Raw genomic sequence first — 56,680 nt, 5'->3', positions numbered from 1 at the left:
TAAAATTGCAGAGCCATTCAATAAATTACTGTTGCGCAATAAATATATACCACGGAATACTATTTGCTTTTCACCAGTACTTAAATTGTCAACTGGTATAGATGCGCCATTTTTAGTAAAAGTGATTGTCTTTTCATCATTAATATTGGTTACTTTTTCGTACGCCAGCTTGTCAAAGAAATTATCAAAAGCATTTTTGAATCTGAACAAGTTTGAGTCTGGATAAAACTCATCCCATGATTTAGGTGATGAGCCTAGTGTTTTATTAATTTCTGCATATTCATTATTGTCTTGATTAACTACATCAATAATAAGCTGCTTTAAAGAAGTAAAATCATCACTACCATCAATATCGTATTTTTCTGTATCTAAAGATTTTGTCGTGGTGGTGGTTATTTTTTGTGTTTTGTAATCAGCTCTTGCCTTGGAATAAACGCAGCCATAATATCTTAAATCATCTCTATTAGAGTCCATTTTTTCTCTGTTATTATACCTATCCTCTCGAATATATATTTTTTGTTGGTTTTCATCAATTAGATCGAAAAAATTTTTATGGGTATTTCCATCAGACGTTGGAACGGCTTTGAACGATTTGCCTTCATCAGTTACATAGCATACATAGTCAAAATATTCGAAAGAACTCGCATTTAAGAAGTTACTTATGATTTCTAGTATTGTTGATTTTCCTGTTCCATTTTCTCCAGCAAAAATAACTGTTTCATAGGGGGTGCTCGTTGAGCTATTGTTAAAGTCTAATAATAAATTGCCTAATACTGGATGATTATTCCATTTTACTTGTGTAATTTTCATAAATTGTGGTCGTTACCTTGTACATTAACAGTGATTAGATGGAAGGTGGTACCGACACGTTAGTGCCACCTTCCATATAACTCCGTTCCACCCTGATAATCGCCATGAACAAGCCGATTTTAAATCAGTCTTCCGCCAGCCATGCTTGGTGGGAGTCCATTTGTTTGACGTCGCCTTTTAGGAGCCCCGTTCACGCTTTATAAAAAGCAGTCATGGAACCAATCATGGACAACAATGACATGGCTACCGCCCTGAATTTCAGCCTCCAGCTTGCTGCTTTTACCTGAGATTTGGCACTGGCTTGGCTCATGGCTGACTCCTGCGAGAGGTTGCCAAGCGGCTATGTTACCGAACGGGGCTGGGGTGAAAAGCGCAAGCGGGCAGTTTTCTGAGCAAGATCAATAAATTAATAAATAACGGGCGGCGATATGGTCGCGCAACAACGGCGGCCATCAGCGCAGGGGAAAATCGGATGGTGAAACGGGTGTGTCGCCAGCTTGTTGGCGGGTATGAAAAAACCAAATGGGCCTGCGGGCCCATTTGGTTTTCTGCGGTGATTGTTGGTGTCGTGGTTATCTGGCTTGGCGTACCGGCACGGCGCGGGTGGCGGCCACTTCGTAGCGGCTTTGGCTTGCCGGAGCCCCCTTCTGGAACTGGCGTACCAGCCGGTCGAGATCGCTCAACTGGTTTACCAGCTGGGTGATGCCGTGCACGGCGTGTTGGCTGCCAACGCTGGAGTCATCGGCCAGGGTCTTGATGCTGAGCACGTTGCGGTTGATCTCGGCGGTAACGTGGGACTGCTCCTGCACCGCCTGGGCAATCTGGCTGCTGCCGGAAGCCACCTGCTGCAACATGTTGTTGATCTGCTGGAGTATGGTGCCGGTCGCGGTGGCCTTCTGCTGGCAACTGTCGGCAAGCTGGCAGCCCTTCTCCATCGCCTGCTCAGCCTCGCCAGAGCTGTTTTGCAGCTCGGTGATCATCTTCTGGATCTCGCTGGTCGAGGATTGGGTCTTGATGGCGAGGGTGCGGATCTCGTCGGCCACTACCGAGAAGCCGCGACCCGCTTCGCCAGCCCGGGCCGCTTCGATGGCGGCGTTGAGGGCCAGCAGGTTGGTCTGGTTGGCGATGTTGTTGATCACATCGAGGATGCCGTCGATATCGCGGCAGTGGCCGACCAGCGCACTGATCACGCTCTTGGAGGTGATCAGTTCGCTGTTCATGCCCGCCACGGCAGCCACGGTTTCGGCCACGCTACTGTTGCCGCTCTTGAACAGCACGGCTGTTTCATCCAGCAGGCTGGAGGAGTCAGTCGAACTTTGTGACACCTCGCGAATGGATTCCGACATCTCGGTCACGGCGGTCGCTACCTGATTGGTTTCGGCCTGCTGCTGTTGCAGGTTGTCGGTGATGGATTCGGCGTTGCGCAGATCCCCCTCGGCGGCCTGCAGGATCTTGCTGCAGGTCTGTTGGGTGCGGGCTAGCACGGCGTTGAACTCGGCCTGATTCATCACCATCGAGAGTTCGATGGCGGCGATATTGTCCACCTTGTTGGTGTAGAGCAGCTGCATCAGCGGGTTGTCAAAGCGGCTGCGAGCCATCTTGTTGAGCTTGCCGAGGCGACGGGAGAGGGCATTCAGGGTGATGGCCGCTATCGCCAGCGGCAGGGCGGCCAGCGCCAGTTGCCAGTTCATATCGTGGCTGTAGCCCAAGGCAAACATGGCGAGCAGGCTCAGCAGCAGACAGAGGTTGATGGTCAGGGTATGGGAGAAGGTGGGCAACTTGAGCGCCAGCGGCAGCTTGTTGTTGCGAAGGTCGGCATAGACCTTCTCGGCCCGCTGTTTGATCTCCTCGCTCGGGGCGGTGCGCACCGACTGATACTCCACCACCCGGCCGCTGGCATCCTTGATGGGGGTGACAAAGGCGCTGACCCAGTAGTGATCACCGTTCTTGCAGCGATTTTTCACCGGTCCCATCCAGCTCTTGCCATCCCTGATGTGACCCCACAGATCGGCAAAGGCCTGTTTCGGCATGTCAGGATGACGCACCAGATTGTGGTGCTCCCCCTTCAGCTCGTCGAGCGAGAAGCCTGCAATATCGCAGAACTCATCGTTGGCGTAGGTGATGCGGCTCTCCAGATCCGTGGTGGAGATCAGGCTCTGGTGGTCTGGATAGAGACGTTCTCTTTGGGTAACCGGTTGATTGATTCTCATGGCCTTGCTCCCGAGCTGTGGTGGTTAAATTTTGATCTGCATCAAGACATGTGCAAGGGGCGGGCCAGCTGGCAAAAACTAATGATTGATGTGTTATTAGCGAGGTTTGGAGAGGAAAAGCGCGTGGTTGTTTGCAATATGCAACGGATCTGACGGGGTGTGCCTCTGCGGCATCTGCAATTTGCAACCTATTCTGGACAAGCCCATAAGCTTGGAGCCAGCAGCTTGATGCGAAGGAGCCATGAACCGACGGGGCATCAGCTGCCCCGCCAGAGATCAGGGGAGAGGGTCGGGAGCGGGTGAGGAGGGGGCGCTGACGAGCTGCATCACTTCAATCTGGATACTCTGTACCAGCACGGTTTTCAGATCCTGCAGGTACTCCTCCAGTGGCGACTCTTGCAGCAGCTGGGCGAGCTCGTTGCCCACCGGGGTGAGCCGGTAGTAGAGCAGGGTGATGTTGTTCTGCTTGCACTGCAGCCGCCAGCACTGGTTGCCAAACTCCAGCTCGACCCCATCGGCGGGCAGCGGGCCGGACTCCAGCTCGGCGCGATGCAGCAGCCCGAGCTCGAACAGTTGCAGCAGGGCGTTGTAGGGCAGTCGGTATTTGCCAAGACCAAGGCGGGTTGCCTTGGCACGACTCAGCAGGGTGGCCCCCTTGTGCAGCCCCAGCAGCAGTCGCTGCTCGTCGCTGCCGGTGTAGTGGCAAGTCAGTGAGCAGATGCGCTGGAACAGCTGGGCCTCGCGCTGGGTCATCTCTTTGAGGGTGGCGAGCGCCCGAATGGAGAAGCGGCCCGGCGTGGCGACTTCCAGCGCGAAGATCCGCCCCCACAGCTGCTGCATCGGCACCATGCTGATATCTTCCGCCAGTTGCAGGAAGCGGGTCAGCCAGTCGCTGTCCATCTCGCCGCCGGCAGCGGTCTCTTCGCAGTGGCGGGAGGCCATCACCATGATGGCTTCCAGATTGCGCTGGCGAGCGGCCTGATCCGCCAGATGGCGAAAGGTGGCGCGCTGTTCGAAGGTGCTGTCGGTGTTGCGGGTGAGCATGCCGTCGATGCCGCGGCTGCGGGCCAGGCGCAGGGTCTGCTCCTGGCTGCTCAGGATCGAACTCTCTTTTTTCGGGGGGGGGAGGTCTGCCATGCTGACTCCATTCGCACAGGTTCTGGAGCTGAATGTTACTCCAACCGGGATGCCAAGATAACAAAGCGGCCTCCGTGGAGGCCGCTTTTTTTGCAACGGGAGGATTACTCCTCGTAGACGCTCACCTCGACCGCTTCCATCGAGTAGGAGGCGGTGGCCATCTCGTGGCTGGAGCTGACCGTGCGCATCTTGCCCTTCACCCAGATGGCATCCCACAGATCATCCACCGGCGCCCCCTTGGGGTAGCTCACATAGATCACCTGATTGGTGGGGGGCGGCGGCACGTGGATGCAGGCGCCGAAGTAGGGTACCAGCAGGAAGGCGGTAATCTTCTTGGCATCCCCTTCTAGCGGCACCACGAAGCCCGGAATGCGCACATCCTGGTTGTCCAGCTTCTTGTTCACCCCGCCCACCGGTTGCGGCACCGACATGGGATCTTCGTGATTGACCTGGGGCGGTGGCAGCAGTTTCTCCCCTTCCGGGATGAGCACATCCCAGTCGATGGTTTTGTAATCGGCGGCCAGGGCGGGCAGCACCAGCAGGCTGGCGAGCAGCGCCACAATTTTCCACTTCATCATCTGTCCTTCTGTTTCGATTTTTGGGCGTCTCGCTAGACGCGAATGCTCATGCCATCGCTCAGGCTGTAGCGGTAAGCGCGGGCGGCAGGGAGCAGGCCAATCACCATGCCTGCCAGCCAGACTACCCCCAGCAGTTGCCACTCGTAGGTGCTCGGCAGCCCCAGGCTCAGTTGCAGGCCATAGTGGCTGAGCAGCCAGGGCGAGGCAAGCCCCTGCCCCAGATAGAGCACGGCGACCCCGAGAGCGATGCCGACCGTGGTCAGCGCCATGGCCTCCAGCGCCAGCAGCAGGAACAGGTGGGCAGGGCCCGCGCCGAGGGATCGCAAGATGGCGAGCTCCCGGCGCCGCTCGTTAAGCCCCGCCAGCAGGGTAGTCAGCATGCCGATCAGGCCCGCGACTACCACAAAACCGGCGATGACCGACAGCGCGGTTTCCGCCACGCTCATCAGGCTCCACAGCTCCTGCAGGGCGGCCCCCGGCAGGATCGCCATCAGCGGCTCTTTGGGATAGGTGTTGACGCTGCGTTGTAGCTGGAACGCCAGGATCCGGTTGCTCAAGCCCACCATAAAGGCGGTGATGGTTTTCGGGGTGAGATCCTGCGCCAGCGCCTGCTCCGGTGTCACGTTCTTGCTGTGGCGGCCGGTATCCCAGCCCAGATGGATCGCCTCGATCCCCGCCAGCGGCACATGGATGGTGCGATCGATGGGCGTGCCGGTCGGCGCCAGAATACCCACCACCTTGAACGGCAGGTTGTCGTGCTGGCTGAACGAGGTGTTGCCGGCACCGTGGGCGATGACGATGGATTGGTCGAGGTGATAGCCGAGCTTCTCGGCCACCTGGGCGCCGAGTACTGCTTCAAACGGCGTCTCGAACGGCCGTCCTTCGCGCAGTTGCAGCGACTGTTGCTGACCATACTTCAGGTGAGTGAAGTAGTCGCCATTGGTGCCGAGCACCCGAAATCCCTTGTGGGAGTCACCAAGGGAAAGCGGGATGGTCCAGGCGACGCCGGGTTTCTGCTTGATGGCCTGATAGGAGTCCCACCCCACGTTGTTGGTGGGGTTGCCGATGCGAAACACCGAGTAGAGCAGCAGGTTCACCTGACCGGAGCGGGCGCCAACGATGAGATCGGTCCCCGAGACGGTGTTGGAGAAGCTTTCACGGGCCTGGGTGCGCACCCGCTCCACCCCGAGTAGCAGGGTGACGCTGATGGCGACGGCCAGCAGGGTGAGCCCGGCGGTAAGGCGGCGGGCCCAGAGACTTTGCAGGGCGAGCTTTAGCATGATGCCCTCCGGTTGAGCTGTTGCAGGTTTTCGACCCGCGGGAACAGGGGTTCGAGATAAGGGTCGTGGCTGACGAAGATCAGGGTCGAGCCCTGCTTGTCGCACTCCTCGAACAACAGCTTGATAAAGGCGGCCCGGTTGTCGGTGTCGAGTGCCGAGGTGGGCTCGTCCGCGATCACCAGTGGCGGCGAGCCGATCAGCGCCCGTGCGGCGGCAACCCGCTGCTGCTGGCCGATGCTGAGGGCATGGACGGGGCGATGCAGTGCGTCATCCGGCAGTTGCAGCTCCGCCAGCAGACGGCGCGCCTCCTGCTCCGGACTCCCTTGCAGGCGAGACCGTTTGGCGGGCGAAAAGGTGAGGGCAGCGGTCACGTTGTCCTGCACCGAGAGAAAAGGCAGCAGATTGAACTGCTGGAAGATATAACCCAGATTGGCCGCCCGGAAGTGGTCACGGGCACGGCCAGAGAGCCGGGCCAATGGTTGGCCCAGCACCTCCAGGGTGCCGTGGTTGGCGGTCTGGATCCCGGCCAGCAACCCGAGCAGGGTCGACTTGCCGGAGCCCGACGGGCCCTTGATAAAGACCCGCTCACCCTCGCGGATGGTGAGGGCGGGCAGATCGAGTACAGCGTCGCCACCTGGCCAGGCAAAGGCCAGATCGCGGATCTCAACCACGGCTTTTTTCATGGCGTTACCAGCTCAGCTTGTTGGCGGACGGGGTCAGCTCGCCAGCGGTCTGGCCGGTGGGCAGGATCCCCTGCACGCTCAGCTTCTCAAGGCTCGGATAGACGCTGAACAGGGTCGCCTCAAGGCCGGTCAGTTTGGCCGGCGTGGCGCAGGTGTAGGTGTACATGGCGCCCATATCGGCGTGGCCCGCTTCGTCATGATCATGGTGGTCTTCATGTTTGTTGCTGGTAGCCTTGTCATGGTCATGGTCATGGTCATGGTCATGGTCATGGTCATGCTCTTCTTTGGCGGCTTGCAGCTCCTGCTGGGTCAGTTTGCAGCCAGCGGCCGGGTCGAAGCGGAAAAGGGCGTCAGGCTGCTGGAGGCGGGCGACCGCCTTGGCATACTGCGCCCTCTCTTCATCGCTCTTGGCGGCGTGCTCGAAGCCTACCAGATCGGCTGCAGGCGCCTGCAGCTCGATCATCAGCTGGTCGCCATCGACCACCAGATTGAGGTGGCCATGGCCATGCTCGTGGGCGCCGTGGCTGTGGCTCTCGTGTTCGTCGTGATTTGCGTGTGCGCCAAAGGCCGCTGCGGCCAGCAACAGAGTAACTGCTTTCATCTTTAATCCTTTTTCAAAACAAATAGCGAAATTAAACAAAGGGATAGATAAAAACAGAGGCGGGCGGCGCACGGATGGCATAGCTGTGAAGCGTGGCTGTATCCGCCGAGCGTTGCATGGTTGCAACGACGGGCAGAACAGAGGTCGAACCGGGGAAACAATAGGGGGTGGCGGTGATGACCTGCTTGCCATCCAGATGGAGGGCGCAAACCAGGCAGTGATGGTCGTCGTGGCCGGGCAGGGCGGATTCAAACTGGTGCCGGGCAAGGGCAGGCTGCAGCCATAACCAGCCCAGCAGCAAGATCCAGATTTTCAGTTTTATACGACCCATAGACCCTTATGGAAAGGGCGCCATCAGCGCCCTTTCTCTCTGACTTAGAGATGGGACTTGATGAGCCCCATCACGGTAGCAATGTTGTTGGCATCGAGCTGGCCATCTTTGGCAAACAGCACCTTGCCCTCTTTATCCAGCAGAATGATCGCCGAGCTTTCCGGCGTCAGATCCCAGGCGTTGCGCGCCATCCCCTTGGCATCCAGCACCATGGCGGACCAGGGGAACTCTTTCTTGCTGTCCTCGGCACTGCTCTTCACGAAGCCGGAGGTGCCCCAGATGGCGTCATTGCTGTTGATGACGGTAACGGTCTGGTACTTGTCTTGCGGCAGCTTGGCGGCCTTGATCGCCTCGATCATCGGGGCATTCAGCTCCTTGGCACTGGAGCGGCCGGCAATATGCTGGATCAGAAACACCTTGCCGGTGAGCGAGGTGCTCTGCCACGGCTGGTAGCCGATATCCTTGCCGTTCAGTACCAGCTCGCCCTTGTCACTGATATTGACCAGCGGCACCGGGTTGCCATCCTTGAAGTTGTGAGCAAAGACCAGAGATGGCAGCAGCGCCAAAGTAAGTACGAGATGTTTCATCCTGATGACACTCCATTTGTTATGTTATAACGAGTTTCGGATTGAGGGAATGGGCGAGCTTCATCCTAAACTGATCGGATCTGTTTAAAAAGTGTTAAATAAGATCGCAATTCAGAAGCGTCGGCGCCCCGCCAGTCAGGTGGTTGGCTGGCAAGGGCGGCTAGGATGGCATGACATCGATAAAAATCAATGAATTGGCAGCTGGTCTGAGCTGTCTGCGTCAGTAGAGCGACTCGCTGATGAGGGGGATCTTGGCCATGGTCATCTGCTGGGCCAGCAGGGACGAGCCGGTCAGCAGCACATGGCGCTGATTGTTGATCACCACCACATCACCGGGTACGCCACTGTCTGCCGTAATGGCCAGCCAGGCAGGGGAGACGCTGCCGATGCTGATATCCGGATAAATGATGCTGAGCACATATTGCGGGGCCAGCTCCGCTAGCAGGCTGGCCATCAGCAGCGCCTTCTCGTCGCTATCGGCCTTGTTATCCTGCAAAGCCTGCAGCGGCGGCGCGAAGTGATCCAGCTGCTCCGGTTGGGTGGGGATGGCGTTCAGCCACTCCTGCAGCAGGCTGACGCTGGTGGCGAGATCCTTGGCCGCAAATTGCTGCGCCAGTGGCTTGAGATGCCCTTTGAAGTGGTAGAAGAGCTGGGAGTAATCGGGGCGTACGCAAGGCAGTTTGCGATTGGCAGGATGGACGCAGGGTATCACCCTCATCTGGTAGAAGGCATCCTCCTGATACTGTTGGTAGGCTTGCCAGAACAGCAGCGACTCCATGCTGTCGTCCCGCAGGGTGAAGGCCTGCTCCAGATTGCGAAACTTGGTAGCTGTCTCGGGGCTGCTCTGATTGATCAGGTTGATGCTGTTGTAGAGCCGTGGGCTGATATAGGCGTAAAGGGTCTCCAGCGGATTGGTGAGAGAGGCCTTCAGCAGGCTCATCTCGTGGCGACTGGCGGCCATCACCTGATCGTCGGTGGTCAGCTGGAAGTGCTTGCGCTGGCCATCGGTGGATTGCCACTGCCAGCTCATGTTGATTTCGCTGGCGTTGCTTGTAGCACCAAGAGTGGTGCAGAGAGTGAGGCTGAGCAACAGCGCGGGGGTCAGCTTCATGGTGGTGCTTCCTGCCGTGGACGATAATTAACAACTAGGTGAGCCGGCACCACTTTGGTGATGTTTCGTTTTGTGATCTGGATAACAGATTGATGTGACTTTTAATTTAATTGTGAAATTAAGTCACTCTGGAGGAGTTATGAAGCCTTGGATCATAGTGCTGTTTGGGCTGCTCAGCCTGCCAGCCATGGCGGGTCAGGTGATCGTCAACAAGGGGATGTCCGTTGCGGATACCTTTGCCCTGCGTGATCAGCTGGCACGCGAGCACGAATGGCAGGAGTGGCTGCGCTACCAGCAGGCCATCAAGTGGCTGGAGGTGTTGCCGGTCAACTGCGAGCTGATGAGCCAGCCGGGCGGCGGCTATCGCTGTGGCGGTGATTACTATCGTCCCTACCAGAAAGATGGCCGTGAAATATACATTCAGGGCAATCCTGCCGAAGATGCGGCGGGTCAGTTACCGCAAACACCGACAAAAAAGGCGCCATAAGGCGCCTTTTTTACAAGCGAAGTGACGCTTACTTGGCAGCGTAACGCTCGGCAGAGGTTTTGATCTCGGCTTCGGCAGCAGCCTTGTCGCCCCAGCCTTCCACCTTGACCCATTTGCCCGCTTCCAGCTCTTTGTAGCGCTCGAAGAAGTGCTGGATCTGGGCTTTCAGCAGTTCCGGCAGATCGTTCACATCCTGGATGTGGTCGTACTGTTTGGTCAGCTTGGAGTGCGGTACGGCAACGATCTTGGCATCTTCGCCAGATTCGTCGGTCATCTTCAGCACGCCAACCGGACGGCAGCGAATGACGGAACCGGCCAGCAGCGGGTAGGGGGTCGGAACCAGTACGTCGACGGGGTCACCATCCAGAGAGAGAGTCGCGTTCACGTAGCCGTAGTTGCACGGATAGAACATCGGGGTAGACATGAAGCGATCGACGAAAATAGCACCGCTGTCCTTGTCGACTTCGTATTTGATCGGGTCGGCATTCTGCGGGATTTCGATGATGACATAGATATCGTCGGGCAGGCTCTTGCCAGCCGGTACCAGGTTCAGGCTCATGATAATTCCTTCGTTGTTAGTATCAGGTTTGCAGGCCGATATTATAGCGATGTGATGTTAAATGACCATATTTCAGCGGCTATCGTTAACAAAGAAGGGGGATGTTTCCGGTTTGCGGCGCGTTGATGTGTGCAGGATGCAACAAAACAGCTGTTTTGATGCCTTGCCGGTGACCTTGGTCACCGGCAAGGGATGCTGAGTGGCAAGTGCAGAGAGTCAGAGCGAGTAGGGGAGTCTCGACTCGTTGACCAGTCGCGACAGGGCTGTCACTACATGAGGGTCAAACTGGGTACCGGAGCGGGACTGGATATACTCCATGGTCTGCGTCAGCGTCCAGGGCTCCTTGTAGGGGCGCTTGCTGAGCAGGGCATCGAACACATCGACTACCGCCACAATCCGCGCCGACAGCGGGATCTGCTGGCCAGCCAGCTGCTGCGGGTAGCCCTTGCCATCGAAGTGCTCATGGTGGCCCCGGGCGATCTCTGCCCCCAGCGAGAGGTAGCTGGTTCCCTCCACCATTTCGCCCGCCTTGTGCAGGATATTGGCGCCGATACCTGCGTGCTGCTCCATGATGGCCCGCTCATCCGGGTCGAAACGCCCCGGCTTGTGCAGGATATGATCCGGGGTGCCCACCTTGCCCACATCGTGCAGGATGGAGGCCATGCCGATCATCTCGACAAACTCCGGGGTTAGCTGCTCGGGATAGGCTGCCATCTGCTTCAATTCGGCCACGATGGCATCCGAGAGCTTCTGCACCCGCAAGACATGCTCGCCGGTATCGGAGTCGCGAAACTCCGCCAGCGCCGCCAGCGCCACCACGGTGGCCTCCTGGGCGCGCAGCAACTGGTTGTAGAGATAGAGGTTGTCGTAGGCCGCCGAGATGCGCTGGCAGAAGACATCCAGCAGGTCGCACTCGAGGGGATCGAGGGGTTGGGTCGGGGTAAAACTCAGCACGAACTCGCGACCATTCTGGGCGGCGATATAGAGGGAGTCCTGCGGGTGTTCAAAGCGGTTGCTGCGCGCCGCCAGTGCCTTCAGAACCGAGTCATTGAGGGTGGGGAAGTCGGTGATCTTGCCATCATCCAGCAGAGTCTCGTAGTCGCCGGTGGCGGCGAGGATCTCCAGCCCCTGTTCGCCGGGACGGCGCTCGGCACAGATAGCCCCTTCGGTGCCCACATCAAGAATGGCGCTGATCTGTTTCAGCACGCCGGAGGCAAACTCCTTGAGTGAATGAAGATGGTAGAGATCGCCCGCCCCTTCGAGAATTTTGCCGAGCCCCTGACGGCTTTTGTCGATGGCACTGAGGGTTTCGTATGAACGCAGGGATGCGATGACGGTGGTGTAGAGCTTTTGTACCGTCAGCTCGGTCTTGGTCTTGTAGTCATTGATGTCGTAATCGAGGATCACCCGCTGCTCGGGGGCTTGGCCGGGCTGACCGGTACGCAGCACGATCCGCACCAGCGAGTTGTGCATTTCGTTGCGGATCCGGTGCACCAGCCGCAGACCTGCGTCTTCGGTCTCCATCACCACATCGAGCAGGATCAGCGCAATCCTGGGATTGGCCTCCAGCATGCGGCCAGCTTCGGCGCCGCTGTAGGCATTGAGCAGCTCCAGCGGACGGGATTTGTAGTGAATGTTGGAGAGGGCCAGGCGGGTGGCATGATGGATATCCGGCTCATCATCCACGATCAGCACTTGCCATGGGTTGAGTGCCTTGGGGACCACGACCTCCTCATCATCGAGTTCGATAATGTCGTCGTCCAGCAAGATATCGTCCTTGTCTTGGGCACTGCTCATATCGGTTACGCCTCCGGCGCTCAATGAGTATGTGAACAGTATGCACGATCACATCCTCTCGGATCATCAGGATAAGTAGATATCGTGAGCTGGCTCCGCCTCTTTATCTCTACTCGAAAGGTTCCAGATACCCCTGGATCGACTTCTTCAACCAGGCCAACACCTTGCCGTGAAAGGCGTTTTCCGCCAGATAGACACCATAATCACGCCACTGCAGGCTGAACTTGTGTTTCAGGGTCAGCAGGGTGCCTTGTCGCAGCTGACTCTGGATCAGCGGCGAGGGGAGCACCGCCCAGCCCAGTCCGTCCAGCACCGCATTGCGCATTAACTCGAAGCTGGAGAGACCGATATGCTGGCCTCCCACAGGTAGCAGGCTTTTTACAGAAAATTCATCTACATACGAGAGGGTAACCTGGGTGTGATCGGTCAGATCCTGCTGTTTGACCCGCTTCAGTCCGGCCAGCGGATGGCTGGGTGCCACCACCATCAGGGTGCGGATCGGGTTGAGCACGTCGATATTGAGGCCGCTGCGCTCCTGATCTTCGGTAATAAGGCCAAAAGCGGCATCGACGAATCCCTCTTCCACCAGCGCCGGCAGTTCGGGTGGGGAGGCGAGCACCAGCGAGATACTGGTACCGGGAAACTGATTGTGCAGGCTGGCCAGCATCTCGCGCCACACCGGCTCGGGAATGGCGTCATCGCGGGCAACCCGCAGCGCCACTTCGGCCCCCGAGGCGTAATGTTTGCACTTCTGCTGCAAGCTGTTGGCTGCCTGCAGCAGGCGAGTGCAATCATCAAGCACCAGCTCGCCGATCTCGGTCAGGTGACTCTGATTGGCGCCTCGTTCAAAAAGTTCGACGCCAAGCTCAACTTCCAGCGCCGCGATGGCGGTACTGACTGCGCTTCGGCTCTTGCCAAGGCGGCGGGCAGTGCTGGCGATGGAGCCACTATTGGCGGACTCGACAAAGAGTTCTATCTGATAAAGCTTCATGTTTTACAGGCTGTGGCGGAGTTTTTCGCCATCACCTTAGCGTGCCGAACCAAGGCAAGGCAAACCTGTGGCGTCGGAATAATCGACGCTGAGCGATTGTCGCGAGTTGCTTCTCCCCGTTTACCATCTCTCCCGTCGAAGCAACAAAGGCATCTTATATGTTATTAAGTCGTATGTTTCTGGCCCGGCTGTTTTTGACCGGCGCCATCGTGACCGAGGTCGCCGGTACCTCCAGCATGGCCATGATCCCCGAGCAGGAAGCTGGCTGGATGAATTACATCCCGATGTGGCTGTTGATCGGTTTCTCGTACTGGTTGCTGGCGAAAGCCGCCAAAACAATCTCCATTGGTATTGCGTTTGCGCTCTGGGAGGGGCTCGGGATCACCTTGATCACCATAGTGTCGGTCATGTTCCTTGGTTACGATGTGACCGTTCAGGAGCTGATTGGCCTGGCTCTCGCGATAGTGGGGATTGTTATGGTGACCATGGGGGAGACCCATGATGAGCCTGCAGACAAGTCAGTAGACGCGGAGGCCACAGCATGAGTCCGTTTGTGATTGTATTGGGTGCCGCACTGATCGATATCGGCGCCAACATGGCTATCAACCGCTCCAAGGGTTTTCGTTACAAGGGGTGGGGATTCCTGGGGATCATGCTGGTACTCGGCGCCTTTACCCTGCTCTCGGAAGCGGTAAGTGGCGGCCAGATTGACCTGGCTGTTGCCTACGCCACCTGGGGGGCTATCGGCATCGTCGGTACGGCGCTGGGCGGTTTGCTCTTCTTCGGTGAGCGGCTCAAGCCCATCGGTTGGGCTGGCATGATGGTGATGGCGCTGGCTGTCGTTATGCTGACTACCGCCTGATAATCTGAAGTGTCTAGTCCTGAAATAGGTTTACACATTTTCAACTAGCATTTCTCTACTCAGAACCCCCTATGCACCGCATCGGGGGTTCTGTATTTCAACGCATGATGCGGCCGCTCCGCGTTGTAAATATCCACTGCTTCACGCACCATTTCCCGCGCTTGCGTCAAATCCTGCGGGCTTTGCAGCAATAACTCTCCTTTCAAAATCCCGTTCACCCGCTCCGCCAACGCATTCTGGTAACAGTCATACCCATCCGTCATCGAGCATTTCACCCCGTACCGTTCATGTAATGATTGATACAGTCCCGAGTAATACTGCACGCCGCGGTCCGAGTGATGGATGAGTTCACCGCCGCCACGTCGTTGCTTCAGCGCTTTCTTGAACGCCATTGCCACCGATTCGGCATGCATTCCTTCGTGCACGTGATGGCCCACTATCTTGCGTGAGTACGCATCCGTCACCAGGCTCAGGTACAGCGGCCCGCTCCTGGCTGGCAGATAGGTGATATCTGCGACCCAGACCTGCTCCGGGGCCACCGGCGTGACCTGCTCTGGCCCCGCCTTGAGCAAGTTGGGATGACGGTAGAAACGGTGAAAACTGTGGGTGGTCTTGTGATACGCCCGTCTGGGCAGCACCAGCAAGCGGTGCTCGGCCAATATCCGAAACAGCCTGTCACGCCCGACTTTGAGCCCGCCATCATCCTGACCCAGCAGCAGATAATGCAGCTTGCGGGTACCGACCCGAGGTTGTCGCAGTCTAACCTGACGCACAAAGCGCACCACCTGCAATCCTTGGGCATGGCGCTCGTCGGCGACCCGATTGCGCTTGTAGTAAGCCTGCCGGCTTATCCCCAGAAACAGGCAAGCCCTGACAATGGTCAGCCTCTCGACTTGCCGCTGCGAGAGGACTTGCCGGGTCGCTTTTTTACGATGGAGACGCCGTAGTCATTCTTCAGTACATCGACGACGGCCTCAAAGAACTGGGCCTTCTGGCTCATCAGCGCCAGCTGTTGCTCGAGTTCCTTGATGCGCTGTTCGGGTGTCTGGTTGTCGGGGTCAGGCATGTTGATGCTCCTGCCGGCACGCACAGAAGCCCCCTGGCTCCAATCTTGCCGACCATGTTTACGCAACCATACCAGAACGGTGGAGCGGCCCTGAATACCATAACGCACCTGAGCCTGTTTGTAGGTGAGCTCGCCTTTTTCAATCTGCTCGACCAGTGCCAGTTTAAAAGTCAGCGAGTAATCGCGCTGTGTCCGTTTCACACCTTGTCCCATCGGGTTCTCCATTTATTGGGGGGAAAGGTGTAAACCATATTCAGGACGGGACAAAGCAATAACAAAAGCCGCCCGGTTGCAACCGAGCGGCTTTCGTTTGGCTGATTGCTTGGTCGATGCAGGCTCAGCGCGGCGCTTCGTAGAGTTCCAGCGGCAGGCCGTCGGGGTCGGCGAAGAAGGTAAAGCGCTTGCCGGTCAGCTCGTCCACCCGTACCGGCTCTACCTCGACCCGATGGGCCAGCAGGTGGGTGATGACCCGGTCAAGATCGCTGACCAGAAAGGCGAGATGGCGCAGGCCGCACGCCTCGGGGCGGGAGGGGCGCTCGGGAGGCGAGGGGAAGCTGAACAGCTCCAGCTGGCTGCCGTCCGGCAGGGCCAGATCCAGTTTCCATGACTGGCGCGCTTCGCGCAGGGTCTCGGCGATGATGGGCAGCCCCAGCACCTCGTGGTAGAAGTGGCGCGAGCGTGGGTAATCGCTGGCGATGATGGCCACATGGTGGATGGCGTCAAACAGCGGAAAGGTCATGGTGTTTCCTTGTCAGCAGCATAGTGAACGGGCAGCCTGCGCTGCCCGTGTCGTTGATCTAGTTGAAGAAACCTCCGAACCAGTCATCCAGCGCACTGCGCGGCGTCGCGCTGCTGGCGCAGCCAGCCGGGGAGCCCATGGTGGAGGCTTTGGCCGGCACCTGCAGGCTGCCCGGGCAGTCGCTGGCGACGCGGGTGCCGCTGGCGCGGGAGAAGTTGGCCCAGGTGACCCCTTCCGGCATCTTCAGTCCCAGACTGTTGACGCCGCGCTGGCTCATGTAGCCGCTAAAGAGCTGCAGAGCACCACTGGCACCGGTCAAGCCCGCCGGGGTGTTGTCGTCGCGACCGACCCAGATACTGACCAGTTCGTTGTTGTCCATCCCGGCAAACCAGGAGTCGCGCAGCTCGTTGGTGGTGCCTGTCTTGGCCGCCATGGTGGCGCCCGGGAACTTGGCACTGAGCGCGCGGGCTGTGCCCTGACTCACCGTCTTGGTCATGGCGAACAGGGTCAGCCAGCTGGCTTGCTGGTCGGTGACCCGCTTGGCGGTCTGATCATGCTGATAGAGCAGGCTGCCATCACCGTTGACTACGGCGCGAATGGCCGACAGCGGCTGGGTGAGCCCCTGATTGGCGATGGGCAGATACATCTGGTTTACCTCCAGCGGGGAGAGGGCCACCGCCCCCAGCACCAGCGACGGGTAGGGCTGGATCTCCTGCTGGACTCCCAGCTTGTGCAGGGTATCGACCACTTTTTCCAACCCCACCTGCAGACCCAGATTGACGGTCGGCACGTTGAGTGAGCTGGCCAGCGCATCCATCAGCGGCACGCTCTGGCGGAACTTGCGATCGTAGTTTTGCGGCGTCCAGACCTGACCATCCTGACCGCGAATGCGGATCGGCTGATCTTTGAGCGGGGTCGCCAGGGTCAGGCCGTTGGAGAGACCGGTGAGGTAGACCGCCGGTTTCACCAGCGAGCCGATCTGGCGGCGGGCATCCAGCGCCCGGTTGAACCCGGCGTAGCGGGGATCGCGGCCACCCACCAGCGCCACCACTTCGCCCTTGTGCCAGTCGGAGACCACCATGGCCGCCTCCAGCTTTTTCTTGCCGCGCAGTTTCTCGATATCGGCGAGGCCCGATTCGACCGCCCGCTCGGCCGCGTGCTGGGCGATGGGGTCGAGGCTGGTGAAGATCTTGAGGCCGGACTGCTTGAGCAGATCGGCGCCGAAGCGGCTCTGGATCTCACGCTTGAGCAGTCCCATAAAGGCCGGGGTGCGGCCATAACTCATCTGGCCACGGGCGATGATGCCGAGGGGTTGGCGGCTGGCCAGTTCATACTCGGCCTGGGTCAGGCTGCCGTGATCCATCAGCAGCTTCAGCACCAGATCACGGCGGGTCTTGGCCCGCTCCGGGAAGCGCCATGGGTCGTAATAGGAGGGGCCTTTCACCAGACCGACCAGCAGGGCGACCTGATCGATATCCAGCTCGTTGACCGGAATGCCGAAGTAGAAGTAGGAGGCGAGGCCGAAACCGTAGACCCCTTGCGAGAAGTTCTGCCCCAGATAGACCTCGTTGAGGTAGGACTCGAGGATCTCGTCTTTGCTGTAGCGATAGTCGATCAGCACCGCCATGTAGGCTTCCTGCAGTTTTCGCCACAGGCTGCGTTCACGGGTCAGGAAGAAGTTCTTGGCCAGCTGCTGGGTCAGAGTACTGCCCCCCTGCACGGTGCGACCCGCGATCAGGTTGGCGAACATGGCGCGCATGATGGCCACCGGCGAGACGCCGCCATGCTGGTAGAAGTCGCGATCTTCGGTGGTGAGCAGGGTCACCAGCAGGCTGTCGGGCACCTCGGCGATGCGTACCAGCAGGCGATCTTCCCGATCCTCGGTATTGAGGCGATCGAGCAGCACCGGGTCCATCTGGGCGTAACCGAGCTGGCGCTGGTTCTCCAGCGACTGGATCCCCTCAAGGCGCGGGCCGTTGAAGGTGAGGCGCAGGCCACGGGCTCCGTCGGCGCCGTCATAGAACTCGAACGGACGGCGAATCAGCTCGATGCGATTGCCGTTGATGGTGTATTCACCCGGCGTGTGAGGCTGGCGCACCTGCTTGTAGCTCAGCATGTTGAGCTCGCGCAGCATCTGGTCCCGCGACAGGCGCTGGCTGGGGTAGAGCTCCAGCGGACGGCTGTAGACCATCACCGGCAGCTGCCACTTCTCGCCATCGAAGCGCTCGCGCACCTTGGTATCGAGGTAGATGCCAAACACCACCATAAAGGCCGCCACCACCAGGGAGAGCTTGAAGCCAAGCCAGAACAGCTTGCGCCAGATGGTGCGTTTGGGCGCTGCCTTCTTGGGGGCACGCTTGCGTCGTTGGGTTGCCATAAATCCTCTTTGCTTTCCTTTCTACTTGTTATGTCGCATTCGCGAACGTCCGAGCGGGATTAACCCATCGAACCTAGATGCCCATCTTCTTTTTGGTGACTTTGGTCGGCATCGCTTCCAGCGGATTATCCGGCCAGTAGTGGCGGGGATAGCGTCCCTTCATCTCTTTCTTCACCTGTTCGTAGGATCCAGCCCAGAAAGCGGCCAGATCGGCAGTGATCTGCAGCGGTCGCTGGGCGGGGGAGAGCAGCTCCACCACCAGCGGTACCCGGCCATCGGCCACGCAGGGGGTCGAACCTTGCCCGAACATCTCCTGAATGCGCACCGGGATTACCGGTTCCTGCCCCGGCTGATAGCGGATCCGCACCCGGCTGCCGGTGGGCGCCGCAAAGTGGCTCGGCAGCGCCTCGTCCAGCCGTTTGGGCAACGGCCAGGGCAGGGATTGGCGCAGGATGTCGCCGAGGTTGAGCTTTTTCAACTGCTCCAGCCGGGTCATGCCGCTCACCGCTGGCAGCAGCCACTGTTCTAGGTCGGCCAGCAGGCTGTCGTCATCCATGGCTGGCCACTCCTCATCAGGCAGCCACTCACGGGCGCAGCGCAGACGGGCCAGCAGCCCTTCGCTGCTCTCGTCCCACGGCAGCACATGCAGCCCCTTGCGGCGGATGCCCTGCAGCAGGCAGCGCCCCTTCTGTTCATCCGAAAGGTCCGTCAGCGGTCGCTGGTTCAGCACCAGCTCGCCGATCACCTGCTGGCGCTCGGCGCGAACCCGCTCTTCCCGCTCATCCCAGTCGAACCACTGCCGTTCGCTTACCAGTTCCGGCAGCAGGCGTACCAGCTCGTCCAGATCGACCGGTTCGGCGATAAAGATGCGGCTGCCGCGATCGTTCTGCCCCATCTCGATGGCGATAAGGGCAGCTTGCCCCTGACAGGGATGACCTTCTACCAGATCGCAGCTCACCCCACCACTGAGTTGATAGCGACTGCCGCTGCGCAGTTTGCCGATGCGATCCGGCCAGGCGAGGGCACAGAGCAGCCCGAGCCACTGGCCCTGCGCACTGGCAGGGCGGGCGCCAAGCCGCTCAAACCAGCGGGCAGCGTTCTGGCGCAGGGCGCTTTGACGGCGGTGGAACAGTACAGAAAGGCGCTCCGATCCTCGCAGATCTTCTTCCTGCAACGCCAGCAGATAAGCGGCATCGGCGACAATCCCTGTCAGACCCTCGGATTCCAGCTCGCGGGCGCGCAGCAGCATGCGAGCGAGGCGAGGGTGAGTACCGAAGGCGGCCATGGCGCGGCCAGCGGGAGTGAGTTGTTGCTCACCCTCCGGCTTCATGGCGCCAAGGGCCACCAGCAGCCGCTGGGCGCTGGCCACCGCGGCGGCGGGAGGCATATCGAGAAGCGGCAGATCTTCTACCTTGGCGCCCCACTGGGCGGCGTCCAGCAGCAGGCCGGTCAGCTCCTGAGTGAGAATATCTGGCGGGCTCTGTTCGGCGAGCCGCTCCTGCACCTCGCTGCTCCAGAGCCGGTAGCAGACGCCGGGGCCGAGACGACCGGCGCGACCGGCCCGCTGGGTGGCGGAGGATTTGGCTATCTGGCGGGTCTCCAGTCGGGTGACGCCGCTTTTCAGATCGAAGGAGGCCCGTCGCTCCAGCCCGCTATCGATCACCACCGAAATCCCCTCAATAGTGAGGGAGGTCTCCGCCACATTGGTGGTGAGCACCAGCTTACGGCGGCCCGCAGGCGCCGGTTTGATGGCCGCCTGCTGCGCTGCCATATCTAGGCGGCCGTAGAGGGGGGCGAGGGCCACGTCGTCCGGCAGTTTGTCTGCCAACCATTGCGCCAGCCGCTCGATCTCCCCCTGTCCCGGCAGAAAGACCAGCAGGCTGCCATCTTGCTCGGCCAGCGCTTCGAGCACCACGGCGCCGACTTGCGGCTCCAGCCACTGCTGGCGGTTGGCGGGGCGGTAGTGGTAGTCGATGGGAAAGCCGCGCCCTTCGGAGCGAACCACAGGGGCATCCGGCAACAAGGTCTCGAGCGCCATGCCATCAAGGGTTGCGGACATAATCAAAAGCTTGAGATCATCGCGCAATCCCTGCTGGCTCTCGATGGCGAAGGCCAATGCGGTATCGGCGTGCAGACTGCGTTCGTGGAACTCATCGAAGATGACCAGCGAAACGCCAGTCAGCTCCGGGTCTTGCTGCAACATCCGGGTCAGTACCCCTTCGGTGACGATCTCGAGCCGGGTTGCTGCGCTGGTGCGGCTCTCGCCACGCACTCGCAGGCCGATGCGCTCGCCCACCTTCTCCCCCAGTTGGCGCGCCAGAAAAGTGGCGATATTGCGCGCCGCAAGGCGCCTTGGTTCCAGCATGATGATGCGGCCGGGTAGCCGGTTCTGACGCACCAGCTCCAGCGGCAGCATGGTCGATTTGCCCGCGCCGGGCGGCGCCTGCAGGATCACGCTGGTGTGGCTGTCGAGGGCGGCAAAGAGTTCGGGCAATACCGAAACGATGGGGAGCTGGGACAAAGCGATGAGCACCTTCTGTAGCAACCGGTAAAACGGCGCCTATTCTGCCACAGCCACCCGCGCCACCGTGAGTGGATGTGAGGAGATGGTCACTCGGGCGGGAGGGTGGCGAGACATGGCCGGATGGCTGCCATAGAATGGGTCCATCCAATGAGCGTGAAAAAGGCATTATCACCACATGGCCAAACTCTTCTTTGCCCTGCCCGTCAAGGAGCTCGCCCCCGAGCTCATCGCCTGGCGCGATCAGCTGCTCTGGCCCGGTCAGCCGGTGCCGCAAGCCAACCTCCATCTGACCCTGGCATTTCTGGGGGTGGCGGACGAGTTGACCATCCGCCGCCTGATCGCCGCCGTGGAGCGTCAGCACTGTCCGCCGCTCTCCATCAGGCTGGATGAGACCGGCTGGTTCAGCCGGGCCAAGGCTGCCTGGATTGGCCCGAAGGAGTGGCCCAATGAGCTGACCGTGCTGGCAAAAGCGCTGCGCCGCCACGGCGAGAAGTTGCGCCTTGGCAATGGCGAGCAGGGTTATCGCCCCCATGTCACCCTGTCGCGCAAGGCGGGTGAGGCGCCTGCCATCCTGCCAGCCCCAAATTTTCTGCTGCAGGCCGATGAGTTCTGCCTCTATCAATCCGTCTCGACCCCGGACGGGGTTCGCTACGAACCGCTTGCCTGCTGGCCGCTGCGTGCCCGGGTAAAAGAAGACGCGCGGAGGGCTAACCCGTGATCTTTGATCCCCCCCTGCAATCGGGCCAGCTGCTGGCCCGCTACAAGCGCTTTCTGACCGATGTGCAACTCGATAACGGCGAGGTCATTACCATCCACTGCGCCAACACCGGTGCCATGACCGGTTGTGCCGATCCGGGCACCCGGGTCTGGTACTCCACTTCCGATAACCCCAAGCGCAAGCTGCCCAACAGCTGGGAGATCGCCGAGAGCCCGGCGGGCCACTTTATCTGCGTCAACACGGCGCGCGCCAACCAGATCGTCCGGGAGTTGATCGAGCAGGAGGCTATCGCTCCGCTGGCGGGTTACAGCCGGTTGCGCACCGAGGTGAAGTATGGCGAAGAGAACAGTCGCATCGATCTGTTGCTGGAAGATGACGAGAAGGGCAATTGTTACGTCGAGGTAAAATCGGTCACCCTGCTCGATGAGCGAGAGGAGGCTGGCATGGGCTACTTCCCTGATGCGGTCACTGCCCGTGGCGCCAAGCATTTGCGTGAATTGATGGCCATGAAAGCGGCAGGTCACAGGGCCGTGCTGCTCTTTATGGTGCTGCACTCCGGAATAAGCCGGATGCGCCCTGCAACCCATATAGATCCGCACTATAGTCTGCTAATTGAGCAGGCAATCGCGGCGGGGGTTGAAATTTTATGCTATCGGCCCCATGTTGGGGTGCAAGGCATGGTGGCTCAAGGGTTTATCCCGTTTGAATCTGGTCACCTGTTACCCGAGGGGAGTGCATAAATATTGGAGTGGGTAACATTATTGGTACGGCTCGTTTGCTTACCCGTTACCCTTCTGCTATAGATGTCGCCCTCAATTTATGGATGGCACGGGTAGCGTGCTGAATTAGGAGACAGGGCATGCCAACAGGCGAAAACAGGAAATCTCTGGGCCCCCTGGCCATTGCGGGTGTCGCGCCTTACCAGGAAAAGCCGGGTGAGGAGTACATGAATGACCAACAAAAGGCGCATTTTCGCAAGATCCTGGGTGCCTGGCGCAACCAACTGATGCAGGAAGTTGATCGTACCGTCGACCATATGAAAGACGAGGCTGCCAACTTCCCGGATCCCGTGGATCGTGCCGCGCAAGAAGAAGAGTTCGCTCTTGAACTGCGTACCCGCGACCGTGAACGCAAGCTGATCAAGAAGATCGAGAAGACCTTGCAGCTGCTTGAAGACGATGATTTCGGTTACTGCGAACATTGCGGTATCGAGATCGGTATCCGTCGTCTGGAAGCCCGTCCGACTGCCGACCTCTGTGTCGATTGCAAGACGCTGGCCGAGATCAAGGAAAAACAGATGGCCGGTTGATCCCGACCCTCTGGTATATGAAAAAGGGAGCTCGCGGGCTCCCTTTTTTATTGAGCTTTTGGCGGTCGAGCCCCAGAATGCAGCCTCAATGAATCGCTTACCCGAACAGTCATGCCAGTGAATTCCCCATCCTCACCCCTTGTGCGCCCCTATGTCGGCCGCTTTGCCCCCTCACCCTCAGGCCCGCTTCATTTTGGTTCGCTGATCGCCGCCCTCGGCAGCTTTTTGCAGGCCAGAGCGCAGCAGGGACGTTGGTTGGTACGCATCGAAGATATCGATCCGCCGCGGGAGATGGCGGGGGCAGCGCACCTGATCCTCAAGACTCTTGAAGCATATGGCCTCGAGTGGGATGGGGAGGTGATGTTCCAGAGCGCGCGCCACCGCCGTTATGACGAGATCATCGACCAGCTCTACCGGGCGGGGGATCTCTACTGGTGCCGCTGCACCCGGCGCGAAATCATGGCCGCGGGCGGTCTCTACAGCGGCCACTGCCGCACCCTCGGGCTTGCGGCCGAAGGTTGCGCCGCCCGGCTGCGCCAGCACCATCCGGTCTACCACTTCGATGATCGCTTGCAGGGCCATATCGCGGTCCCGGCGGCGCTCGCCGAGGAGGATTTCATTATCCGCCGCCGCGACGGGCTTTACGCCTACAACCTGGCGGTGGTGGTGGATGACATGGACAGCGGCATTACCGAGATAGTGCGCGGCGCCGATCTGCTGGAGCCGACGGTGCGCCAGATTGCCCTCTACCAGACCCTGGGGGCACCGGTGCCCGACTGGGTGCATCTACCGCTGGCGGTGTTGGCCGATGGCAACAAGCTCTCCAAGCAGAACCATGCGCCGGCCCTGGCGCTCGATGAAGTGCGACCGGCCCTGTGGCAGGCGCTGCACTTCCTCGGCCAGTGCCCGCCGCCCGAGCTGATGGCAAGCCGGATCGACGAGATCATCGGCTGGGGCATCGCCAACTGGCAGCTAGAACGGGTGCCCGCCAGCGAGAAAATCCCGCTGGACCTTGAGTAAAAAGAGCCGGTTTTCGTGTAATAAGGCGTGAGCTGGGCGCTGATAGACCGCTATTTTCGTTGGCAGACGGTTTCATGCGGGATCAATTGTCAGCACGGTTTTTCATTTGGTCAGGCGTGAGCTATGTGCAGATTGAGCGCTATTTTCGTTGGCAGACGGTTTCATGCGGGATCAATTGTCAGCACGGTTTTTCATTTGGTTAGGCGTGAGCTATGATAGGCCGCTATTTTTTGGCCTCCCGTCAATTTAGAAGTCATGAAGAGGTGTACCATTTTTTCCCAGATCGCAAACTTTTGCCGCAAGGTGCTCGGCAAGGAAGACGGCGAGCAGTCGGTGGAATCCCCCATTCCAGCCCGTGTCGCCGGTCAACGTCGTACCTTAAGCCGTGATCAGCACCCTATTTCGCGCAAAGAGATTAGCGAGAATGCACTCAAGGTGCTCTATCGCCTGAACAAAGGGGGCTATGAGGCCTACCTGGTCGGCGGCGGAGTCCGGGATCTGCTGCTCGGGAAGACGCCCAAGGATTTCGACATCGCAACCGATGCGACGCCGGAGCAGATCAAGGCGCTGTTCAGCAACTGCCGCCTGATTGGCCGTCGTTTCCGCCTGGCCCACATTGTCTTTGGTCGTGACGTGATCGAAGTGGCCACCTTCCGGGGTCACCACCATCAGGTCAATACCAGCAAACATGTGTCTGCCCAGTCTGATGAAGGCATGCTGCTGCGCGACAACGTCTACGGCACCATCGAAGAGGATGCCGAGCGCCGCGACTTTACCGTCAACGCCCTCTACTACAGCGCCAAAGATTTCACCCTGCACGATTTCGAAGGGGGTCTGGAAGATCTGGCCGAGCGCAAGCTTGAGCTGATCGGCGATCCCGAGACCCGTTATCGTGAAGATCCGGTGCGGATGCTGCGCGCCGTGCGCTTTGCCGCCAAGCTGGATATGACCATCAGCCCGCGTACCGCCGCCCCCATCAAGGAGCTGGCGCCACTGCTGCAAGACATACCGGCTGCCCGCCTGTTTGAGGAGACCCTCAAGCTGTTCTTGGCTGGCGACGGTCTGGCAACCTACAAGTTGCTGCGCGAGTATGGTCTGTTCCAGCAGCTCTTCCCGCAAGTGGCTGCGCTGTTTACCCCGCACGGCAACTCGCCCTACGAGCAGTTTATCGAGCAGGCGCTGATCGATACCGACACCCGCGTCCGCGAAGACAAGCGCGTCACTCCCGCCTTCCTCTACGCCACCTTGCTGTGGGGCTGCGTCGAGGCCCGTGGTCGGGTGCTGGAGAACGAGAGCGGCCTGCCCTGGTATGACGCCTTCATGCTGGCGATCAACGAGGTGCTGGACAATCAGGTGCGGATCATCGCCGTTCCCCGCCGTTTCACCACAGATGTCCGCGATATCTGGGCACTGCAACAGCGGCTGACCCGTCGTCAGGGCAAGCACCCCGAGCGCGCCATGGAGCATCCCAAGTTCCGCGCGGCGTTCGACTTCCTGTTGCTGCGCAACCGGGTCGAGCGCGGTCTCGGCGAGCTGGCCAGCTGGTGGGAGCGCTATGTCGCCTCCAATCCGGATGTGCGCCCGCAACTGCAGCGTGAAGCGACCCGTCGCCCGGCTAGCGGTGAGCGCGGCGAGGCCCGCAGCCACGATGGCGAGAAGCGCAGCAGCAACAGCCGTAACCGTCGTCGCCCCCGTCGCCGCAAACCGAAAGTGGCCGAGTGACAACAGACGTGATGACCGAGGTCTTCATCGCCATTGGTTCCAACCTGTCTGATCCGCTGGGTCAGGCTCGTCGCGCCGTTGCCGCGTTGGCAAGGTTGCCGGAATCTGTGCTGGTGGAGGCCTCGTCGTTTTACAGCAGCCGCCCCATGGGGCCTGCTGACCAACCGGACTACGTCAATGCCGTGGCCCGGCTCAATACCCGGCTCGCGCCCCTTGCGCTGCTGGATCAATTACAAAAAATCGAGCTGGAACAGGGACGTGTGCGCAAAGATGAGCGGTGGGGGCCGAGAACTCTGGATCTCGATGTGCTGCTCTTTGGCGATCAGGTGATCAACCATGAGCGCCTGATCGTACCCCACTACGGCATGAAGGAGCGGGAGTTCGTGCTGCTGCCCCTTGCCGAAATTGCGCCTGCTCTGGTGCTGCCCTGCGGCACCCCGCTCGCCCGACTGGTTGCCCGCTGCCCGCACAATGATTTGGCCATCATTGCTCCGCGTGCAGACGTACAGGAGCCTCTATGAGCAAGATCACCACCGCCAGCCTGCTGAAGATGAAGCAGGAAGGTCAAAAGTTCACCGCCATCACCGCCTATGATGCCACCTTTGCCAAGCTGTTCGACGACGAAGGGGCCCACGTGCTGCTCATCGGCGATTCACTGGGCATGGTGCTGCAAGGGGGGCAGGATACCCTGGCGGTCAACATGGATGAGATGGTCTATCACACCCGCTGTGTGGCGCGCGGTGCCAGCAAGGCACTGGTGGTCGCCGACATGCCGTTCATGAGCTACGCCACCCCCGAGCAGACTTACCAGAACGCCGCCCGCCTGATGGCGGCCGGTGCCCGCATGGTGAAGATGGAAGGGGGCGACTGGCTGTGTGACTCCATCCGCCACCTCACCCGCAACGGGGTGCCGGTGTGCGGTCACCTAGGCCTCACTCCGCAATCCGTTCATGTCTTTGGCGGCTTCAAGGTGCAGGGGCGCGATGAGTTTCAGGCGCAGGAGATCTACCGTCAGGCCCTCGAACTGCAAGCGGCCGGTATCCAGCTGCTGGTGCTCGAGTGTGTGCCCACTGCGCTGGCCGAGCGCATCACCAAGGCGCTTCGCATCCCGGTGATCGGCATTGGTGCCGGCCCCGCGACCGATGGTCAGATTTTGGTGATGCACGATGCCTTTGGCGTCACCTCCGGCTATGTCCCCAAGTTCACCAAGAACTTCCTGGCCGAGACCGGCGATGTGCGTGCCGCCATCCGCCTCTATGTCCAGCAGGTGAGCGAGGGGAGCTTCCCCGGCCCGGAGCACTGCTTCAACTGATCCTGGCGGTTGCATGATGGGGGCTGCGGCCCCCGTCTCTGCTTGTCAGCCTCGCACAGTTAATCTGTATAGCTAATCCGTATCTTATTGATTCATCTAAAGGTGAACTGCTGATAGCCATGTTCGTGCCCCATCCCGCCCGAGCGCTATCTGTGGATGCAACCCGTCTCTCTTTTTGATTTATCGGAAGGTGAACTGCTGATGTTGGTCGTAAATAATCCCGTCGTTCTGCGTGAGCAGATAAGCCAATGGCGCCGTGAAGGGCGTGCCATCGCATTCGTGCCCACCATGGGCAATCTGCATCAGGGCCACCTGACGCTGGTGAAGGAGGCGCACAGCCATGCCGAGAAAGTGGTGGTCAGCATCTTCGTCAACCCGATGCAGTTCGACAAGGCCGAGGATCTTGCCAACTACCCGCGCACTCTGGAGCAGGATTGCGCTGCGCTGGAAGCGGCCGGTGTCGATATGGTATTCACCCCGACCCCGGAGATCATGTATCCGCAGGGGCTGGCCAGCCAGACCTTCGTCGAGGTGCCGGGTCTCTCCAATCTGCTGGAGGGGGCGCTGCGCCCGGGTCACTTCCGCGGGGTCAGCACCGTCGTCACCAAGCTGTTCAATCTGGTACAGCCGGATGTGGCCTGCTTTGGCCAGAAGGATTACCAGCAGCTGGCGCTTATTCGCAAGATGGTGGCCGACATGGCGATGCCCATAGAGATCGTCGGCGTGCCCACCGTGCGGGCCGAAGACGGGCTGGCGCTCTCCTCGCGCAACGGCTACCTGACTGCCGCCGAGCGGGCCATCGCCCCCGAGCTGGCGCGCACCATGAACTGGATCGCCGAGCAGATTGAAGCGGGTGACCACCACCTGCCCTCCTTGGTGGCGCAGGCCAGCCAACGCCTCGACAACGCCGGTTTTCGTACCGATGCCATCGACATCGTCGATGCCGCTACCCTCGAATCCGCCACTGACGAGAGCGCGCAGCTGGTGATCCTGATGGCCGCTTATCTTGGCAAGGCCCGCCTTATCGACAACCGCGTCGTCACCGTAAAGAAGTAATTCCCCCGATTGTCAGCGGACGCCTTCCCGGGCGTCCGCTGCTTTTTCACGCCTGCACTCTCTTGCATCCCGGCGTTTTGTTCTGCGGCCCTGCCCGCATCCCCTTCGTTTCAATCCACTTTCGGCCTGATGGCCGCTACAGGTATTCATGATGTTTGTCCTGATTACATCGCTTGTTTTCTGTCTGCTCTGTTTTGCCCTGACCCGGATTCCCTCTACTGTGCCGCTCTCGCGCAAGGTACTTGCGGGTCTGCTGCTTGGCGCCCTGTTCGGGCTGGCGCTGCAACTGGGCTGGGGCGCCGATGATGCCGGCGTTCAGCAGACCCTGGAGTGGGTCAATATCATCGGCGGCGGCTATGTCAGCCTGCTCAAGGTGGTGATGATGCCGCTGGTGTTCACCTCCATCCTCTCCGCCATCAACAAGCTGGAGCAGGCCCAGTCCATCGGCAAGATCAGCGCCGTGCTGATCGGCTCCATGCTGACCCTGGTGATGATCGCCGGTGTGGTGGGGATGACGGTGACCCATCTGAGTGGCCTCACTGCCGAGGGGCTGCTGAGCCACGGCAGCGACACTGCTGCGCTGCAACAGAGCATGAGCACCATCGACAGTGCCCAGACTCTGCCGGCCCTGCTGCTCTCGCTGGTGCCCACCAACTTTGCCGCCGATATGGCGGGTAGCCGTGGCCTCTCGGTGATCGGCGTGGTGATCTTCACCGTGCTGGCCGGGGTTGCCCTGCTGCAGTTGAAGGCGGAGCATCCAGAGGCTGGCGCTCGCGCCGCCGTCGCCATCGACACTCTGCAACTGTGGGTGATGAAGATGGTGCGGGTGGTGATTGCGCTCACCCCCTATGGCGTGATGGCGCTGATCGCCCGGGTGGTGGCTCACTATCCCCTGAGCGAGATCCTCAGCCTGCTCGGCTTTATTCTGGTCTGCTACGTCGCCATTCTGGCGATGTTTGCGGTGCACATGGTGATCCTGCTGCTGATCGGCCAGAACCCGCTGCACTATCTGCGGGAAGTGTGGGGCGTGCTCACCTTCGCCTTTATCTCCCGCAGCAGCGCCGCCTCCATTCCGCTCAGCATCGAGACCCAGCAGCGTCTTGGCGTGCCCTCCAGCATCGCCAACTTTGCCGCCTCGTTCGGTGCCAACCTCGGCCAGAACGGCTGCGCCGGTATCTATCCGGCCATGATGGTGGCGATGATTGCCCCCATGCTCGGCATCAACCCGTTTGATCCCCTGTTCCTGCTGACTCTGCTGCCGGTGATTGCGCTGGGCTCCATCGGGGTGGCCGGCGTCGGCGGTGGCGGCACCTTCGCTGCGCTGATCGTGCTCTCCACCCTCAACTTCCCCATCGCGTTGGTGGGGGTGATGATCGCCATCGAGCCGCTGGTGGATATGGGCCGCACCGCTCTCAACGTCAACGGCTCCATCATGGCGGCCATGATCACCAAGCGGTTGCTGGGCAAACAGCAGCTGGCCGAGACGCAGGTGCTGGAGCAGCAGGCCGCCAGCTAACCCCGAGCGTTACCTAATATGAAAGAAGCCCGCAGTTGCGGGCTTCTTTCATATCGGCTGTGTTGCCTTGTAGGCAGACTCGGTTATTCGGCAGAGACGGGGTAACCGGCTCCTTTCCAGGCGAAGATGCCACCCGGCACCCGATAGACTTGCTGATAGCCCTGAGTCACCGCCCAGGCGGCAGCGTTGTGGCTGCGGCCGCACTTGACGAAGCCGCAGTAGATCACCACGGGGCGGGCTTTGTCTTCACCCAGCAGCGCCTGGAACTGCTCCGGTGTACCGCTTCCCTCGACGATCTCGCTCCAGTTGTCGCCAGCTTTGGCCTCTTTCACAAAGACAAAGTTTTTGGCCCCCGGAATGTGCTCTTTCTTGTAGGAGTCCTCATAGGGCATGGTGTCGATGATCACCAGCTCCTCGCCCTTGTCCATCCGGGTCTTCAGCTCGGCCACGGTCAGCAGCTGATAGCCCCCCTGCTGCGCCTCCTGTGCCAGCTGTACAGCCGATTGCTCAAGCTTCACCTCCTGCTCGAACTGGTTGTCGCCACAGCCCGCGAGGGCAAAGCTGGCGGCGATCAGCGAGGCTACCAGAGTGCGGGATCGCAATGTCATCATGTCACTACTCCTTTGGAACGGGAAAAACGGGGCGGGAAGTTCGCAGCAGGGCGCCCGCAAGCGTCAGTAGCAGCAGATCCCGCACAATGGCCTCCGGCAGCGAGCCGAGATCAGCCCTGCCAAGACAGCCGCAAGAGATGTCGAGCCCGATGGCAACGCCATAGCCCAACACCGGAATAAACAGGGCGAGCAGCCCGATCACCAGCCACAGACCCCAGCGCCGGTTGGCGATGACTGCAAGCCCTGCGCAGAGCTCAAGGGCAATCAGCCCCCAAGCGGCGAACGGGATCAGCGGCGGCCAGATCAGGCCAAAGGCGCCGATCTGCTCGATGAACAGGGCGGGGGAGGCCAGCTTGAACCCGGCGGAAGCGAGGAAGAATCCCCCCAACGCCAGATTGGCCAGCATGCGCAGCAATGCAGGCATGTTCTACCTCTTTATAGAGAGGGATGAATTCTAACAATTCCCGATTGAGCCGCAATGACTAAACCCATGCCAAACAAGATAAATCTCGATTTTGCGGTGTAGTGACCAGAATAAGTGCGCTAGACCCTGATGGTGGCGGTTGTGGAGGCGGGTTGTTGTGGTTGTGTCGATTGCTCCCTGTCGTGCTGGTGGGTCAGCAGTTCGGCAGCCAGCTCGATGGCCCGCTCGAGCAGTAGCAGCAGGCTGTCGACCGTCAGGTGATCGAGCCACTCGCGGGCCCAGATCAGGGTCTCCCCCTGCGCGGTCTGATCCAGCAGAAATACCTGCTCGTCACCAAGGTGATTGAGCAGGGGCGTGTTGGGCATGGCGTGGCCCGGCAGCAGCAGATAGATCACCAGATGGCCCTCATCCTCTGCCAGCGTCAGTACCAGTTCGTCGTTGATGGCGAGGGTGGTGGCTGTCTGTTCGGCCACCGGAAGCGGAAGTCCAAGTTGTGTGTACAGGGCGGTGATGAGAGCGTGATACATGGCCAAACCTCGGGCAGGGGGAGAGTGACACCCTATGCGGCTGATCGGTGGCTGCTTATCACTTGTCGTCATTTTTTTAGCGTTTTTGGTCGGAGGGGCGGGTGATTGTGCCGAAATTGTGAGCTGACAGACATCTTTTACGGGTCAGTCCGAATCCTAAAAAAGCGGGACCGTCGCTGACAGGGTGACAAGGGGGGGCGGCGTACGCTGAGGATCTTCTCTCTCATCAACGCAGGTTTCTTGCCATGAAAATTGCCTCCCCGGATATCGATGTAAGCCGTCATCAGCAGACAAGCTCTGATGCTACACCTCCTGCTACTGCTCGCCTTGGTAACGCCAGACTACGGCTGCTGGATGCCGGTAACCGGGAGTTCGAGAGGGGGATCCGCCGTGGTATTGGCCATCGGCAGAGCCCGGAACTCAAGGCGGTCAAGCAGGCAGTGCGGCACTATCAGGCCCAGCCAACGCTTTCACTGGCCGGGCTGGCGAAGATTGAACAGGCGCTGCAGTTCTGGATCGACTCGGGCAAGAACCGCTCTCGTCAGCAGGATCCCGTGTTGCAAAAACTGGTCGATGACATCGCTGTCCGCCGTCAGGCGTTGGCGCAGGGTGGCAAGCCTCCCTCATTTCAGTTGGCGTGGGTCTGCAACGAGCAGGGGAGAGTCAATCAGCCTATCGAGAGTAACCAGCAGATCCGCCAGTGGTGCAGCGAGTTGGCTCGCCTGCAACAGGAGGGGGCCAACGACTTGTTCAAGCGGGAGCTGCAAGGGGGGCTAGACCTGATGTTCGGGGTGAGTGAGGGGATGATGGCGCGACGGCTTGAGCGGGCACCGACCCGTGAAGAGGTCGCAGCAAGCCACGAGTGGCAGCTGTTTTGCGGGACCTTGCGTCAGGCTCTGCCCGCACTGGGTGAGCTCAAGCCCCAAGCCACTGCCGAGGAGAATGGTCGCGATATCCTGTTGACCCACAGTCAGTTGCTGGAGCTGGGCCACCTCAAGGAGGTTCTGGATCTCAGCATTCAGCAGCAGGTGAGCAAGCAGGGGGAGATTGGCCTGCTCAGGACCGAGCTGCTGACCGCGCTGGTGGATGGACTGGATGAGCCGTGGCTTGAGCGCGAGGCGCAGGATAAGGCGCTCTGGCAGGGAGAGGCCGCATCAGGAAAGCACTATCAGAGTGGTGTCCGGGCCGAGCTCAAGAGCCCTCTCTCTGCGGCCAGCAAGGAGCTGAAACCGGGTGAGCCCGTGAGCCAGAAGGCCTTTGGCGGGCTCGGGCTGGTCAGTGCCAGTGCGCTGGTGGAGGCTTTCGCCAAGATCGAGATTGGCAAGTGGGAGGGGCGTCGCGACACGCCGGTAGGAGAGTTTGCCAGCAAGGTGGCCCTGGCTCAGGAGAACAAGGCGAGTGCCAAGGCCGAGCTGGTGATTGGCAAGGCGGAGGGCTCATTGGTATTCAATCCGGTGAACAAGATCGTCAATGATACCGACGGATCGCGCTACACCCCGGGGCCCCATGACCTTAGTCTGCTGCGCATCGGGGCCAGTGCCGAGCTGGTGAGCAGGCTGGGGCTGTCGGTGGAGGGGAGCTGGACTATCGGCAACCTGCTTAACGCCAAGCTGGCAGGCTCGGCCGAGGTGGTAGCCAATGCCAAGCTGGAGGCCGGTGCAGCGGCTATCATGACGCCCAATGGGCCAGTGGTCAGCGTAACGGCCAACGCCTCGGCCTTTGCTGGTATGAAAGCAGAGGGGAGTGCCCAGCTCAATCTGCTCAAGAGTCCGTATGCGGATGCCTATAGCCTTTCGGCCAAGGTACGCGCCTCCGCCAATCTGGGGGTAGGTGCATCGGCCGGTGCCACTGCGGCTTTCGGGCCACAGGGAGCCAAGTTTCATACTACCCTTGGCGTGACACTGGGGGTGGGGTCCGATGTCGGTTGGGAGGGCGGAGTCAACGCCATGGCAACCAAGGCGTATGCACTGGAGCTGGCTGCTCGTGCGGTAAGCAACTTTGATCAGCGCAAAGGGGAGCAGCTAGATGGACTGGCGATGGCGGCAGGGAATGAAAACCGTCTCTTCGAACTGGCCCAGCGGGTCGATAACCGGATTGTCACTCTCGCCACCCAGTTGGAGGAACTGCAGCTGGCGGCCAGCGAGAACCGGATCCGGATGCAGGAGAGCCTGATCGATCCCGATCTCGCTGCTGGTCGCACCGCCATGGCCCTGGCTATCGACGATGCCTTCGGTCAGGAGCGGGTCGATGAGCAGGGGGGCGTCACGGTTCCCGAGCGGGCTGCCGAGCGCAACGAGAAGCTTGAGCTCACCGCCCGGCTGCTAAAGGATCACGCTATCCGGGTCTAGGTCATCCCGAGGCTGGCAGGACAATGAAAACGGGCACCGCGAGGTGCCCATTTTGGCAATCAGTGGCGCAGGCCGGTGCCGCGGGAGATAAGCCACCAGGCGATACCGTAGAGGGCCACGATAAAGCCGATGATGATGAGGTAGGCGGTGCCGAGTGGCACGTCGGAGATACCGAGGAAACCGTAACGGAACGCGTTCACCATGTAGATGATGGGGTTCACCTGGGAGACACCCTGCCAGAAGGGGGGCAGCAGGCTGATGGAGTAGAACACTCCGCCCAGATAGGTGAGCGGTGTCAGCACGAAGGTGGGGATGATGCTGATGTCGTCGAAGGTCTTGGCAAACACCGCGTTGATGAGGCCACCCAGCGAGAAGAGGATCGCGGTGAGCAGCACGGTCACGCAGACGCTGAACAGATGGTGGATCTGCAGCGGCACGAAGAACAGCGACACCAGGGTGACGATGAGGCCGACACAGAGGCCGCGTGCCACGCCCCCGCCCACGTAACCGGCGATGATGACGTAGTTGGGCACTGGCGCGACCAGCATCTCCTCGATATTGCGCTGGAACTTGGCGCTGAAGAAGGAAGAGGCAACGTTGGAGTAGGAGTTGGTGATCACCGACATCATGATGAGGCCGGGCACGATGAACTCCATGTAGGTGAAGCCGCCCATGTCACCTATGCGCGAACCGATCAGGTTGCCGAAGATGACGAAATAGAGGCTCATGGTGATGGCGGGCGGCACCAGGGTCTGGATCCAGATCCGGGTAAAGCGGCTCACCTCCTTGGCCAGAATGCTCTTGAAGGCGATGTAATAGATGGCCAGATTCATGCTTTTCTCCCCTCTTCGACCAGATTGACGAACAGCTCTTCCAGCCGGTTGGCCTTGTTTCGCATGCTCACGACCTGCACCTGCTGGTTCGACAACTGCTCGAACAGGCTGTTGAGTGACTGGCTCTTGTCGAGATCCACCTCAAGAGTGCGCTCATCCGGCATACGGCCGTTGAACTCTGGCACCTCGGGTACGGCAGAACCTGGCGCAAGGTCGAGCAGGAAGGTCTCGCGACCCAGCTTGCCTAGCAGATTCTTCATGCTGGTGTTCTCGATCAGACGACCCTTGTCGATGATGCCGATGTTGCGGCAGAGCATCTCCGCCTCTTCCAGATAGTGGGTGGTGAGAATAATAGTGACGCCCTGCTCGTTGAGATCCTTGAGGAAGGTCCACATGGAGCGGCGGATCTCGATATCGACCCCGGCGGTCGGTTCATCGAGGATCAGCAGTTTGGGCTCGTGCATCAGGGCGCGGGCGATCATCAGGCGACGCTTCATGCCGCCGGAGAGGGTGCGGGCAGGCATGTCGCGCTTCTCCCACAGATCGAGCTGGCGCAGGTACTTCTCGGCGCGGATCTTGGCTTCCGCCTTGGGTACGCCGTAGAAACCGGCCTGATGGGTGACAATCTGGATCACTTTCTCGAACTGGCTGAAGTTGAACTCCTGCGGCACCAGCCCGAGCTGGGCCTTGGCCTGTTCCAGATCGCTGTCGATGTCGTAGCCAAATACCTTCACCTTGCCGGCGCTCTTGTTCACCAGCGAGCTGATGACGCCGATGGTGGTGGACTTGCCCGCGCCGTTCGGGCCGAGCAGGGCGAAGAAATCCCCCTGCCTGACGGTAAGATCGATGCCTTTAAGGGCTTCGACGCCCCCCTGATAGGTCTTTTTCAGGCCGCTGATTTCCAGTGCGTTCATTGCAACCTCTGTGATGGTTGAATCCGGCTCGATACAGAAAAGGCGGCCAAGGCCGCCTGCACAGAGTAAAGGGCGCAAGGCCGCTTCACCCGTGATATTCCTGAACCTGGCTTACTCCTGGGGTACCACTTTGCCGATAAACGGCAGGTTGCGGTACTTCTGGGCGTAGTCGATGCCACAGCCGACCACGAATTCGTCCGGAATGGCGAAGCCAATCCAGTCGACCGGCACCTGCACTTCGCGGCGGGAGGGTTTGTCCAGCAGGGTGCAGATGGCTAGGGATTTCGGCTCGCGCAGGGAGAGGATCTCGCGCACCTTGTTGAGGGTGTAACCGGTGTCGATGATGTCTTCCACGATCACCACATCCTTGCCCTTGATATCGTCGTCCAGGTCTTTGAGGATGCGGACGTCACGGGTGCTGTGCATGCCGGAGCCGTAGCTGGAGGCGGTCATGAAGTCCAGGGTGATGGGCAGCTGGCACTGGCGGCAGAGGTCGGCCAGGAAGATGCAGGAACCGCGCAGCAGCGCAATCATAACGACTTCGTCAGAACCCTGATAGCGGGCGGTGATCTCTTCACCCAATTTGGCGATCCGAGTGGCTACTTCAGCCTCGGAGATCATCACCTCGACGGTGTGTTTCATCACTTACTCCCATAAGGCCAAAGGGGATTTGGCCGTTCATGAATATCAAAACCGATGATTCTACCACTCATGTTGAAGGGTGCTAGAGATACGTGGTGCTTTTATCGGCTTATTTTAATTGATAGAGTTAGCAGGCACTCAGGCATGATTAGTTAAAATACTATAAACACCATAATCAATAACTATTAGATGATAAAAACTATGGAACCACGCGCAGAAATAAGACGTCGTACCCGGCTGTCGCCGGAAGCTCGTCGCTCCCAATTGATGGAATGTGCCATCGAGGTGTTCTCCCGTCGCGGTATTGGCCGTGCAGGTCACGCCGAGATAGCCGAACAGGCCAAGGTCTCTGTGGCTACCGTCTTCAACTATTTCAACACCCGCGAGGAGTTGGTTGATGAGGTGCTGGCCGAGATCGAACGCTTTGTGAACCAGATGCTGTCGCAGGCATACGGTGACCAGGGCTCCATTTTCGACAAGATCCAGCGTCATGTACGCCTCTCTGTCGATGCCGCCTACGATCAACCGGATTATGCCGGTATCTGGCTGGAATGGAGCTCATCGGTTCGGGAAGAGGTATGGCCCCGCTATACCCGGCTGCTCGATCACTGCCTTGAGCTGATCGCCAGCGAGCTGCAAACCGCCATGGATGCAGGGGAGATCACCAGCGTGCTGTCAGCACAGGATCTGGCCCGCTCTTTGACCGGTTTTGGCTATGTGATGATGCAGATGATCAATCAACCTCAGCGCCCGGCGCGACAAGAGGTGACTGATTTCCTGTTCAAGTACGTGACGGCGCCAATTCAGGCTCGCTAACACGGCTTAACGAAAAAACGGCGTCACTCATTGAGTGGCGCCGTTTTTTTATGGCCGAATGTGGCGGTTACCTCAATGGTGGCCATAGCCCCAGCGGTGGGTCAGCTCATGCTCGACACCCAGATGATCTAGGATGCGGGCGACCATAAAGTCCACCAGATCGGCGATGCTTTTCGGCTCATGATAGAAACCGGGCGCAGCGGGCATGATGGTCACTCCGAGCCGTGCCAGTTTCAGCATGTTCTCCAGATGGATCGCCGAGAAGGGGGTTTCGCGGGGCACCAGGATCAGCTGGCCGCGCTCCTTGATCACCACATCCGCTGCCCGCTCCAGCAGGTTGTCCGAGGTGCCGTTGGCAATGGCCGAGACGGTGCCCATGGAGCAGGGGCAGACCACCATCTGTTTGGGGGCGGCCGAACCGGAGGCGACTGGCGAGAACCACTCCTCCTTGCCGCAGGCGACAATCTGCCCCTCCTTGGCACCATATTGGCGACAAAGATAGGCAGAGAGCTCTTTCGGCGAACCGGGCCAATCCTGCTGCTGCTCGGTCTTGAGTACCACACGAGCTGCCGAGGAGGCGAGCAGATAGACCCGATAGTCCGCCTGCACCAGACACTGGAGCAGGCGCAGGGCGTAGGGGGCGCCGGAGGCACCGGTCAGCGCCAGGGTGATCGCTTTGTTCATAGTTCGCCGTGGTAATCCTTGAGGCGGGCGATCAGCTTGTCATGAATGCCACCGAAGCCGCCGTTGCTCATGATCAGAATATGGTCGCCATCGCGGCTCTCGGCCACCAACCGGTTGATCAGGGTCTCCAGATCGTTGAATACCTTGGCCGGACGGGTCATATGGGCCGTCACCTCGCCGAGATCCCAGCCGATGTTGGGGGGTTGGAAGAAGAACACCTCGTCGGCGCCATCGAAGCAGCCAGCCAGCTCCTCCTTGTGAACCCCCAGCTTCATGGTGTTGGAGCGAGGCTCCAGCACCGCCAGAATACGTGAGCCGCCTACCTTGGCGCGCAGGCCGCCGAGAGTGGTCTCGATGGCGGTGGGGTGGTGGGCAAAGTCGTCATAGACACTGATGCCAGCCACCTCGCCTTTGAGCTCCATCCGCCGTTTGGGGGATTTGAATTGGCAGAGCGCCGCAATACCGTGCTCCACCATGACACCGGCATGGCGGGCGGCCGCGATGGCCATCAGACCGTTGTTGACGTTGTGTTCGCCGATGCACTCCCAGTGCACCTCGCCCTGTTTTTCGCCATCCAGCCACACCTCGAAGGCGGAGCCGTCGTCGGCCAGCTTGACCGCCTTCCACTTGGCGTCGTTCTGACCCACTAGCTCCACTTCGCTCCAGCAGCCCATCTTGCGTACGGCGGTGAGGTTGTCATCCGCTTGCGGGAACAGCACCCGGCCGTTGCTCGGCACGGTGCGCATCAGGTGGTGGAACTGGCGCTGGATCGCGGCGAGATCCGGGAAGATATCCGCGTGGTCGAACTCCAGGTTGTTCATCACCAGGGTGCGCGGGTGGTAGTGAACGAATTTGGAGCGCTTGTCGAAGAAGGCGCAGTCATACTCGTCCGCTTCGATGACGAAGAAGGGGGCTGAGCCCAAGCGGGCCGAGACCGGGAAGTTGCCCGGCACGCCGCCAATAAGGAAGCCGGGCTCCAGCTTGGCGTACTCCAGCACCCAGGCCAGCATGCTGGCGGTGGTGGTCTTGCCATGGGTGCCAGCAACGGCCAGTACCCAGCGATCCTGCAGCACGTGCTCCAGCAGCCACTGGGGGCCGGAGATATAGGGCAAATTGCGGTCCAGCACATATTCAACACAGGGGTTGCCGCGGCTCATGGCGTTGCCGATCACCACCAGATCCGGCGCCGGATCGAGTTGGGAGGGGTCATAGCCTTCGGTTAGTTCGATGCCCTGTTGCTCGAGCTGGGTACTCATGGGGGGATAGACGTTGGCATCCGAACCGGTCACCCGGTAACCAAGCTGTTTTGCCAACACCGCCAGACCACCCATAAAGGTGCCGCAGATCCCGAGAATGTGAATATGCATACCGCTTCCTTTCGCAGTAAAGGGAAGTGCGCATTCTAGGGGGTGTTGCGGTGGTGGCACAAGCCGCACTCATGGTGAGAGGCCACAGATGCAGCACTGGAGGCAGAAATCTTGGCGCTGTTGGGATATGCGAGATTGGAATGGGCTGATGGGCTTTATTTGAGGCTTGATATTGTGTCGCACTTTCTTACAATTCTTCGGTTTTGTGACGCACTCTACAGTTTTACGATATTGCCCTTTTCCAAAGGAGAGTCCCCATGGGCAAGTTCCTGCTTTGCTATCTGGTCGGTGGTCTGGTGGCCATCAGTTGGGCTGCGTTGCCCGCTCATGGTCCCTGGGATCAGTGGGACCTCGCGATTTTTCATACCGTCAACGGCTGGCTCGGGCAGTCGGCTCTGTGGGCCGATCTGGTGGCCATCACCAATAACCGGCTGTTCGATCTGGCGGTGCTGGCCTGTATGGGACTGATTCTGGTCCGCTGCTTCTTTGCACGGGATCTGGCGGGTCGTCGCCAGCTGGTGGCGATGGGGATAGTGATGCTGCTAAGTGCACTGGTGATCAACCAGCTTGGTCACCGATTGCCGGTGGAACGACCCAGCCCGACCCTGATGGTGGCCGATGCGCTGCGGGTGACCCAGATCAGCGCTATTCCGACCAAGGACTCTTCCGGTGACAGCTTCCCCGGGGATCACGCCCTGTTCCTGATGATCTTCGCCGGCTACGCCTTGCGCTATCTACCGCGCTGGGCGGGAGTCACCGCATTGCTGATGGTGCCGATCTTTTCCGCGCCGCGCATTCTGGCTGGGGCTCACTGGTTTACCGATGTCTACGTCGGCGCACTGGGGCTGGCGACCCTCTGTCTGCCCTGGTTGCTGCTGACCCCGCTGGCGGATCGGCTGATAGAGCGCATCGCCCCCCGATTGGCCCGGGTGCCGCTGCTGCGCAGTCAGACCCACTGATTGAACGTCGCAAAATAAAACGCCCCGACATGAAAATGTCGGGGCGTTTTGTTATCAACCCGCGAGAGATCCGCCTTGATAGCCGTTCGGGTTGTTGCTTTGCCAGCGCCAGGTATCGACCATCATCTGCTCCAGACCGCGTTCTGCCTGCCAGCCCAGCTCGGCACGGGCCAGCGTTGGCTCTGCCCAGCACTCGGCGATGTCGCCCGGGCGACGGGGTTTGATCTGGTAGGGAATGGGTCGGCCGCTGGCCGCTTCAAACGCCTTGACCATCTCCAGTACCGAGTAGCCCTGACCTGTGCCCAGGTTGTAGGTGAAGACGCCGGTGTCGCTCTTGATGCGTGCCAGTGCTTTCAGGTGACCGATGGCGAGATCCACCACATGGATGTAGTCGCGCACGCCGGTGCCATCCGGGGTCGGGTAGTCGTTGCCAAATACCCCCAGCTCCTTGAGCTTGCCTACGCCGACCTGACTGATATAGGGCAGCAGGTTGTTGGGGATGCCGTTGGGATCTTCACCAATCAGGCCGCTCTCGTGGGCGCCGACCGGGTTGAAGTAACGCAGCAGTACGATAGCCCAGCGGGGATCGGATTTGGCGAGATCGCGGAGGATCTCCTCCACCATCAGCTTGGAGCGGCCGTAGGGGTTGGTGGCGCTGGTGGGGAAATCTTCCCGCAGCGGTACCGAAGCGGGATCGCCATAGACGGTGGCCGAGGAGCTGAATACCAGCCGGAAAACGCCAGCCTTGGCCATCTCTTCGCATAGCACCAGAGTGCCGCTGATGTTGTTCTGGTAGTAGGTGAGCGGGATCTGGCTCGACTCCCCGACCGCCTTGAGACCGGCGAAGTGGATGACCGATTCGATCTGGTGGTTGGCAAACAGCTGCTGCAGGCAGGCTCTGTCCAGCACATCCCCTTCGACGAAGGTGACCGGCTTGCCGGTGATCTGCTCGACCCGCTTGAGTGACTCCGGTGAGGAGTTGGATAGGTTGTCGAGGACCACGACCTGCTGCCCCGCGCCGAGCAGCTCAACCAAGGTGTGGGAGCCGATATAGCCAGCGCCCCCTGTGACCAGTATTGTCATTTTTTATCCCGTGTTCTGGTGAAACTGGGGCCGAGTCTACCCGTCCTGCCCGCTCGGGAAAAGGTTGAGATACCAATGAAGCCCTTTGTGTATCTCAATAATCGAGACTGATATCCCCTTTCGCGGTGCAGGAGCAGGCCAGAGCCATGCCGCTCTCCAGGTCCTGCGCACTCAAGGTCATCACGCTCTGGCGCTCGATGTCACCTGTGGTGGTGCAACGACAGCTGCCACATACCCCGGCGCGACAAGCCGCCATTATGGTTTCGCCCGCCGCTTCCAGTGCCGCCAGCAGGGTCTGACCCGGCAGGATCTTCACCTTTTTGCCGCTCTTTTTCAGGGTCAGCCAGAAGTGGTCGCTGCTGGTTGCAACTGGCGCCGCACTCGATGTAACCGCAGGCAGACCAAACGACTCCTGGTGCAACTGTGGTGCCGGTAGCCCCAGCTCCGCCAGCATGGTGCAAACTGCGGTCATGTAAGGCTCGGGCCCGCACAGATAGACGTGGCGGCTCAAAAGATCCGGTACCAATTCCCGCAACATGTCCGGTGTGAGTCGGCCAACCCAGGGGTGATCAGAAGGGGCTTCTTCTAGAATCAGGGCGTGCCGTACACCAGCATGGGTCGCGGCCAGCGCAGCCAAGTCGTCTGCGAAGATCACATCCTCGGGCGAGCGGGCGCTGTGAATAAAGCGGATATCGGCATCCGGTCGTTTGGCCAGCTCGTCCCGCAGCATGGCCCACATGGGGGTGATGCCAGAGCCGGCACTGAGCAGCAGCGGCCGCTCGCAGGGCAAGGCAGTCAGGTTGAAATCGCCGAACGGGCCATCGGCCCGGATCTCGTCGCCCACTTGCAGGGTCTGATGCAGATGGCTAGAGACCCGTCCCACATCTTTGATAGTCACTTGCCAGCATGCATCCTGCGGGCTGGAGGAGAGGGTATAGGCGCGGCACTCCGGCTGGCCGTCGATCTCGGTGTGCAGGGTGATGCACTGGCCAGCTAGTACCGGTGGGAGGCTGCCAGAAAGCGGCGCCAGCTGCCAGCTCACGACGTCGTGGGTGTTCTGTTGGCGGCCAATGCTGGTGAGCGTGAGAGAGGTCATCACAAGGCTCCTTAGGTTTGAAACGGTTCGAAAAACGTCTGATGAAAAAGCCGGATCCAGAAAAAAGGCGAGCCGGACGGCTCGCCAAACGCTTACAACATGAGGTGCCGATCAGGCCGCCATGATCTCGGCCAAGTCAGCCTCGGCGGTGGTGGTCCCTTTCAGGCCGAACTGCTCCTCCAGCACCTTGAGCAGCGCCGGGGTGAGGAAGGCGGGTGCGGTCGGGCCGGTACGAATGTCCTTCACCCCGAGGGAGAGCAGGGTGAGCAGAATGACGATGGCTTTTTGCTCGAACCAGGAGAGCACAAGCGTCAGCGGCAGATCGTTGACCCCGCACTCGAACGCCTCGGAGAGTGCCAGCGCCAACTGGATGGCGGAGTAGGCATCGTTGCACTGACCCACGTCCAGCAGGCGCGGAATCCCGCCGATGTCGCCAAAGTCGAGCTTGTTGAACTTGTACTTGCCGCAGCCCAGGGTGAGCAGCAGGCTGTCGCGCGGCGCCGCCTTGGCAAACTCGGTAAAGTAGGCGCGCTCGGCCTTGTCGCCGTCACAGCCACCCACCAGGAAGAAGTGGCTGATCTCTCCGGCTTTGACCTTCTCAATCACTGCGGGCGCAGCCTGCATCAGGGCGCTGCGGGCAAAGCCGATGGTGATGAAGTGCTCGATCTCGGTGTGCTTGAAGCCTTCCAGCGCTTGGGCCTTTGCGATCACGGCGGAGAAATCATCCCCCTCCAGATGGGTTACGCCCGGCCAGCCGACGATGGAGCGGGTGAAGATGCGATCCGAGTAGTTGCCCACATTCGGGTCGATGATGCAGTTGGAGGTCATCACCACGGCGCCCGGGAAGTTGGCAAACTCCTTCTGCTGGTTCTGCCAGGCGGAGCCGTAGTTGCCCACCAGATGGGGGTACTGCTTGAAGAAGGGGTAGGCCAGCGCGGGCAGCATCTCGCCGTGGGTGTAGACATGAATGCCGGTCCCCTTGGTCTGCTCCAGAATGAGTTTGAGATCCATCATGTCGTGGCCGGAGACCAGAATGCACTTGCCGGGGATCGGCGTGACCCTAGCCCGGGTCGGCTCCGGATGGCCGAAGGCGCTGGTTTCACCGAGATCCAGCATCTCCATGATTTTGAAGTTGAGTTGACCGATCTCCATGGCGCAGCTGAACAGCCGACCCATTTCGCTCGGGTCTGTGCTGAGCCAGCTCATGATGCGGTGGAATTCGGCGGCCACCTCGTCACTCTGCTGATCCAGCACCCGGGCGTGCTCCATATAGGCGGCCGCGCCCTTGAGGCCGTAGAGGCAGAGCAGGCGCAGCCCCATGATGTCTTCGTTCACCTCGCTCTTGCCCCGATTGGGGGCGGCTGGTGCGGCATGGGCAAGTTGTTCCAGCAGTTCGGCACCGGGTTCGAAGTAAGCGGACTGTGGCAAGTCGTTGACCTGCACCGCCATGGCGGTCAGACGATCGGCCAACTGCTGGCGATAGGCGAGGGCCTGATTGACGTAGGCCACGATGCGATTCGAGTCGAAGTTGACGTTGGTGAGGGTGGCGAAGAAGGCCTTGGGCACGAAGGCATCGATCTCGCGGTCGATGATGCCCTGCTCGCGGGCGGCCAGCGCCCAGGCGCTGAGCCCCTGCAGGGTGTAGATCAGCACATCCTGCAGATCCGAGGTTTCCGCCGTCTTGCCGCACATACCTTGTGCGTAGGCACAGCCGTTGCCAGCCGGGGTACGAATTGTCTGTTCACATTGCACACAAAACATCATGTCTCTCCTAATTGGACATTTCAGTTGTCTGTTTTGTGGCGATTCTATTCCTCTCGCGAAAAACTTAATAGGTATTCAATTTGCCAATTAAGATTCCCTTGATGCAGATCAAAAACAAAAAAAGCCGCCCAAACAGGGCGGCAAGCGGGTGGATAAAAGGAGAGACAACTCAGGTTTGCAACAGAACATAACAATCAGACGGATTGGGCCGTGGTCTGGTCAGGAGCTTTCGGCCCGGTACTTACTCAAGCCAGCATACGTACGCTGTAGTCGGCTTGGTTCACTATCAGGCCAGATAAGCGCGCAGCATCCAGACCAGTTTTTCCTGCTGCTGCACATAGTCGGAGAGGATGGAGGCTGTGCCCTCATCACCGGCTTCGGCGGCCTGGCCCAGAATTCGGCGCTGGGCGACCAGCAGTTCGCGGAAGCTATCCAGCAGGGATTCGACACAGGCGCGGCCATCGTGCAGTCCTTTTTGCTCCGGGATGGCAGAGACTTTCAGGTAGTCACTGAAGCTGTGCATCGGCACGCCATCCAGGGTCAGGATCCGCTCGGCCAGCGCATCGACTTTCAGCAGCAGGTCGTTGTAAATCTCTTCAAATTTCAGATGCAGTTCGAAGAACTGGTTGCCACGGATATTCCAGTGGAAGCCGCGCACGTTCATGTAGAGGATCTGGTAGCTGGCCAGCAATTTGTTCAACTCGGCTGCCAGGGCTTGTGATTGAGCAGTATCAAGACCAATCGGGCTTTTCATCATTCACCTCCAGATTTGGAAATCGGTTTGAAATTCTCTTTCGGAACGCAGTCAGAATAACGCCTTGCAAAATGCAGGGACAATTGCTTGTGCCTAACTGTTTGATAGCTAATGGCTATCAAACAGTACGCAGCAACGGGGGCAATGGATGAGGATTAGGGGAAGTATTTTTCGAGCAGCGCCATCAGGATGGCCTGACACTCGCGGTCCGGTTTGCTATCGACCCTGCTGGCGCGAAAGTGGAGCTGAAAGGCGCCCATGACGGCGCGGCTCTGCTCATCCCACTGGCCAGTCTGGGGCAGGCCATAGCCATAGCGGGCCAGTTGCTGTTGCCACATGGCTGCATCCCAATCGGGCAAGGGGCTGGCCAGTAACTCGGCCACCCGACCTTCATCTGGCCAGGCGCCGACTCCGTACGTCAGATAGAGCTGGCGCCAGGGGAAGTGAGGGCCGGGATCCTGCTTGCGCTCGGGGGCGACATCGCTGTGGCCCAGCACCTGGGTCGGTGGAATCTGGTAGCGGGCGACCAGCTCCCGGCTGAGGGTGCCGACGGCGGCAATCTGCTGCGGGGTATAGGGTTGCCAGCGGCGGGCATCGGGGGCCAGCGGCTCATCTTCTGCTGGATAGCCGAGGTTGACGATCTCGATGCCAAGGGAGCTGGCATTGAGCCCGGCATATTGGTGCCAGCGGCTGCGTCCCGCATGCCAGGCGCGCGCGTTGTCCGGCACCAGCTGATAGACGGTGAGCGGTGTTTCGTGGCTGTCGCGGGGGATCAGGTAGTGGGCGCTCACCTTGTGCTCCGGCTCGGTCAAGAGGCGCAGGGAATTGGCATCATCTTCGTCGGTGTAGTGGAGGATCAGAAAGGCTATCCGCTCGTTCTGGTTGGCGCTCTGATAGCGGGTAGATAGCTGGTACTCGGACGGTGTGCAGGCGCTCAGCAGCAGAACCAGTGGTAGAAAGAAGAGGGGAAGAAGACAGCGCCAGCGCCATCCCCCTGCCACAGTCAGTCTGCTGAGCGTGGGAGGAGTGAGTCGCTGGCACATGTCGAAGGCTCTGCCTGGTCAGTCGCGCGGCTGGTCAGCCGCGGTACTTGGCAGTGAGGCCGATCAGGAAGTTGCGCAGGATCTGATCCCCGCAATCCTGATAGTGCTTGTGATCCTTGGAGCGGAACAGGGCACTGAGCTCGGACTTGGAGAGGTTGAAGTCGGCGAGCTTGAGGGTGCCGAGCATATCCTCTTCCTTGAAGTTGAGACCGATGCGCAGCTTGCGCAGGATCATGTTGTTGTTGATCCGGTTCGGGATCACCTGGGCCGGTGCATCTTCCCGCACGCCGCGGCGGGCGATGATGAAACCGTCGAGGAACTGGCTCAGAGCCGAGTCGGGACAGGCGACATAGCCTGCCTCTTGCTCTTCACCTTCCGCCGCCTCTTTCATCAACCAGCTGTGCAGCTGGGCGTGAGTGACCGTCAGGTTGCCCTTGGCAAACATCTCGACCATCTGGTCGTTGCTGATGGTGAGGGCGTAGCGCAGACGGCGCAGAATATCGTTGTTGGTCATGCTGACTCCTGTGTAAACGGCGCAACTTTACCATCTGGCAGCCCTCGCGTCAGAAAAAGCGGGGGCCGATACAGTTCAGGTCAAGCTCATCAAGCCTTGCCGAGATAGCGGGGCGCCTCCTGGCGCACCAGTTCCAGCGCATCTTGCAGCTCCAGCAGCTCGGGTTCCAGTTCGCTCACCGGCACGCCGTCACGCAGCTGTTGCTCCAGCTGGGAGAGCAGCCGTTGCAGTCCCGGCACCCCGGAATAGGCACAGCCGCCGTTGAGGCGATGGAGCTGGGCCAGCACTTCGCTATCTTCAATTTCGCCCGCCAGCGCGCTATCCAGCACAGGTTCCACTTCGTCAAAACTGGCCAGCAGCATGGTCAGCATCTCTCTGGCGAGATGCTCTTTCCCCGCCGCTTGCCGCACCGCCAGTGCCCAGTCGATCTGTTGGGCACCATTATTCTGGTGGCGGCGATGGGCAAAGTCGGTGATGAGCTGGGCCAGCATGCTCTCGTCGATGGGCTTGGCCAGATAGTCGTCCATCCCCTGCCTGATCAGCCGCTCTCGCTCTCCGGGAATTGCGTGGGCGGTCACCGCCACGATCGGGGTGGTGGTGTTGAGGGACTGGTTGCGGATCGCCTGGGTGGCGCTGATGCCATCCATGATCGGCATCTGGATATCCATGAAGATGATGTCGAATGGCTGGCTCTGTGCCTGTTTGACTGCCTCCTTGCCGTTTTTGCACACCACCACCTGACTCACCATCTCCTTGAGCATGGCGGCGATAAGCTTGAGGTTGGCGGCGTTGTCGTCCACCGCCAGCACCTTGATTGGCTGCAACTGGCGCGGCGCAGGCTGGGCGGGCAGCTTCTGGCGGCTCGATTCCGGCGAGAGCAGGGCGTGCAGCAGCTTGCGGTGGTTGACCGGTTTGGAGAGACAGTGCTGGGCGCCATGGGCCAGCATCGCTTCATAGAGCGACGGCTCGTGGCTGCTGAGCAGTACTATGGTGTTCTGCTGCTGGCCGTTCAGTCTGTCGAGACGGCCGAGCACCTGCTGCGGCGTATGCAGGGTGCTGCTACCGATGATCACCATCTCCTGCTCGCTCATCTCGGGCCAGGGATCATCGCTGGTCAGTGGGTGCACATCGAGGTGCCACTCCGCCAGCAGGGCGAGCAGAGAGGCTTGCGCGAAGGGATCCGGTTCCAGCAGCCAGAGCCGTTTGCCACGGATCCGATCCAGCGGCAGTTGATCGGTCTGGGGCAGGGGGGAGACCTCCACATCCAGACTGAACGAGAAGATGGAGCCTTTGCCGAGCTCCGATTCAAAGCGGATCTGGCCGCCCATCTGCTGCACCAGCTTCTGGGTGATGACGAGGCCCAAACCCGTGCCGCCATAACGGCGGGAGATGGAGGAGTCGGCCTGATTGAAGGCCTGGAACAGCTGATGTTGCTGCTCCTGGGAGATGCCGATGCCGGTATCGCGGATCTGGACGTTGAGCCTCACCTTGTGGTTGCCACTGCCGGTCTGCTCGATATGGACATCCACGTTGCCTTGCTCGGTGAACTTGATGGCGTTGCCGGTGAGGTTGGTCAGCACCTGTTGCAGACGCATGGGGTCGCCGGTGAGGTAGTCCGGTACATCGGCATCCACCCGCAGGGAGAGCTCCAGTTGTTTGTCGTGGGCGCTGGGGCCGAGCAGGTGCATGGTCTCGTTGAGGGTATCGCGCAGGCTGAAGGGGATATGCTCCAGCTGCAACTTGCCCGCTTCCAGCTTCGAGAAGTCGAGGATGTCGTTGATGATGCCAAGCAGGTTGCGCGCCGACTTCTCGATGGTCTGCATGTAGTCGGTCTGGCTCGGGGTCAGGCTGGTTTTCAGCAGCTGGCGGGTAAAGCCGATGACCCCGTTGAGCGGGGTACGCAATTCGTGGGACATGTTGGCCAGAAACTCCGACTTGACCCGCGCCGCCTCCTGCGCCCGCTTCTTGGCCATGTCGAGCTCGACGTTCTGGATCTCTATCTGCTCGAGGGTTTCGCGCAGGTCAGAGGTGGCCTGATCGATATTCTGCTGCATCTCTTCGTGATATTCGGAGAGCGCTTTGGCCATGGCGTTGATGCCGTTTTTCAGCATATCCAGCTCGCCGGTGAGCTGGCCGCTGACCCGGGTATCGAGCCGCCCCTCCCTGATCTTGTGCACCGCCTGCACCATGTTGGTGATGGGTTGGGTCACACTCTTGACCAGCCGGAAGCCAAACAGGGTACTGAAGGCGACCCCGATGAGCACCATGATCACCGCAAAGAAGGTGTCGCGGTACTGCAGCAACATGGCCCTGTCGGTCGCCATCTGCATCGAGATGTAGCCGATCATCGGCGGCTCTACATCGCTGGGTAGCGGGAAGCCATCCAGACTGGTTTCAGCCTGGATCGGGGTGCGCAAAATGATGTCATCCCCCTGAAACGTCACGCTGGTCAGATCCGGAATGGGCTCGCCATCGGGCAGTCTGAGCCGGGTGAAATCCCGGTGATAGTTCGAGGTGACGAACAGCTGGTTGTCCTGGGTGAAAACCGCGATGGACTTGATGAAGGGGGAGTTCTTGCGGTGGGTCAGGCCAATCAGCCGCTTGAGGGATTCGCGACTGTGCTGGGTCATCCCGTATTCACTGGCGATCGCCAGCGGTTCGATGATGTTGATCCCCTGATCAATGAGGTTGTTTTCCAGCTGCTGGTAGCGGTGGAAGGTGAAGTAACCGGCCATCAGGCCACCGATGATCAGGGTCGGCAGGATGGTGAAGGCGAGAACGCGTGCTCTCAGGCCATATTTGGTCATACGAACAGGCCACCAGTGAACAGGGTTGGCGATAGGGTTGATGGCAATACACGGGCTCTGTGGCCGTATTTGGTCATACTATTATTCTTGTGGGACAATACCCGGCAGCAGATTCCACAATCATGACATAGCCACCTATAGGCACCAAGTTTTATGGCCCAGTTTTTCAAGCCCCAAAAGAAGTCCACTCAGCTCCAACGCATTGAATTTACGATAGACACCCTCGATCACCACTGCGTCGGTATCGGTCGCCATCAGGGCAAGGCGATCTTCGTCGAAGGGGCGCTGCCCGGCGAGACCGTCACGGCACGCATCACCGAAGAGAAAAAACAGTATGGTCACGCCGCCTTGCAACAGGTGGTCACCCCGGCGGCCAACCGTATCGCCCCCTTCTGCGGCCACTATCGCGAGTGCGGCGGTTGCAGTGCCCAGCACATGTCGGTTGCCGATCAGCAAGCCGCCAAGGCGGCCGGACTGGTCAGCCTGTTCGAGCGGTTGGGCAACATCAAGGCGCCTGCACTGGAGCCGGTACTGACTGGTGAAGATCGTGCCTATCGCCGGGTCTGTCGTCTGGCCATCAAATTTGACAAGAACGGTCGCTGCACCCGGGTCGGTTTCCGCCGTCGCAACAGCAACGATCTGGTGGAGATCGACAGTTGCCCTGTGCTGGCCGAGCCGCTCTCTGCGCTGATTGCCCCGCTGCGTGAGTGCCTCAATCGCCTCAAGAGCCAGCGCGAGCTGGGTCATGCCGAGCTTATCCAGGCCGAGCAGGGGATCATGATGCTGCTGCGTCACACCGGCCGTCCCAATGAGGCGGACCGCGCCCTGCTGGTGGAGTTTGCAAAAGCGCAGGGGATCGACCTCTATCTGCAGGCGGCCGATGATCGCATCGAAGCGCTGCAGCAACAATTTTCCCCATCCTACTCGCTGGATGGCCTGTCTCTTGCATTTGCTCCCGGTGATTTCATTCAGGTCAACGGCCCCATCAACCAGAGCATGGTTGAGCAGGCGCTGACATGGCTCGGGGCGAGCAAGGATGACAAGGTGCTCGATCTCTTCTGCGGTATCGGCAACTTCACCCTGCCGCTGGCCCGTCAGGCTCGCGAAGTGGTGGGTGTGGAAGGTGAACTGGCCATGGTGCGGCGGGCCGAAGAGAACGCCCGTCGCAACGGCATCACCAATGCCCGTTTCTACAAAGCCGACCTGAGCGATGACATCGTCGGCATGTCCTGGGCGCGTGAAGGGTTTGATCTGGTGCTGCTGGATCCGGCTCGCCCCGGCGCGCTGGAAGTGATGGGACACGTCGTGAAACTTTCACCCAAGCGGGTGGTCTACGTCTCCTGTAACCCGGTCACTTTGGCGCGGGACAGTCAGGTGCTGGTGAAAGGGGGTTACCGTCTGGTGCGCCTCGGCATGCTCGACATGTTCCCTCACACCGGTCATCTGGAGTCCATGGCGCTGTTTGAACGGGAGTAAATGACTCATCCGTTCGGCGATGCGGATATGTAATCTGGCATGTCTGCGGCTGTTTGAGCTGGTGTGGTATATGAAGTAATCCTGCTCATCAGTACGGCGATGCGGATATGTAATCTGGCGTGTCTGCGTCTGTTTGAGCTGATGTGATTGGGGTAATCTAGACCCTCGTCGTTCGGCAGGGCCTGTTGGCGCGCTCTATTGTCTTTCTGGACAATATGCCTTGAAAAGTGCGCTGGATATCCCCATTTGAGGCAATCTCATGAGGGGGGAAAGTGACAGCTTTCGGCCCGATAATTTAAAGGATTGATACCATGGTTGCGGTTCGCGATATTCATTTGAAAGACAACTTCACCCTGGAAGAGTGGGTCAGCTCACTCTCCTTGAGTGACAGTGAAAAGGATCAGCTGCGAACCGTCTATCAGTATTGTCTGACGCTCGGTGACGAGGCGCTGACCAGCAAGCTGCTGGTGCGTGGCATCGAAATGGTGGGCATCCTGCAGATGCTCAGCATGGATATCGGCACCCTCAAGGCCGCCATCATCTACCCCTTCGTCGAAGCAGGTCTCATCAGCCAGGAGCGGATGGACGAGGACTTCGGCTCCAAGATCGCCAAGCTGGTGGAAGGGGTGCTGGAGATGGAAGCCATCCGCTCCCTGCAAACCCTCCATCGCAGCGAAACCTCGCCGGAGCAGGTCGACAACGTGCGTCGCATGTTGCTTGCCATGGTCGAGGATGTGCGTGCCGTGGTGATCAAGCTGGCGGAGCGGATCGCCTGCCTGCGGGAAGCGAAGACGGCAGATGAAGAGACCCGGGTGCTGATGGCCCAGGAGATCACCAACATCTATGCGCCGCTCGCCAACCGTCTGGGCATCGGCCAGCTCAAGTGGGAGCTGGAGGATCTCGCCTTCCGTTACCTGCACCCGGATACCTACAAGCAGATCGCCAAGCAGCTCGACGAGAAGCGGCTCGATCGCGAGCGCTACATCCGCGAGTTTGTGCAATCCCTGCGTAATGGGCTCAAAGAGGCGGGGGTTGACGCCGAGGTGTACGGCCGCCCGAAACATATCTACAGCATCTGGCGCAAGATGCAGAAGAAGCACCTCGAATTCAACGAGTTGTTCGACGTGCGCGCGGTGCGGGTAGTGACCAAGCGGCTGCAGGATTGCTATGCGGCGCTCGGGATAGTGCACACCCAGTTCCACCATATTCCCCGCGAGTTTGACGACTATGTCGCCAATCCCAAACCCAACGGCTATCAGTCAATTCACACCGTAGTGGTGGGGCCTGAGGGCAAGACGGTCGAGATCCAGATCCGTACCGACCAGATGCATCAGGATGCCGAGCTCGGCGTCGCGGCGCACTGGCGCTACAAGGAAGGGGCACAGGCAGGCGGCAAGGCCAACACCTTCGAAGACAAGATCGAGTGGCTGCGCAAGCTGCTCGCCTGGCAGGAAGATCTCTCCGAGAGCGGCTCCCTGCTCGAAGACCTGCGCAGTCAGGTGTTCGAGGACCGGGTCTACGTCTTCACCCCGAAAGGGGATGTCATCGACCTGCCGGCAGGCGCCACCCCGCTCGATTTTGCCTATCACGTCCACAGCATGATCGGCCACCGCTGCATCGGCGCCAAGATTGACGGCCGCATCGTGCCGTTCACCTACGCGCTGCAGACCGGCGATCAGGTGGAGGTGATCACCCAGAAGGAGCCGAACCCGAGCCGCGACTGGATGAACCCCAACGCCGGCTTCCTGCGCTCCAGCCGGGCGCGGGCCAAGGTGGCGACCTGGTTCAGAAAACTGGATCGGGACAAGAATATCGTGGCCGGTCGCGAGCTGTTCGAGAAGGAGCTGGATCGCCACAACCTCAGCATGTCCAAGATCGACAAGGGCAACATGCTGCGCCGCTTCAATCTGGAGAGCACCGACGATCTGCTGGCTGGTATCGGCAGCGGCGACATCCGCATCAACCAGGTGCTCAACTATCTAGACACCTGTTACAACAAGCCGACGGCGGAAGAGGAAGATCGCCGCCTGCTGGAGAAGCTGGAGCAGAAGGCCAATGCGCCGATGCGCCACAAGCCCAAAGACCATATCGTGGTGGAAGGGGTCGGCAACTTGATGACCCATATTGCCCGCTGCTGCCAGCCCATTCCGGGGGACTCCATTCAGGGCTTTATCACAATGGGCCGTGGCGTTTCGATCCACCGGGAAGATTGCGAGCAGTTGAAAGAGTTGTCACGGCGCAACCCCGAGCGGCTGATCGATGCGGTGTGGGGGGAGAACTACTCCGGCGGCTACGGCCTCACCATCAGGATCATCTCCAACGATCGCTCCGGCTTGCTGCGTGATATCACGACCGTGCTGGCCAACGAGAAGATCAATGTGATGGGGGTGCGCTCACGCTCCAACGTGCGCGAGCAGACCGCCGAGATCGACATGGAGCTGGAGATTTACAACATCAACGCCTTCAACCGGGCGTTGGCCAAGCTCAGTCAGCTCAATGACGTAATTAGCGCCAAGCGGCTTTGATAGCGAACCGACCGGCCCCAGTGGCCGGTCTGCATTTACGACCCTTTTTGAACAAATCGAAAGCGAATATTCCATGTCCCAACGTTACGATCTGCCCCAACTGCTCGATATCATGGCTCGTTTGCGTGATCCGCAAAACGGCTGCCCCTGGGATCTGAAACAGAACTTCCAGACCATAGTGCCGCACACCCTGGAAGAGGCCTACGAGGTGGCCGATGCCATCGAGACCGAAGATTGGCAGGGGCTGAAAGGGGAGCTGGGCGACCTGCTGTTTCAGGTGGTGTTTTACGCCCAGCTGGGTAAGGAGCGTGGGCTGTTTGACTTCGCCGATATCGTCGATACGGTGAGCGAGAAACTCATTCGCCGTCATCCCCATGTTTTCTCCGATGCCGACCTTGCCAACGAGCAGGCGGTAAAAGCGAACTGGGAGGCGGAAAAGGCCAAAGAGCGGGCGGCCCTCGACAAAGAGAGCGTGCTGGACGATATCCCGCAGGCGCTGCCTGCCCTTACTCGCGCCGCCAAAATTCAGAAACGCTGCGCCACCGTCGGTTTTGACTGGAAGACGTTGGGGCCTGTGGTGGACAAGATCCACGAAGAGATCGACGAGGTGATGGAAGAGGCATTGATGGCCGATGTGGACGAGGCGAGGGTGAGCGATGAGCTCGGTGACCTGCTGTTTGCCACTGTCAATCTGGTGCGTCATCTGGGCAAGGATCCGGAGCAGGTGCTGCGAGGCGCCAACGCCAAGTTCGAACGTCGTTTTCGTCAGGTTGAGCAGATAATCGCCGCAGAAGGCTTGAAAATGACCGATTGCACCCTCGAAAAGCTCGATGCCGCCTGGGATAAGGCGAAGGAAACCGAGCAAAGTTGATTTGGCGCAAGATGGGGGGACGGTGAGCCTGATAGATTTTTGCTCATTGTTTGGGAGAGGGGTTTTTGGTATACTGTTTCCCCGTCCTGCTTCATCCCCGAAGCACCCCTTAAAATTCCCTAAACTTCTTTCAGGTTCAGCATGACGACCAAATATATTTTTGTTACTGGTGGCGTTGTTTCATCCCTCGGCAAAGGCATTGCCGCAGCTTCTCTGGCAGCCATTCTGGAAGCCCGTGGTCTGGATGTGACCATCATGAAACTGGACCCGTACATCAACGTGGATCCGGGCACCATGAGCCCGACCCAGCATGGTGAAGTGTTCGTAACCGAGGACGGGGCCGAAACCGATCTGGATTTGGGCCACTACGAGCGTTTCATCCGCACCAAGATGACCCGTCGCAACAACTTTACCACCGGCCGCATCTACGCCGACGTACTGCGTAAAGAGCGTCGTGGTGACTATCTGGGCGCCACCATTCAGGTTATCCCGCACATCACCAACGCCATCAAAGAGCGGGTGATTGCCGGTGCCGAAGGCCATCAGGTTGCCATCGTCGAAGTGGGCGGTACCGTAGGTGACATCGAGTCCCTGCCGTTCCTCGAAGCCATTCGTCAGCTGGCTGCCGAAGTGGGCCGCAACAACGCCATGTTCATGCACCTGACGCTGGTTCCTTACCTGGCTGCTGCCGGTGAAGTGAAGACCAAGCCGACCCAGCACTCCGTCAAAGAGCTGCTCTCCATCGGTATCCAGCCGGATGTGCTGATCTGCCGCTCCGACCGTGCCATTCCGGCCAATGAGCGCGCCAAAATTGCCCTGTTCTGCAACGTGCCCGAGCGCGCCGTCATCTCCATGAAAGACGTCGACTCCATCTACAAGATCCCGGCACTGCTGAAATCCCAGAATCTGGACTCCTACTTCACCGAGCGTTTCGGTCTGGAGTGCAAAGAGGCTGATTTGTCCGAGTGGGAACAGGTTATCTACGAAGAGGCCAACCCGACTGGTGAAGTAACCATCGGTATGGTCGGCAAGTACGTTTCCCTGCCGGACGCCTACAAGTCCGTCAACGAGGCGCTCAAGCACGGTGGTCTCAAGACCCGTCACTCCGTCAACATCAAGTACATCGACTCTCAGGATATCGAGACCCGTGGCTCCGAGCTGCTGGAAGGTTTGGACGCGATCCTGGTGCCGGGTGGCTTCGGTGAGCGCGGTGTGGAAGGCAAAATCCTGGCTGCCCAGTATGCCCGCGAGAACAAGATCCCCTACCTGGGTATCTGCCTTGGTATGCAGGTTGCCATGATCGAATTCGCTCGCAACGTAGCGGGTATGGAAGGGGCTCACTCCTCCGAGTTCAAGAAAGATTGCGCGTACCCGGTCGTCGGCCTCATCACCGAGTGGGTGGATGAAGAGGGCAATATCGAGACCCGTACCGAGAAGTCCGATCTGGGCGGTACCATGCGTCTGGGTTCCCAGCTCTGCCACCTGGTCGAAGATTCCAAGGTGCGTCAGATGTACGGCAGCCCGACCATTTACGAGCGTCACCGTCACCGTTACGAAGTCAACAACAAGCTGCTGCCGCAGATTGAAGCGGCAGGTCTGAAAGTGACCGGTCTCTCCGCCGACAAGAAGTTGGTGGAAATCATCGAGATCCCGGATCACCCCTGGTTTGTGGCTGCGCAGTTCCACCCGGAGTTCACCTCTACTCCTCGTGATGGCCACGCTCTGTTCGCCGGTTTTGTGAAGGCGGCAGGCGAGTATCAGAAGCGTAATTTGAAGTAATTGAAAATAAATGCGGTTGGGGCACTGTGCCACAGCCGCTTTTTTTGGCATATTTTTGTTGTTTTTTTACGAAACCTGAGGAAATACACATGTCCAAGATCGTTAAAGTGATCGGTCGTGAAATCATCGACTCCCGTGGTAACCCGACCGTTGAGGCCGAAGTTCACCTGGAAGGTGGTTTTGTTGGTATGGCAGCCGCTCCGTCTGGCGCGTCCACCGGTTCCCGCGAAGCGCTGGAACTGCGTGACGGCGACAAGAGCCGTTTCCTGGGTAAAGGCGTGCTGAAAGCAATCGAAGCCGTAAACGGCCCGATCGCTCAAGCTCTGCTGGGTAAAGATGCCAAGGACCAGGCCACTGTCGACCAGATCATGATCGACCTCGACGGTACCGAGAACAAATCCAAGTTCGGCGCCAACGCCATCCTGGCTGTTTCCCTGGCTAACGCCAAAGCTGCCGCTGCTGCCAAAGGCATGCCGCTGTACGCCCACATCGCCGAGCTGAACGGCACCCCGGGTGTTTACTCCATGCCGCTGCCGATGATGAACATCATCAACGGTGGTGAGCACGCCGACAACAACGTCGACATCCAGGAGTTCATGATCCAGCCGGTTGGCGCCAAGACCCTGAAAGAAGCCGTTCGCATGGGCGCAGAAGTGTTCCACAACCTGGCCAAAGTGCTGAAGTCCAAGGGCTACAACACTGCAGTTGGTGACGAAGGTGGTTTCGCTCCGAACCTGAAATCCAACGCCGAAGCGCTGGAAGTTATCGCTGAAGCCGTTGCCGCTGCCGGTTACAAACTGGGCTCCGACATCACCCTGGCTATGGACTGCGCTGCTTCCGAGTTCTACGACGCAGAGAAGAAAGAGTACAACCTGAAAGGCGAAGGTCGTGTCTTCACCTCCAACGGTTTCTCCGACTTCCTGGCTGACCTGACCACCAAGTTCCCGATCGTCTCCATCGAAGATGGCCTGGACGAATCTGACTGGGAAGGTTTCGCCTACCAGACTGCTGAACTGGGCAAGAAAATCCAGATCGTTGGTGACGACCTGTTCGTAACCAACACCAAGATCCTGAAGCGCGGTATCGACAACGGCATCGCCAACTCCATCCTGATCAAGTTCAACCAGATCGGTTCCCTGACCGAAACTCTGGCTGCCATCAAGATGGCCAAAGACGCTGGCTACACTGCCGTCATCTCCCACCGCTCCGGTGAGACCGAAGACGCTACCATCGCCGACCTGGCTGTTGGTACCGCTGCTGGCCAGATCAAGACCGGTTCCATGAGCCGTTCTGACCGTGTTGCCAAGTACAACCAGCTGATCCGTATCGAAGAAGCTCTGGGTGCCAAAGCTCCTTTCCGCGGTCTGAAAGAAGTTAAAAACCAGGCTTAATTTGCTGGTTTGCCAGCCTCGGCTGGAATGAAAAAAAACCGGAACCCAAGGGTTCCGGTTTTTTTATGC

52 protein-coding genes (1 of these 52 only partly in view) are annotated in these 56,680 nt (G+C 59.6%); 20 read left to right on the top strand and 32 right to left on the bottom strand.

Translation table 11 applies throughout. The annotated features are described in order from the left end of the window. From I6L46_RS13390 to I6L46_RS13345, 10 genes are all read right to left on the bottom strand, one after another. Positions 1 to 810, bottom strand: partial view of an AAA family ATPase gene (locus I6L46_RS13390; RefSeq protein ID WP_216975931.1) — the 5' portion only. Its footprint begins 543 nt before the window's first position; only the first 810 of its 1,353 coding nucleotides appear in the window; it begins with the start codon at positions 808 to 810; the stop codon falls past the left edge of the window. A gap of 572 nt (positions 811 to 1,382) precedes the next feature. Next, positions 1,383 to 3,020 (bottom strand): PAS domain-containing methyl-accepting chemotaxis protein, encoded by a 1,638-nt coding sequence (locus tag I6L46_RS13385; RefSeq protein WP_216975929.1) that lies wholly within the window; start codon positions 3,018 to 3,020, stop codon positions 1,383 to 1,385. 276 nt (positions 3,021 to 3,296) lie between these two features. Further along, entirely contained in the window at positions 3,297 to 4,157 is an 861-nt protein-coding gene (locus I6L46_RS13380; protein WP_216975927.1) for a TIGR03899 family protein, read from the bottom strand. A 104-nt stretch (positions 4,158 to 4,261) separates the two neighbouring features. Beyond that, positions 4,262 to 4,735, bottom strand: a complete 474-nt coding sequence (locus I6L46_RS13375) for a DUF3299 domain-containing protein (RefSeq protein ID WP_026034852.1) — start codon at positions 4,733 to 4,735, stop codon at positions 4,262 to 4,264. 32 nt (positions 4,736 to 4,767) lie between these two features. Further along, complete coding sequence (locus I6L46_RS13370; RefSeq protein WP_005354695.1) at positions 4,768 to 6,015, bottom strand: ABC transporter permease; 1,248 nt, start codon at positions 6,013 to 6,015, stop codon at positions 4,768 to 4,770. Next, positions 6,009 to 6,698 (bottom strand): ABC transporter ATP-binding protein, encoded by a 690-nt coding sequence (locus I6L46_RS13365; RefSeq protein WP_216975925.1) that lies wholly within the window; start codon positions 6,696 to 6,698, stop codon positions 6,009 to 6,011. Before I6L46_RS13365 ends, I6L46_RS13370 begins: the two co-directional genes overlap by 7 nt. Before the next feature lie 4 nt (positions 6,699 to 6,702). Next, entirely contained in the window at positions 6,703 to 7,299 is a 597-nt protein-coding gene (locus tag I6L46_RS13360) for a DUF2796 domain-containing protein (RefSeq protein WP_216975923.1), read from the bottom strand. A 31-nt stretch (positions 7,300 to 7,330) separates the two neighbouring features. Beyond that, a complete protein-coding gene (locus tag I6L46_RS13355) occupies positions 7,331 to 7,630 on the bottom strand; it encodes a DUF2607 family protein (RefSeq protein WP_110303537.1) in 300 nt (99 codons plus the stop codon). Positions 7,631 to 7,674: 44 nt separating this feature from the next. Continuing rightward, entirely contained in the window at positions 7,675 to 8,217 is a 543-nt protein-coding gene (locus tag I6L46_RS13350; protein WP_064335472.1) for a YtfJ family protein, read from the bottom strand. A gap of 220 nt (positions 8,218 to 8,437) precedes the next feature. Continuing rightward, positions 8,438 to 9,328, bottom strand: a complete 891-nt coding sequence (locus I6L46_RS13345) for a hypothetical protein (RefSeq protein WP_005335678.1) — start codon at positions 9,326 to 9,328, stop codon at positions 8,438 to 8,440. A gap of 139 nt (positions 9,329 to 9,467) precedes the next feature. On the opposite strand from I6L46_RS13345, the gene I6L46_RS13340 reads away from it, so the two are divergent. Then, on the top strand, positions 9,468 to 9,815 hold the full coding sequence (locus I6L46_RS13340; protein WP_216975921.1) for a hypothetical protein: 348 nt from the start codon (positions 9,468 to 9,470) through the stop codon (positions 9,813 to 9,815). Between the two features lie 28 nt (positions 9,816 to 9,843). Here the strand turns inward: I6L46_RS13340 and ppa are convergent, their stop codons facing one another. From ppa to I6L46_RS13325, 3 genes are all read right to left on the bottom strand, one after another. Continuing rightward, positions 9,844 to 10,374, bottom strand: coding sequence for an inorganic diphosphatase (gene ppa / locus I6L46_RS13335; protein ID WP_005335667.1), 531 nt, complete (start codon positions 10,372 to 10,374; stop codon positions 9,844 to 9,846). 216 nt (positions 10,375 to 10,590) lie between these two features. Beyond that, positions 10,591 to 12,171, bottom strand: coding sequence for a DUF3369 domain-containing protein (locus I6L46_RS13330; protein WP_216975919.1), 1,581 nt, complete (start codon positions 12,169 to 12,171; stop codon positions 10,591 to 10,593). 109 nt (positions 12,172 to 12,280) lie between these two features. Beyond that, the gene (locus I6L46_RS13325) at positions 12,281 to 13,162 is read right to left on the bottom strand and encodes a LysR family transcriptional regulator (protein ID WP_216975917.1); all 882 of its coding nucleotides are present in this window, start codon (positions 13,160 to 13,162) and stop codon (positions 12,281 to 12,283) included. Between the two features lie 158 nt (positions 13,163 to 13,320). Between I6L46_RS13325 and I6L46_RS13320 the strand changes: the two genes are divergently transcribed. Then, positions 13,321 to 13,707, top strand: a complete 387-nt coding sequence (locus I6L46_RS13320; protein ID WP_216975915.1) for a multidrug efflux SMR transporter — start codon at positions 13,321 to 13,323, stop codon at positions 13,705 to 13,707. Beyond that, positions 13,704 to 14,024, top strand: a complete 321-nt coding sequence (locus I6L46_RS13315) for an SMR family transporter (RefSeq protein WP_005335659.1) — start codon at positions 13,704 to 13,706, stop codon at positions 14,022 to 14,024. The genes I6L46_RS13320 and I6L46_RS13315 overlap by 4 nt, the downstream gene beginning before the upstream one ends. A gap of 59 nt (positions 14,025 to 14,083) precedes the next feature. On the opposite strand, the gene I6L46_RS13310 is transcribed toward I6L46_RS13315, so the two are convergent. The 4 genes from I6L46_RS13310 to hrpB all read right to left on the bottom strand — a co-directional run bounded on the left by I6L46_RS13310 (position 14,084) and on the right by hrpB (position 20,727). Further along, a protein-coding gene (locus I6L46_RS13310; RefSeq protein WP_216975913.1) for an IS3 family transposase occupies positions 14,084 to 15,303 on the bottom strand; the annotation gives its coding sequence in 2 pieces (ribosomal slippage) (positions 14,084 to 14,955 and positions 14,955 to 15,303; 1,221 coding nt in all). 124 nt (positions 15,304 to 15,427) lie between these two features. After that, a complete protein-coding gene (locus I6L46_RS13305; RefSeq protein ID WP_216975911.1) occupies positions 15,428 to 15,829 on the bottom strand; it encodes a VOC family protein in 402 nt (133 codons plus the stop codon). Positions 15,830 to 15,887: 58 nt separating this feature from the next. Then, entirely contained in the window at positions 15,888 to 18,206 is a 2,319-nt protein-coding gene (mrcB, locus tag I6L46_RS13300; protein WP_100652841.1) for a penicillin-binding protein 1B, read from the bottom strand. Between the two features lie 73 nt (positions 18,207 to 18,279). After that, a complete protein-coding gene (gene hrpB, locus I6L46_RS13295) occupies positions 18,280 to 20,727 on the bottom strand; it encodes an ATP-dependent helicase HrpB (RefSeq protein ID WP_216975908.1) in 2,448 nt (815 codons plus the stop codon). Between the two features lie 178 nt (positions 20,728 to 20,905). On the opposite strand from hrpB, the gene thpR reads away from it, so the two are divergent. From thpR to I6L46_RS13250, 9 genes are all read left to right on the top strand, one after another. Beyond that, on the top strand, positions 20,906 to 21,448 hold the full coding sequence (thpR, locus tag I6L46_RS13290; RefSeq protein ID WP_216975906.1) for an RNA 2',3'-cyclic phosphodiesterase: 543 nt from the start codon (positions 20,906 to 20,908) through the stop codon (positions 21,446 to 21,448). Further along, complete coding sequence (gene sfsA / locus I6L46_RS13285; RefSeq protein ID WP_216975904.1) at positions 21,445 to 22,188, top strand: DNA/RNA nuclease SfsA; 744 nt, start codon at positions 21,445 to 21,447, stop codon at positions 22,186 to 22,188. The genes thpR and sfsA overlap by 4 nt, the downstream gene beginning before the upstream one ends. 119 nt (positions 22,189 to 22,307) lie before the next feature. Next, complete coding sequence (gene dksA / locus I6L46_RS13280; RefSeq protein ID WP_005335644.1) at positions 22,308 to 22,757, top strand: RNA polymerase-binding protein DksA; 450 nt, start codon at positions 22,308 to 22,310, stop codon at positions 22,755 to 22,757. A gap of 111 nt (positions 22,758 to 22,868) precedes the next feature. Further along, a complete protein-coding gene (gene gluQRS, locus I6L46_RS13275) occupies positions 22,869 to 23,777 on the top strand; it encodes a tRNA glutamyl-Q(34) synthetase GluQRS (RefSeq protein ID WP_216975902.1) in 909 nt (302 codons plus the stop codon). A 255-nt stretch (positions 23,778 to 24,032) separates the two neighbouring features. Further along, positions 24,033 to 25,499, top strand: coding sequence for a polynucleotide adenylyltransferase PcnB (pcnB, locus tag I6L46_RS13270; RefSeq protein WP_005335642.1), 1,467 nt, complete (start codon positions 24,033 to 24,035; stop codon positions 25,497 to 25,499). Positions 25,500 to 25,510: 11 nt separating this feature from the next. Beyond that, positions 25,511 to 26,020 carry a 2-amino-4-hydroxy-6-hydroxymethyldihydropteridine diphosphokinase gene (gene folK / locus I6L46_RS13265; RefSeq protein WP_216978056.1) on the top strand — a complete coding sequence of 170 codons (510 nt, stop codon included), beginning with the start codon at positions 25,511 to 25,513 and terminating at the stop codon, positions 26,018 to 26,020. Beyond that, positions 26,017 to 26,811, top strand: coding sequence for a 3-methyl-2-oxobutanoate hydroxymethyltransferase (gene panB / locus I6L46_RS13260; RefSeq protein WP_005335640.1), 795 nt, complete (start codon positions 26,017 to 26,019; stop codon positions 26,809 to 26,811). The genes folK and panB overlap by 4 nt, the downstream gene beginning before the upstream one ends. 201 nt (positions 26,812 to 27,012) lie before the next feature. After that, the gene (gene panC, locus I6L46_RS13255) at positions 27,013 to 27,867 is read left to right on the top strand and encodes a pantoate--beta-alanine ligase (RefSeq protein WP_019445357.1); all 855 of its coding nucleotides are present in this window, start codon (positions 27,013 to 27,015) and stop codon (positions 27,865 to 27,867) included. A 148-nt stretch (positions 27,868 to 28,015) separates the two neighbouring features. After that, positions 28,016 to 29,383, top strand: a complete 1,368-nt coding sequence (locus I6L46_RS13250) for a cation:dicarboxylase symporter family transporter (protein ID WP_216975900.1) — start codon at positions 28,016 to 28,018, stop codon at positions 29,381 to 29,383. 83 nt (positions 29,384 to 29,466) lie between these two features. Here the strand turns inward: I6L46_RS13250 and I6L46_RS13245 are convergent, their stop codons facing one another. The 3 genes from I6L46_RS13245 to I6L46_RS13235 form a co-directional block, all read right to left on the bottom strand. Further along, on the bottom strand, positions 29,467 to 29,994 hold the full coding sequence (locus tag I6L46_RS13245; RefSeq protein ID WP_069554929.1) for a rhodanese-like domain-containing protein: 528 nt from the start codon (positions 29,992 to 29,994) through the stop codon (positions 29,467 to 29,469). Between the two features lie 4 nt (positions 29,995 to 29,998). Beyond that, a complete protein-coding gene (locus I6L46_RS13240) occupies positions 29,999 to 30,418 on the bottom strand; it encodes a MauE/DoxX family redox-associated membrane protein (protein WP_216975898.1) in 420 nt (139 codons plus the stop codon). 119 nt (positions 30,419 to 30,537) lie between these two features. Next, positions 30,538 to 30,945, bottom strand: coding sequence for a hypothetical protein (locus tag I6L46_RS13235; RefSeq protein ID WP_216975896.1), 408 nt, complete (start codon positions 30,943 to 30,945; stop codon positions 30,538 to 30,540). Between the two features lie 245 nt (positions 30,946 to 31,190). On the opposite strand from I6L46_RS13235, the gene I6L46_RS13230 reads away from it, so the two are divergent. Further along, positions 31,191 to 33,293 (top strand): hypothetical protein, encoded by a 2,103-nt coding sequence (locus tag I6L46_RS13230; protein ID WP_216975894.1) that lies wholly within the window; start codon positions 31,191 to 31,193, stop codon positions 33,291 to 33,293. A gap of 59 nt (positions 33,294 to 33,352) precedes the next feature. Here I6L46_RS13230 and I6L46_RS13225 read toward each other — a convergent pair whose 3' ends face one another. The 3 genes from I6L46_RS13225 to hpt form a co-directional block, all read right to left on the bottom strand. Further along, complete coding sequence (locus I6L46_RS13225) at positions 33,353 to 34,126, bottom strand: ABC transporter permease (RefSeq protein ID WP_005362866.1); 774 nt, start codon at positions 34,124 to 34,126, stop codon at positions 33,353 to 33,355. Continuing rightward, positions 34,123 to 35,040, bottom strand: a complete 918-nt coding sequence (locus tag I6L46_RS13220; RefSeq protein ID WP_005354634.1) for an ABC transporter ATP-binding protein — start codon at positions 35,038 to 35,040, stop codon at positions 34,123 to 34,125. Before I6L46_RS13220 ends, I6L46_RS13225 begins: the two co-directional genes overlap by 4 nt. Before the next feature lie 111 nt (positions 35,041 to 35,151). Next, positions 35,152 to 35,682, bottom strand: a complete 531-nt coding sequence (gene hpt / locus I6L46_RS13215; protein WP_042010962.1) for a hypoxanthine phosphoribosyltransferase — start codon at positions 35,680 to 35,682, stop codon at positions 35,152 to 35,154. Positions 35,683 to 35,883: 201 nt separating this feature from the next. Between hpt and I6L46_RS13210 the strand changes: the two genes are divergently transcribed. Then, positions 35,884 to 36,498, top strand: coding sequence for a TetR/AcrR family transcriptional regulator (locus I6L46_RS13210; RefSeq protein WP_042079938.1), 615 nt, complete (start codon positions 35,884 to 35,886; stop codon positions 36,496 to 36,498). Between the two features lie 72 nt (positions 36,499 to 36,570). Here I6L46_RS13210 and I6L46_RS13205 read toward each other — a convergent pair whose 3' ends face one another. Together I6L46_RS13205 and mpl are read right to left on the bottom strand one after the other, a co-directional pair. After that, positions 36,571 to 37,182: a flavin prenyltransferase UbiX gene (locus I6L46_RS13205; protein WP_069529846.1), complete on the bottom strand. Its 612-nt coding sequence runs from the start codon at positions 37,180 to 37,182 to the stop codon at positions 36,571 to 36,573. Beyond that, positions 37,179 to 38,549 (bottom strand): UDP-N-acetylmuramate:L-alanyl-gamma-D-glutamyl-meso-diaminopimelate ligase, encoded by a 1,371-nt coding sequence (mpl, locus tag I6L46_RS13200; protein WP_216975891.1) that lies wholly within the window; start codon positions 38,547 to 38,549, stop codon positions 37,179 to 37,181. Before mpl ends, I6L46_RS13205 begins: the two co-directional genes overlap by 4 nt. A gap of 257 nt (positions 38,550 to 38,806) precedes the next feature. Between mpl and I6L46_RS13195 the strand changes: the two genes are divergently transcribed. Continuing rightward, positions 38,807 to 39,508 (top strand): phosphatase PAP2 family protein, encoded by a 702-nt coding sequence (locus I6L46_RS13195; RefSeq protein ID WP_216975889.1) that lies wholly within the window; start codon positions 38,807 to 38,809, stop codon positions 39,506 to 39,508. Between the two features lie 54 nt (positions 39,509 to 39,562). Here the strand turns inward: I6L46_RS13195 and galE are convergent, their stop codons facing one another. The 7 genes from galE to barA form a co-directional block, all read right to left on the bottom strand. Then, positions 39,563 to 40,591: a UDP-glucose 4-epimerase GalE gene (gene galE, locus I6L46_RS13190; protein ID WP_216975887.1), complete on the bottom strand. Its 1,029-nt coding sequence runs from the start codon at positions 40,589 to 40,591 to the stop codon at positions 39,563 to 39,565. 94 nt (positions 40,592 to 40,685) lie between these two features. Next, positions 40,686 to 41,687, bottom strand: a complete 1,002-nt coding sequence (locus tag I6L46_RS13185) for a hybrid-cluster NAD(P)-dependent oxidoreductase (RefSeq protein WP_216975885.1) — start codon at positions 41,685 to 41,687, stop codon at positions 40,686 to 40,688. 111 nt (positions 41,688 to 41,798) lie between these two features. After that, a complete protein-coding gene (gene hcp / locus I6L46_RS13180) occupies positions 41,799 to 43,448 on the bottom strand; it encodes a hydroxylamine reductase (protein ID WP_216978055.1) in 1,650 nt (549 codons plus the stop codon). Positions 43,449 to 43,737: 289 nt separating this feature from the next. Continuing rightward, positions 43,738 to 44,205 carry a Dps family protein gene (locus tag I6L46_RS13175; RefSeq protein ID WP_005362843.1) on the bottom strand — a complete coding sequence of 156 codons (468 nt, stop codon included), beginning with the start codon at positions 44,203 to 44,205 and terminating at the stop codon, positions 43,738 to 43,740. A gap of 155 nt (positions 44,206 to 44,360) precedes the next feature. Further along, positions 44,361 to 45,248, bottom strand: a complete 888-nt coding sequence (locus I6L46_RS13170) for an N-acetylmuramoyl-L-alanine amidase (RefSeq protein WP_216975867.1) — start codon at positions 45,246 to 45,248, stop codon at positions 44,361 to 44,363. 34 nt (positions 45,249 to 45,282) lie between these two features. Continuing rightward, a complete protein-coding gene (locus I6L46_RS13165; protein WP_005335594.1) occupies positions 45,283 to 45,762 on the bottom strand; it encodes a DUF1456 family protein in 480 nt (159 codons plus the stop codon). 89 nt (positions 45,763 to 45,851) lie between these two features. After that, positions 45,852 to 48,569: a two-component sensor histidine kinase BarA gene (gene barA, locus I6L46_RS13160; RefSeq protein ID WP_100645154.1), complete on the bottom strand. Its 2,718-nt coding sequence runs from the start codon at positions 48,567 to 48,569 to the stop codon at positions 45,852 to 45,854. Positions 48,570 to 48,722: 153 nt separating this feature from the next. On the opposite strand from barA, the gene rlmD reads away from it, so the two are divergent. The 5 genes from rlmD to eno all read left to right on the top strand — a co-directional run bounded on the left by rlmD (position 48,723) and on the right by eno (position 56,611). After that, on the top strand, positions 48,723 to 50,045 hold the full coding sequence (gene rlmD, locus I6L46_RS13155; protein WP_216975865.1) for a 23S rRNA (uracil(1939)-C(5))-methyltransferase RlmD: 1,323 nt from the start codon (positions 48,723 to 48,725) through the stop codon (positions 50,043 to 50,045). A 311-nt stretch (positions 50,046 to 50,356) separates the two neighbouring features. Next, entirely contained in the window at positions 50,357 to 52,570 is a 2,214-nt protein-coding gene (gene relA / locus I6L46_RS13150) for a GTP diphosphokinase (protein WP_005335588.1), read from the top strand. A gap of 73 nt (positions 52,571 to 52,643) precedes the next feature. Then, positions 52,644 to 53,441, top strand: a complete 798-nt coding sequence (mazG, locus tag I6L46_RS13145; RefSeq protein ID WP_129503328.1) for a nucleoside triphosphate pyrophosphohydrolase — start codon at positions 52,644 to 52,646, stop codon at positions 53,439 to 53,441. 141 nt (positions 53,442 to 53,582) lie between these two features. Beyond that, complete coding sequence (gene pyrG / locus I6L46_RS13140) at positions 53,583 to 55,220, top strand: glutamine hydrolyzing CTP synthase (protein WP_033113091.1); 1,638 nt, start codon at positions 53,583 to 53,585, stop codon at positions 55,218 to 55,220. 89 nt (positions 55,221 to 55,309) lie between these two features. Then, entirely contained in the window at positions 55,310 to 56,611 is a 1,302-nt protein-coding gene (gene eno / locus I6L46_RS13135) for a phosphopyruvate hydratase (RefSeq protein ID WP_128834102.1), read from the top strand. Positions 56,612 to 56,680 lie beyond the last annotated feature (69 nt).

This window comes from Aeromonas sp. FDAARGOS 1416, assembly GCF_019048085.1.
Lineage (GTDB): Bacteria > Pseudomonadota > Gammaproteobacteria > Enterobacterales > Aeromonadaceae > Aeromonas > Aeromonas veronii.
This window is presented reverse-complemented; position numbering and strand designations above follow the sequence as displayed.

Excerpts from the sequence above, each read along its gene's own strand:
- I6L46_RS13385 (WP_216975929.1), bottom strand. The coding sequence starts at position 3,020 with ATGAGAATCAATCAACCGGTTACCCAAAGAGAACGTCTCTATCCAGAC.
- I6L46_RS13380 (WP_216975927.1), bottom strand. The coding sequence starts at position 4,157 with ATGGCAGACCTCCCCCCCCCGAAAAAAGAGAGTTCGATCCTGAGCAGC.
- I6L46_RS13375 (WP_026034852.1), bottom strand. The coding sequence starts at position 4,735 with ATGATGAAGTGGAAAATTGTGGCGCTGCTCGCCAGCCTGCTGGTGCTG.
- I6L46_RS13370 (WP_005354695.1), bottom strand. The coding sequence starts at position 6,015 with ATGCTAAAGCTCGCCCTGCAAAGTCTCTGGGCCCGCCGCCTTACCGCC.
- I6L46_RS13365 (WP_216975925.1), bottom strand. The coding sequence starts at position 6,698 with ATGAAAAAAGCCGTGGTTGAGATCCGCGATCTGGCCTTTGCCTGGCCA.
- I6L46_RS13360 (WP_216975923.1), bottom strand. The coding sequence starts at position 7,299 with ATGAAAGCAGTTACTCTGTTGCTGGCCGCAGCGGCCTTTGGCGCACAC.
- I6L46_RS13355 (WP_110303537.1), bottom strand. The coding sequence starts at position 7,630 with ATGGGTCGTATAAAACTGAAAATCTGGATCTTGCTGCTGGGCTGGTTA.
- I6L46_RS13350 (WP_064335472.1), bottom strand. The coding sequence starts at position 8,217 with ATGAAACATCTCGTACTTACTTTGGCGCTGCTGCCATCTCTGGTCTTT.
- I6L46_RS13345 (WP_005335678.1), bottom strand. The coding sequence starts at position 9,328 with ATGAAGCTGACCCCCGCGCTGTTGCTCAGCCTCACTCTCTGCACCACT.
- I6L46_RS13340 (WP_216975921.1), top strand. The coding sequence starts at position 9,468 with ATGAAGCCTTGGATCATAGTGCTGTTTGGGCTGCTCAGCCTGCCAGCC.
- ppa (WP_005335667.1), bottom strand. The coding sequence starts at position 10,374 with ATGAGCCTGAACCTGGTACCGGCTGGCAAGAGCCTGCCCGACGATATC.
- I6L46_RS13330 (WP_216975919.1), bottom strand. The coding sequence starts at position 12,171 with ATGAGCAGTGCCCAAGACAAGGACGATATCTTGCTGGACGACGACATT.
- I6L46_RS13325 (WP_216975917.1), bottom strand. The coding sequence starts at position 13,162 with ATGAAGCTTTATCAGATAGAACTCTTTGTCGAGTCCGCCAATAGTGGC.
- I6L46_RS13320 (WP_216975915.1), top strand. The coding sequence starts at position 13,321 with ATGTTATTAAGTCGTATGTTTCTGGCCCGGCTGTTTTTGACCGGCGCC.
- I6L46_RS13315 (WP_005335659.1), top strand. The coding sequence starts at position 13,704 with ATGAGTCCGTTTGTGATTGTATTGGGTGCCGCACTGATCGATATCGGC.
- I6L46_RS13305 (WP_216975911.1), bottom strand. The coding sequence starts at position 15,829 with ATGACCTTTCCGCTGTTTGACGCCATCCACCATGTGGCCATCATCGCC.
- mrcB (WP_100652841.1), bottom strand. The coding sequence starts at position 18,206 with ATGGCAACCCAACGACGCAAGCGTGCCCCCAAGAAGGCAGCGCCCAAA.
- thpR (WP_216975906.1), top strand. The coding sequence starts at position 20,906 with ATGGCCAAACTCTTCTTTGCCCTGCCCGTCAAGGAGCTCGCCCCCGAG.
- dksA (WP_005335644.1), top strand. The coding sequence starts at position 22,308 with ATGCCAACAGGCGAAAACAGGAAATCTCTGGGCCCCCTGGCCATTGCG.
- gluQRS (WP_216975902.1), top strand. The coding sequence starts at position 22,869 with ATGCCAGTGAATTCCCCATCCTCACCCCTTGTGCGCCCCTATGTCGGC.
- pcnB (WP_005335642.1), top strand. The coding sequence starts at position 24,033 with ATGAAGAGGTGTACCATTTTTTCCCAGATCGCAAACTTTTGCCGCAAG.
- folK (WP_216978056.1), top strand. The coding sequence starts at position 25,511 with ATGACCGAGGTCTTCATCGCCATTGGTTCCAACCTGTCTGATCCGCTG.
- panB (WP_005335640.1), top strand. The coding sequence starts at position 26,017 with ATGAGCAAGATCACCACCGCCAGCCTGCTGAAGATGAAGCAGGAAGGT.
- panC (WP_019445357.1), top strand. The coding sequence starts at position 27,013 with ATGTTGGTCGTAAATAATCCCGTCGTTCTGCGTGAGCAGATAAGCCAA.
- I6L46_RS13250 (WP_216975900.1), top strand. The coding sequence starts at position 28,016 with ATGATGTTTGTCCTGATTACATCGCTTGTTTTCTGTCTGCTCTGTTTT.
- I6L46_RS13245 (WP_069554929.1), bottom strand. The coding sequence starts at position 29,994 with ATGATGACATTGCGATCCCGCACTCTGGTAGCCTCGCTGATCGCCGCC.
- I6L46_RS13240 (WP_216975898.1), bottom strand. The coding sequence starts at position 30,418 with ATGCCTGCATTGCTGCGCATGCTGGCCAATCTGGCGTTGGGGGGATTC.
- I6L46_RS13235 (WP_216975896.1), bottom strand. The coding sequence starts at position 30,945 with ATGTATCACGCTCTCATCACCGCCCTGTACACACAACTTGGACTTCCG.
- I6L46_RS13230 (WP_216975894.1), top strand. The coding sequence starts at position 31,191 with ATGAAAATTGCCTCCCCGGATATCGATGTAAGCCGTCATCAGCAGACA.
- I6L46_RS13225 (WP_005362866.1), bottom strand. The coding sequence starts at position 34,126 with ATGAATCTGGCCATCTATTACATCGCCTTCAAGAGCATTCTGGCCAAG.
- I6L46_RS13220 (WP_005354634.1), bottom strand. The coding sequence starts at position 35,040 with ATGAACGCACTGGAAATCAGCGGCCTGAAAAAGACCTATCAGGGGGGC.
- hpt (WP_042010962.1), bottom strand. The coding sequence starts at position 35,682 with ATGAAACACACCGTCGAGGTGATGATCTCCGAGGCTGAAGTAGCCACT.
- I6L46_RS13210 (WP_042079938.1), top strand. The coding sequence starts at position 35,884 with ATGGAACCACGCGCAGAAATAAGACGTCGTACCCGGCTGTCGCCGGAA.
- I6L46_RS13205 (WP_069529846.1), bottom strand. The coding sequence starts at position 37,182 with ATGAACAAAGCGATCACCCTGGCGCTGACCGGTGCCTCCGGCGCCCCC.
- mpl (WP_216975891.1), bottom strand. The coding sequence starts at position 38,549 with ATGCATATTCACATTCTCGGGATCTGCGGCACCTTTATGGGTGGTCTG.
- I6L46_RS13195 (WP_216975889.1), top strand. The coding sequence starts at position 38,807 with ATGGGCAAGTTCCTGCTTTGCTATCTGGTCGGTGGTCTGGTGGCCATC.
- galE (WP_216975887.1), bottom strand. The coding sequence starts at position 40,591 with ATGACAATACTGGTCACAGGGGGCGCTGGCTATATCGGCTCCCACACC.
- I6L46_RS13185 (WP_216975885.1), bottom strand. The coding sequence starts at position 41,687 with ATGACCTCTCTCACGCTCACCAGCATTGGCCGCCAACAGAACACCCAC.
- hcp (WP_216978055.1), bottom strand. The coding sequence starts at position 43,448 with ATGTTTTGTGTGCAATGTGAACAGACAATTCGTACCCCGGCTGGCAAC.
- I6L46_RS13175 (WP_005362843.1), bottom strand. The coding sequence starts at position 44,205 with ATGAAAAGCCCGATTGGTCTTGATACTGCTCAATCACAAGCCCTGGCA.
- I6L46_RS13170 (WP_216975867.1), bottom strand. The coding sequence starts at position 45,248 with ATGTGCCAGCGACTCACTCCTCCCACGCTCAGCAGACTGACTGTGGCA.
- I6L46_RS13165 (WP_005335594.1), bottom strand. The coding sequence starts at position 45,762 with ATGACCAACAACGATATTCTGCGCCGTCTGCGCTACGCCCTCACCATC.
- barA (WP_100645154.1), bottom strand. The coding sequence starts at position 48,569 with ATGACCAAATATGGCCTGAGAGCACGCGTTCTCGCCTTCACCATCCTG.
- rlmD (WP_216975865.1), top strand. The coding sequence starts at position 48,723 with ATGGCCCAGTTTTTCAAGCCCCAAAAGAAGTCCACTCAGCTCCAACGC.
- relA (WP_005335588.1), top strand. The coding sequence starts at position 50,357 with ATGGTTGCGGTTCGCGATATTCATTTGAAAGACAACTTCACCCTGGAA.
- mazG (WP_129503328.1), top strand. The coding sequence starts at position 52,644 with ATGTCCCAACGTTACGATCTGCCCCAACTGCTCGATATCATGGCTCGT.
- pyrG (WP_033113091.1), top strand. The coding sequence starts at position 53,583 with ATGACGACCAAATATATTTTTGTTACTGGTGGCGTTGTTTCATCCCTC.
- eno (WP_128834102.1), top strand. The coding sequence starts at position 55,310 with ATGTCCAAGATCGTTAAAGTGATCGGTCGTGAAATCATCGACTCCCGT.